The following is a 57,671-nucleotide window of genomic DNA, read 5'->3' on the forward strand; positions in this document are numbered from 1 at the left end:
CGAGCGAGAAACTGCGGCCATGGCGCCCGCTGGTCGCGACGCCCCGGACCGGGCCGTCGGCATCGACGATCATCGTGCGCATCAGGCCACGCCGGTTCGGCCGGTCCATCAGGCCGACGGTGAATTGTTCGCCGCCGGTCAGATGCAGCGCAATATCACCACCATTATTGACATAGGCGCGATCGAGACGCGCCGCGCCCAGCATCGCGCCGAGAATCTCTTCGGCGACGGAGCCCGCTACCGCCGCCATCGGCGTGATGAAATGACCTGACGCAAACGGCGCCACCGCCGCGTGCATGCGGCGCGCGACGACGCCTTGCAGCGTGCACCGCGCCGGATAAGCCGCCTGGCGCAGCGTCGTCAATTCCTCGCAGAGTTCATCAAGCAGACCGATAAAGCGCCGCGCCGCAGCGTCATAGGCGGCGCGGACCTCCGCCTCCTGCCCCTTGGCCTCGATGATCAGATCGATCGGACCGTCCTGCAAATGCAGCCGCTTGCCGTCAGGAAGAAGCGCTATTTGCGGGAGGCGTTTCATGCGTGCCGTCCCGGAATGTAGGGCATCGGGCGAACTTCGGTGTTGTCCTTGAGCGAAGCCAACGGACGGACGTAATCCATGTGGCCGCCCAGCGCCGCATAGTCCGACAGCCGCAGCGTGAACTCGATCGGCGCCACCAAGGCAGGCGTCGGCACATAACCGAAGGCGCCGGCCGGCATCTGCGTGACATCGACCATGAAGGTGATACCGCCGCCGGGCCAGACATAGACCGGCGCGCCGCCGCTGGTGACCCGCGTCAGCGCGTCCTTGACCGACCGCGTCAGCCGCACCGGGTTGTCGGTGACTCCGGCGCGCAGCGAGCCGCCGGCGCCGCCCATGAACAACACCGTGCATAGCGCCGGTTCGCAATTTTCCTGGATGCGCTCGACCGAAAGCTTCAGATCAAGCGGCATCTGCGTCGCAACCGGCCTGAGCGCCTCGTCGAGCACGTAATAAGCCGCATGCTCGCCGGTAGTCGACACCATCAGCATGGTCAGGCCCGGGCGGGCCTCCTTTGGATTGAACGGGCCCAGCACCGACAAGGGATCGGAAATCTTGGTGCCGCCCCAGCCGGTGCCGGGCTCGGCGACCTGGAAATAACGGCCCGGCGTCGAACGCCGCCCCTTCATCTTGATCCCGGTATCGGGAATATCGAGCAGTTTGCCGGCCTGATGTTCCGAGAGAACGCCGGTGATGTGGTCGTCCACCACCACGACCTCATCGACCTTGCCGTGCCATTGCTTGGCGAACATGCCGATCGTGGCCGAGCCGCAGCCGACCCGCATCCGCTCTTCCGCGACGCCGTTGACGACAGGCGGATACCCGGCCTGCACCACCACGGTGGCGCCGCCATCGATGGTCAGTTCGACCGGCTTGCAATTGGAGAGGTCCATCAGCGCGTCGCAGGTGACGCGCCCCTCTTTCTTGGAACCGCCGGTGAGATGATGCACGCCACCGAGCGACAGCATCTGCGAACCATATTCGCCTGTCGTGACATGACCGATCGCCTCGCCCTGCGCGCGGACGGTCGCGGTCTCGGGGCCGAGATGGCGATCGGTGTCGATCTTCACCTTGACGCCGCAATAGCTGAAAATACCCTCGGTCACGACCGTGACCATGTCGATGCCGTCGACCTCAGACGACACGATGAAGGGCGCGGGCTTGTAATCGGGGTACGTCGTGCCGGCGCCGATTGCGGTCACGAATACATTGGGCTCACGGACGAGCTTGCCGTCCCAATCGCCGCCGCCGGCCTGGAACGGCACCAGCCGTCCGCCGTGCGACACGGTTCGCTCCAGCACGATATGCGGATCGACGCGCACCAGTACGCCATCGTGATTGGCGTAGCGATCGCACGCGCCCGCCGCGCCCGGCTTGATGTAGCACATCACCGGACAGGCATCGCAGCGGATCTTGTCGCCACCGGCAGTCGTTGTATCCGTCATCGTGAACAAGCCTGCTCGCTGGGAGGCGCCGATCATACCCGCATTCCCGCGGGAGCGATCATTGTTCGTATACGAACGATGTTGCGCGCGGACTGAAACCCTGTCAAGCGGGCGGAACAGCGAAAAAGCGCGGTTGCCGCATAAAAACTCATTTGCCTCGTGCCGTTGTTTATAAAGTGGGCGGCAGTCGGCTCGCGGAACGCACGGCTTGCACGTTTGTATACAAACGGTATCTTCGAAACACATTCCGCACGATATTTTGCAGCGCAATCGGACTTAGGGTTTCTTGGGGATCAAGGCGCAGAGCATGACGCAGAGCACGATGCGCCTGACCGTCAACGGCAAAAGCTGCGATGTCGACGCCGCGCCCGACACCGCATTGCTCTATGTGCTGCGCAACGACCTCGCGCTGAACGGACCAAAATATGGCTGCGGGCTCGGCGAGTGCGGCGCCTGCGCCGTGCTGATCGATGGCGAGGCGGCGCGTTCCTGCGTGATCCCGATTGAAGGCTGCGCCGGGCGCGACATTGTGACGCTCGAAGGCCTCGGCTCGCGCGAGCATCCCGATCTGGTTCAGGAAGCCTTCATCCGCGAGCAGGCCGCGCAATGCGGCTACTGCCTGAACGGCATGATCATCAGCACCAAGGCGCTGCTGATGCGCAACGCGCATCCTTCCGAAGCCGAAGTGCTGGAAGCGCTGCGCTACAATTTGTGCCGCTGCGGAGCGCATATCGAGATCATCCGCGCCGCGATGCGTGCCGCGGGCCACGCCGTCGAGGCCCGCGACTGATGGCAACGCCGGAGACTCCAGCGAGCAGCGAAGCGCCGGGATCGCTGTCGGTCGTTCGTCCGACAGAGACGGGCGCGTTCGAAACCTTCATCAAGATCACCGCTGATGGTTCGGTCACCGCCTATAACGGCCATGTCGATCTCGGCACCGGCATCCGCACCGCCCTCGGACAGATCGTCGCCGAGGAACTCAACGTGTCCTTTGCCCGCGTCGTGGTCGTGCTCGGCGATACCTCTGTTGTACCCAACCAGGGCGCGACGATCGCCAGCGAAACCATCCAGATCACCGCGGTGCCGCTGCGCAAGGCCGCGGCCCAGGCGCGACAATTTTTGATCGCGCGTGCGGCGGAACGGCTGGAGGTAGCGGCCAGTGATCTCAACATCGAAGACGGGCTGATCCGTGGCAAGGACAACCGCACCGTCAGTTATGGCGAATTGATTGCCGGCGAGATCATTCGGCTCGAACTCACCGAAGATGTAACGGTGAAGGACGTCAGCGCCTATTCCATCGTCGGACAATCGGTGCCCCGCGTGGACCTGCCGGCGAAGGCCACCGGCGAACTGGTTTACGTTCACGACATGCGCCTGCCCGACATGCTGCATGGCCGCGTCGTTCGGCCGCCTTATGCCGGCATCGACGCCGGCCCGTTCGTCGGCACCAGCCTGATCGCGGTCGATGAAGCCTCGGTGCGCGATATTTCGGGGCTGGTTGCCGTGGTGAGGATCGGCGATTTCATTGGCGTGGTTGCCGAGCGCGAGGAGAACGCGATCAAAGCCGCGGCGCAGCTCAAGGTGAGCTGGAAGCCGGTGCCGACATTGCCTGACCTTGGCGATCTGCAAACGGCGCTGCGCGCCAATCCATCGACGCCGCGGACGCTGATCGACAAGGGCGACGTCGATGCCGCCATCGCGTCCGCGGCCAAGCCGATGGCGCGCACCTATGTCTGGCCGTATCAGATGCACGGATCGATCGGCCCCTCCTGCGCGGTCGCCGATTATCAGGACGGCGCGGTCCGGGTGTGGTCCGGCACGCAGAACCCGCACATCCTGCGCGTCGACCTCGCGTTGCTGATCGAACGACCGGAAGCCGAGATCGATGTTGTCAGGATGGAGGCCGCCGGCTGCTATGGCCGCAACTGCGCCGACGACGTGTCAGCCGATGCGCTATTGCTGTCGCGCGCCGTCGGCCGTCCCGTCCGCGTGCAGTTGACGCGCGAGCAGGAACACGCCTGGGAGCCGAAGGGCACAGGGCAATTGATGGACGTCAATGGCGGGCTGAACGCCGACGGCAGCGCCGCCGCCTATGATTTTTCAACGCGCTATCCCTCGAACGGCGCGCCGACGCTGGCACTGTTGCTCACCGGGCGGATCGCGCCGGAGCCCGCCGTGTTCGAGATGGGCGACCGTACCGCGATCCCGCCTTATGACTACGAGAACATGCGCGTGGTCGCGCATGACATGCCGCCGATCGTGCGCGCCTCCTGGTTTCGCGGCGTCTCGGCGCTGCCGAACACGTTCGCGCATGAATCCTACATCGACGAACTCGCCGCTGAAGCCGGCGTCGATCCGATCGAATATCGCCTGCGCTACCTGAAGGATGCGCGCGCCGTCGATCTCGTCAATGCGGTCGCCGAGCGCGCGGGGTGGAAACCACGGCCGGTGCGACAGGAACCGGAAGCCGAGGGCGACATCGTGCGCGGCCGTGGCTTTGCCTATGCGCTCTATGTGCACAGCAAATTCCCGGGCTATGGCGCGGCGTGGTCGGCATGGATCGCCGACGTCGCGGTCAACAAGGCAACCGGCGATGTCAGCGTCACCCGCGTGGTCGCGGGCCAGGATTCCGGGCTGATGATCAACCCGGAAGGAGTGCGTCACCAGATCCACGGCAACGTGATCCAGTCGACCAGCCGCGCGCTGATGGAGGAAGTCTCGTTCGACCGCGCACAGGTGACGGCGCGCGAATGGGGCGCCTACCCCATCATCAAATTCCCCGACGTGCCCAAGATCGACGTGCTGATGCTGCCGCGGCAAGACCAGCCACCGCTCGGCGTCGGCGAGTCCGCTTCGGTGCCGAGCGCTGCGGCCATTGCCAACGCGATCTATGATGCAACCGGCGTACGGTTTCGCGAATTGCCGTTTACGCCGGAGCGCATTTTGCGGGGATTACACGGCGAAGCGACAGTGGTGCCTGAGGCATTGCCTGCGCCGCAGCCCGCACCTGATCTCGGCAAATGGCAAAACCCGTTTGCCGGGCGACGCGGCTTGCTGGCGACGGCGGCGGCATTATGCGCAGCGGTGGTCGGCATCGGCGCCGCCGTTCTGCCGTGGCGTGCGATTGCGCCGATCGCGCGGCCGGATGCGTCGGTCTATTCGGCGGCGACCATCGCACGCGGCCAGCAACTCGCCGCGCTCGGCGACTGCGCGGTCTGCCACACCAGCATCAATGGCCTGCTCAATGCCGGCGGCCGGCCGCTGGAAACGCCGTTCGGCACCATCTACAGCACCAACATCACGCCCGACGTCGAAACCGGCATCGGCGCGTGGTCCTATCCCGCCTTCGAGCGGTCCATGCGCGAGGGCATTCACCGCGACGGGCGGCATCTCTATCCGGCGTTTCCCTACACGCATTTCGCGAAGACGACCGATGCCGACCTGCAGGCGCTCTACGCTTACCTCATGGCGCAATCGCCGGTGCGCGCGGAAAATCCGGAAAACAAGCTGGCGTTCCCGTTCAACATCCGCCCGCTGCTGGCCGGATGGAACGCGCTATTCCACCAGCCAAAACCATTCCAGGCGGATGCGAGCAAATCAGACTTATGGAATCGCGGCGCCTATCTGGTCGAGGGCCTCGGCCATTGCAGCGCCTGCCATTCGCCGCGCAACGCGCTGGGTGCGGAAAGGCAAAGCGCCTACCTCGCCGGTGGCTTCGCGGAAGGCTGGGAGGCACCTGCCCTGACGGCGCTGTCGCAAGCGCCGATCCCCTGGAGCGAGGATGAGCTCTACGCCTATTTGAGAACCGGCGAGTCGCGCTTGCACGGCGTCGCCGCGGGGCCGATGGCACCCGTCGTGAAGGAACTCGCTGCACTCCCCGATCAGGACATCCGAGCCATGGCGGTCTATCTCGGCTCGTTCAACGAGACCGCTCCCGACAAGCCCGCGCAGGACGCGCTCGCCGCCAAGCTCGAGGCCGCGACCAGCACCAGGCTTGTTGCGGCCTCCAGCGTCGGCGCGCGGATCTATCAGGGCGCTTGCGCGGTCTGCCACGAGGTCGGCGGCGCGCCCTTGTTCGGCAGCCGGCCGTCGCTGGCGCTGAACAGCAACCTGCACAGCGCCGTGCCCGACAATCTGATCCAGGTGATCCTGCACGGCATCAAAGCCCCCGTGACCAGCGACCTCGGCTATATGCCCGCCTTCAAGGACAGCCTGACCGACGGCCAGGTCGCTGAACTCGCCGCTTACCTGCGGCGACAATTTGCCCCGGATCGGCCGGGATGGGGCGATATCCACGCAACCGTTGGGCGAATCCGGCAGGAAATGGCGCGCTGAGCTGCCATGCCGCCGTCAAAACCCACTGGTTGGGCCGCCGCGGGCGCGATAGAGTTCCGGCATGGCAGTCACAGATATTGCATCCCGGACCTACAACCACGGCTGGCGGCTCGATCCGATCGTGCGCAGCCTGCTGGATACCGACTTTTACAAGCTGCTGATGCTGCAAATGATTCGGGAGTTTTACCCGGATCAGCAGGTGACGTTTTCGGTGATCAACCGCAGCAAGCATGTGCGGCTGGCCGAAACCATCGACGAGGGCGAGTTGCGCGCCCAGCTCGACCACGCCCGCACCATCCGCTTCACCAAGAAGGAATTGATCTGGCTCGCCGGTAATACGTTCTACGGCAAGACCCAGATGTTCTCCCCGGACTTCATCAACTGGCTCGCCAATTTTCGTCTGCCCGAATACGAGCTGCGGAAGGTGGACGGCCAGTATGAACTGCACTTCCACGGGCCGTGGACGCACACCACGATGTGGGAAATCCCGGCGCTCGCGATCATGAACGAACTGCGCTCGCGCCAGGCGCTGAAGGGACAGGGGCGGTTCGCGCTCGACGTGCTCTATGCCCGCGCCAAGGCAAAACTCTGGACCAAGGTCGAGCGGCTGCGCAAACTCGAGGGCTTGCGGCTGTCCGACTTCGGCACCCGCCGCCGCCACGGTTTTCTGTGGCAGCGCTGGTGCGTCGAGGCGGTCAAGGAAGGCCTCGGATCCTCCTTCACCGGCACCTCCAACGTGCTGCTCGCGATGGACAATGATCTCGAAGCCATCGGCACCAATGCGCATGAATTGCCGATGGTTGCAGCGGCCCTTGCGAATGACGATACCGAGCTGCGCTGGGCGCCCTATCGCATCCTCGATCAATGGCGCCATACCTATGGCGGCAATTTGCTGATTGCGCTGCCCGACGCCTTCGGCACCAAGCCGTTCCTGCGCGATGCGCCGGACTGGGTCGCCGACTGGACCGGCTTTCGCCCCGACAGCGCGCCGCCGATCGCGGCCGGCGAAGACATCATCAAGTGGTGGAAGCAGAAGGGCCGTGATCCCCGGGAGAAACTGCTGGTGTTCTCCGACGGCATGGACGTCGGCTCAATCGAAGAAACCTATCGGCATTTTACCGGGCGGGTCCGCGTCAGCTTCGGCTGGGGCACCAACCTCACCAACGATTTCGTCGGCTGCGCGCCGGACGGATCGGCCGATCTCGATCCGATCTCGATCGTCTGCAAGGTGACGTCGGTGGATGGACGGCCGGCCGTCAAACTGTCGGACAATCCGGAAAAGGCGACAGGCTCGCCGTCCGAGGTCGAGCGATATATACGCGTGTTCGGAAATGCCGGCCGCGTCCGCGCCGCCGTGCACGTCTGAACCAGCAACACTCCCTGGCCACCCAAACGATTCGACGAGGCCCGCATGCCCGCACCCAAGCCGCCTGCCTTTGAAACCCTGAGCCTGCATGCCGGCCAGCGCCCGGACCCCGTCACCGGCGCCCGCGCGGTGCCGATCTATCAGACCACGTCCTACGTGTTCCAGGATTCCGACCACGCCGCCGCGTTGTTCAACCTCGAACGCGCCGGACATATCTACACTCGCATTTCCAATCCGACGACCGCGGTGCTCGAAGAGCGGCTTGCGGCGCTGGAAGCCGGCGTCGGCGCGATCTGCACCGCGAGCGGCATGGCCGCGCTTCATCTGGCGATCGCCACCCTGCTCAACGCCGGCGACCATATCGTCGCCTCCTCCTCGCTCTATGGCGGCACCATCAATTTGCTGGCGCACACGTTGCCGCGCTTCGGCATCACCACGACATTCGTTAAACCGCGCGCGCTCGACGAGTTCCGCGACGCGATCAAGCCGAACACAAAGCTCGTGATCGGCGAGACCATCGGCAATCCCGGCCTCGAGGTGCTGGATATTCCGGCGGTCGCGGAAATCGCCCATGACGCCAAAATCCCGCTGTTGATCGACAACACCTTTGCGACGCCGTTTCTCAGCCGGCCGATCGAGCTTGGCGCCGACATCGTGATGAACTCGGCGACCAAATGGATCGGCGGCCACGGCATCGCGATCGGCGGCGTCATTGTCGATGGCGGTCATTTTGATTGGCATGACTCCGGAAAATTCCCTGTCCTGACCGAGCCCTATGCCGGCTATCACGGCATCGTCTTCGACGAGCAGTTCGGCCAGGCCGCCTTCATCATGCGCGCCCGCACCGAGGGCCTGCGCGATTTCGGCGCGTGCCTGTCGCCGACCAATGCATTCCAGCTGCTGCAGGGCGTCGAGACGCTGGGCGTGCGCATGGAACGCCACATGAGCAATACGCTCACGGTGCTGGAATTCCTGAAGTCCAACAAGGCGGTGGAGTGGGTGCTGCATCCCGCGCTGGAAAATCATCCCGACCACCAACTCGCATTGCGGCTGTTGCCGAAGGGCGCCGGCTCGATCGTGAGCTTCGGCATCAAGGGCGGCCGTCCCGCGGGCAAGAAGTTCATCGAGACGCTGCGCATGGTCAGCCACCTCGCCAATGTCGGCGACGCTAAGACGCTGGTGATCCATCCGGCCAGCACCACGCATCAGCAGATGGACGCGGCGCAACTCAAGGCCGCCGGCGTCGGCGGGGAACTGGTGCGGCTATCGGTCGGCATTGAAGCTGTGGCAGATATCATCGACGATCTCGGCCAGGCGCTTCGCGCATCGCAGAAGGTGTGAGCCATGCAACTGTCAGTCAAAGGGTCCGATATTTTCGTTGCCACCGGCGGGCGTCCGTTCGATCCGTCGCTGCCCGTGGTGGTGATGCTGCATGGCGCGGGTTTTGATCATTCGACCTGGGCACTACACAGCCGCTGGTTCGCCCATCATGGCTATGCCGTGCTGGCGCCGGATCTGCCGGGCCATGGCCGTTCGTCCGGCAACGCGCTGCCGACCATCGCAGACATGGCCGACTGGACCGCGGCATTGCTGGATGCGGCCGGCGCGCCCAAGGCAAGACTGGTCGGGCATTCCATGGGATCGCTGATCGCGCTGGAGACATCGGCGCGGCATCCGGACAAAGTTTCTGGGCTTAGCCTGATCGGAACGGCGGCGACGATGACCGTCGGCCCCGATCTGCTCAAGGCCGCGGAGTTCAACAATCCCGATGCCATCGACATGGTCTCGATCTGGGGCCTCGGCTTCAAGGCCGAACTCGGCGGCAGTCTCGCGCCGGGATTGTGGATGCATCAGGGCGCGCAGCGCGTGCTGCAGCAGACCCGTCCGGGCGTGCTCTACAGCGATCTCAACGCCTGCAATTCGTACGAGGGCGCGCTCGCGGCAGCAGCGGCGGTCAAGGTGCCCGCGACGTTCATTCTCGGCGAGCGCGATATGATGACGCCCGCCAAGGCCGGCAAGACGCTGGCGGCGGCAACGCCAAACGCCCGCGTCGTGGTGCTGGCCGGCGCCGGCCACATGATGATGGCCGAAGCGCCGGATGAATTGCTGGCGGCGTTGAGGGAGTAGTTTCGGCTTCACTCTCACCCCTCATCCTGAGGAGCGGCCGATTGGCCGCGTCTCGAAGGATGCAGGCCCGGCTGGGGCCTCATGGTTCGAGACGCGCGAAGACGCGCTCCTCACCATGAGGATTTGATACTACTGCCTTGCCGCGCGCTTGCGCTCTACCGGGTGAATATCCACCGCCCGCAACCTTCCCATGCGGAGCACGTCCATTTCCAGCTTGCGATCGATGCGGTCACGGTCGAGTGCGCGGATCAGGTCGTCGACGCCGTTGATCTCGACGCCGTCCAGTTTGATCACGACGTCGCCCGGCAACAGTCCGGCCTGGGCCGCGGGGCTGTCAGCCTCGATCTGCGCCAATAGCGCGCCCATCGTGTTGTCGACGCCGGCCACCACCGCGTGCCGCCGCAGGATCGGGGCGGTCTGGCCGGACACGCCGATATAGGCGCGTCGGACATAGCCGTGGCGGATGATCTCCGACAGCACGAACTGCGCGGTGTTGCTGGCGACCGCAAAACAGATGCCCTGCGCGCCCTGGATGATCGCGGTGTTGATCCCGATCACCTCCGCCGCCGAGGACACCAGTGGCCCGCCCGAATTGCCGGGATTGAGCGCAGCGTCGGTCTGGATCACGTCCTCGATGGTCCGCCCGCTCACCGAGCGGATCGAACGTCCCAGCGCCGACACCACACCCGCGGTCACCGTCGATTCAAACCCCAGGGGATTGCCGATCGCGACCACCAGCTGGCCGCGGCGCAGGCTCTTGGAATTGCCTAGCGATGCGTACGGCAGGTCCCGTGCGCCGTCGGCCCGCAGCAAGGCGAGATCAGTGTCGGGATCGACGCCAAGCACATGCGCGTCGGTGACAAACCCTTCGGTATCCCGCAACCGGATTTCTTTCGACGATCCGACCACGTGGCTGTTGGTCAGCACGAAACCATCCGGCGAGATCACGATGCCCGAGCCGAGGCCGCCGCGCTCGCGCGCGGTGCGTACTTTGGGGCCGGTTTCGACGCGCACCACAGCCGGCCCGACGCGCTCGGTCACGCCGATCACGGCGTTGGAATAAGCGTCCAGCAAGGCCTGGTCATTGGCGGGGGCGTGTTCGGTCACGCGCGATGACGATCCGTCATCGGCGTTATCTGGGGAAAAATCCAACATGGCGAATTCCTTCGCCCGTCAGATGGTTACGGGATTACCTCGACGCAAGAGCCTCAACCTTGGCGCAAACCTGCCCTGAGGCTTACGTGGCCCGCCGCAGATTCGGCGGCTTCGCCTTGACCGGATCGAGCAGCGACCAGTCGCCCTGTTCCAGCGTGTAACCTTGCGGGAACGGCGCGCGGAGTTCCAGCCCGAGCGATCGCAGCACGCGATCGTCGCGGTAATAGCATTGCAGCACGACGCGGACGAGGGTTGCGGCCGCAGCGCCACCCGATGCGCGGAATTCCTCAGCCACCGCATCGCGCCGCGCCGGATCAAGCTCGGCGAGCGGCTTGCCGGCAAGCCGCGCGAGGTGATTGAGCGCCTCTGCTACCAGCGCAGTGTCGCGCCCGAGCGTCGCCAGCATGTCGGCCTGAACAGCGGGATCGTCCGCGCCGGGCACCTTGTACTCGTCGCTGGCGGGGACGATCATCGCAGCGACGATGCGGAGATCGTCGCGCTGGGCTGACGTCAGTTCATTTGATACGGACATGGCGGCCTCAGTCGAAGAGATTGGCTAGACGTTGTTTCATCTGGTCGGCGACGTAGAGCGCGATCGCCTGGATGGTCGAGGTCGGGTTCACGCCGCCTGAGGTCACGAACACGCTGCCGTCGACGATGAAGAGATTCTTCACATCGTGCGACCGGCCCCATTCGTTGACCACCGAGCGCGCCGGATCGGTACCCATGCGTGCGGTGCCGAGCAGATGCCAGCCGCCCCATGGGATCGGGTCGTTGATGCAGAGGTCCGTGGCGCCTGCGGCTTCGAGAATCTCCCTACCCCGCGCTAATCCGTGCGCCATCATCTTCCGGCTGTTCTCGCTGATGGTGTAGTCGATCTTCGGTGCGGGAATGCCATGGCTGTCTTTCAGCACGGGATCGAGCGTGACGCGGTTGTGTTCCTCGGGCAGATCCTCGCAAATCGCCGAGACCCCGAGCCGATGGCCATTGAGCTTGCGGAAGACGCGGTGGTGATCCGCGCCCCACGGCAAGATGCCCTTCTGCTCGCTCGCGACGGCTTCGAACACCGGCCCTGCGCCGCGGCCGAACTGGATGCCGTAGCCGCGTACGAAGCCGCGCGAGAGGTCCGTGTCGTAAAACTCCTTGCTCCAGAGGCAGGTCGGCGGCGCGCGGTTAGAGTCGGTCGGCTCTTTCACAAAACCGTAGATTTGCGCATAGGGATGGAACATCAGGTTCTTGCCGACCAAGCCGGACGAATTGGCGAGCCCGTTCGGAAAACGGCCGGAGACCGAATTCAGAAGCAGCCGCGGCGTGCCGACGCCGTTGCAGGCGATGATCACCACCTCGGCCGGCTGGAATTGCTCGACGCCATCCTTGTCGTAGTAGACGACGCCCGAGGCCATGCCGTGCTCGTTGGTCAGGATCTCGCGCACCCGGCAATGGGTTTTCAGCTCAACGCCGGCGCGGATCGCGTGCGGCCAATAGGTGATGTCGGTCGAAGCCTTTGCGCCTTGCGCGCAGGCCGGCGTGCAATGGCCGAGATTGATGCAGCGCGCCCTGCCCTCGTAGTCCATCGTCGCGACCGTGGTGTCTGACGGCCACCAGTGCCAGCCCAGCTTGTTCATGGCCTTGCCGATCAGCGGGCCGGAGAGCCCAAGCGGCTGCGGCGGCATCGGCGGGTGCGTTAGCGGCGAACGCGGATCGCCTGATAGCCCCGACACGCCCATCATGCGGTCGTTTTCTTCGAAGAATGGGGTCAGCGCGTCGTAATCGATCGGCCAGTCGTCGGCGACGCCGTCGAGTGTCTTCACCTTGAAATCGGACGGATGCAGCCGCGGCCAGTGCGCGGTGTACATCACCGTCGAGCCGCCGACGCCGTTGAAATTCACCACTTTGATCGGCGAGTTGTCGTCATTGATCGGGTAGTCCTCGGGCCGGCCGCGAATGTTCGGGCTGGTCGACCAATCGCCATAAAACTTCGCCTCCCAGTCACGCCCGGTGCTCGGATAGTCCGAAGAATTCATCCAGCCGCCCTGGTCGAGGCAGAGAATGTGCATCTTGGTATCGGCCAGGCTCCAGGCGACTGCCGCGCCGGAAGCACCGGCGCCAATGATCAGGACGTCAACGGGATCGTTCATTCCAGTTCCTTGAAGGTTTCTCTTCCGTCATTGCGAGCGAAGCGAAGCAATCCATTCTTTCTTTTTGTGGGAGCATGGATTGCTTCGTCGCTACGCTCCTCGCAATGACGGCCTAATTCACAATCCTTACCGGCAGCGAACGAATGCCGCGAATGAAATTCGAATAGAGCCGCTGCGGCGGACCGACCATCTCAAAACGAAGGTCCCTTGCCAACACTTCCTCCCAAAGAATGCGGATTTGCTGTTCGGCGAGCCGGTCGCCGACGCAGCGGTGGATGCCGGCGCCGAAGGCGAGGTGCTGCCGGGGTTTGGCGCGATCGACAATGAAGTCGTCGGCGCGATCGATCTTTTCCTCGTCGCGGTTGCCCGAGATGTACCACATCACGACCTTGTCGCCTTTTGCAATTCGGCGGCCGGCCAACTCCACATCGTTGCGCGCGGTGCGGCGCATGTGCAGCACCGGCGTCTGATAGCGGATGGTCTCGGAAACGAGGCTGGGAATCAACTCGCGCCGGCTGCGCACCAGTTCGAACTGCTCGGGATTTTCGACCAGCGCCATCAGCCCGCCGGTCATCGAATTGCGCGTGGTGTCGTTGCCGCCGACGATCAGCAGCGCAATCGTCCCGATGAATTCGCGTGCCTGCAGATTCTGCGTCGCTGGCGAGTGCGCCAGCATCGAGATCAAATCGAAGGTTGGCGCCGCGTTCGCACGGGCATCCCATAATCTGCGGAAATATTCCCCCATCTTGGTGAGTTCGGCGATGCGTTCCTCCGCCGAATGCACGACGGCGTCTGATGCTTCGACATTGGCGATCGCGACATCGGACCACCAGGTCAGCCTCTCGCGGTCCTCCCAGGGAAAATCGAACAGCGTCGCCAGCATCATGTTGGTAAGATCGGTCGAGACCCGCGCCACCCAGTCAAACGTCTCGTGGCGCGGCAGCGCGTCGAGCACGTCGGACGTGCGCTTGCGGATCAGCGCCTCGAGGTTGGCGAGGTTTGACGGCGCCACGATGGGAGCAACGGTGCGGCGATGCGCGGTATGGCCCGGCGGATCCATCCGGATGAAGTTGGCAAACTCCTGGCCGAGGGGCTGATCGGTGATCTGGATACCGCCGAGTTCCGAGCTCGACGAATAGTTCTCGTGGTTGAGCTCAACGGTAAAGATATCATCGTAGCGCGTTACCGACCAATACGGCCCGAACGGTGAGACCTCGCAATAATGCACGGGATCGTCGCGGCGCAGCTGGGCGAACAACGGCCGCCAGTTGTCGTCCTGGTACAAATGGGGATCGCTGACGTCGATCGAGGCCAGCTTGCGCAGCGCCTGGGCCATCGTGTCCCTCCCCTGTTTCCGTCGCCGCTTGCCGGGCGCTCCTGCCTCGGACGATAGGGGCAGATATGGCCATGAGTAAAGGCACGTAAGGCCACCCGGCGGCAAACCTGCAACCCTGCCACGCGTCCAGGCGGGGTTTGTCCACCGGCGCAAGAGCGGATAGCTTTGGCGCCAGGGACAATATTAAAGACATACATGGGAGCGACGCCGATTCCGGATCTTGACGTCATCATCATCGGCGCCGGCCTTTCCGGCATGTACCAGCTCTACCGGCTGCGTGAGCTGGGCTTGCGGGTGCGCGTGCTGGAGGCGGGCACCAATGTCGGCGGCACCTGGTACTGGAACCGTTATCCCGGAGCACGCTTCGATTCGGAGAGTTATTCCTATGGCTATTCCTTCTCCAAGGAGTTGCTGCAGGAATGGGACTGGTCCGAGCATTTTGCAGGCCAGCCGGAAACTTTGCGCTACTGCAACTACGTCGCCGACAAGTTCGATCTGCGCCGGGACATCCAGTTCGAAAGCCGCGTCAAGGCCGCCCATTACGAGGAGGAAAGCCGGAGCTGGACGATCACGCTGGAAGACGGCAGCCGGTTCAACTCGCGCTTCCTGATCACGGCGATCGGGCCGCTCTCGACGCCTACGCTGCCGCGAATCGAAGGTCTTGGCGATTTCAAGGGCGCATCGTTCCACACCGCGCGCTGGCCGAAGGAGCCGGTGGATTTCACCGGCAAGCGCGTCGCTGTCATCGGCACCGGCGCAACCGGCATCCAGACCATCCAGACCATCGCCGGCCAGGTCGGACATCTGACGGTGTTCCAGCGAACGGCGAATTGGGCAGCGCCGCTGCACAACGGCAAGATCGACGCCGAGACGCAGAAGAAAATCAAGGCCGGCTATCCCGAGATATTTGCCCGCTGCCAGGAAACTTTCGCATGCTTCGTCCACACGCCTGATACGCGCGGCGCGTTCGAGGTGTCCGACGAGGAGCGCGAAGCCAACTATGAGCGGCTCTACGGCGAGCGCGGCTTCGGCATCTGGCAGGGGAATTTCAAGGACATCCTGATCGACCGCAAGGCGAACGCGACGATCAGCGATTTCGTCGCACGGAAAATCCGCCAGCGGGTGAAAAACCCTGAGGTCGCCGAGAAGCTGATTCCGAAGAACCATGGGTTCGGCACACGGCGACTGCCGCTGGAGACGTTTTACTTTGAGGTCTACAACCAGGGCAATGTCGAGCTGGTCGACATCAAGGAGACACCGATCGAGCGGATCACGCAAGCGGGCATCAAGACCAGCGCGAAGGAATTCGAGTTCGACATCATCATCTACGCGACCGGGTTCGACGCGCTCACCGGCAGCTTCGACAAGATCGACTTCCGCGGCGTCAATGACGCGCGGCTGAAGGAAAAATGGAAGCACGGGCCGCAGACTTACCTAGGCATCATGGTCCACGAATTCCCCAACATGATGATGCTGATGGGGCCGCACACGGCGCTCGGCAACATCCCGCGCAGCATCGAATACAGCGTCGATTGGGTGACCGGGCTGGTGCGCTTTGCGTACGACAACAAGCTGACACGACTGGAAGCGACCACCGCCGGTGTCGATTCATGGACCGATCACGTCAAGACGCTCGGCGTCGGGCTGCTGTCCAACGAGATCGATTCCTGGATGACCGGCATCAACTCCAACGTCGAAGGCAAACAAACCCGCATCATCGCCCGCTACAGCGGCAGCGCCCCGGCGTACCGCGCGCGGTGCGACGAGGTGGCCGCGAAGGGGTATGATGAATTGAGGTTGGGATAGCTTCCTTCTCCCTCGCCCCGCTCTTGCGGGGAGAGGGTCGGGGTGAGGGGCTCTATCCGCGAACTCGGAGTTCGTTGATGGACCTGTACCCCCTCACCCGGATCGCAAGAGCGATCCGACCTCTCCCCGCAAGCGGGGCGAGGTAAGTAAGAAGTTCTCCCTACCACGCATCGATGCACGGCCGCTTGCGGCCGCTGCGCGGCTCCGGCTTCGGCACCGAGCGCAGCCCCGACATGATCCAGTGCCTGGTGTCAGCGGGATCGATCACCTCGTCGATCTCCAGCACCGAGGCGATCGAGACCGCCTTGCCGTTGGCATAGAGCTCGGCGACCTTGGCCTTGTAATATTTCTCGCGCTCTTCGAGGTCCGCAATCGCTTCCATTTCCTTGCGGAAGCCGAGCCGGACATAGCCTTCCAGGCCCATGCCGCCGAATTCGCCGGTCGGCCACGCCACCGTGAAGAACGAGGCATGAAAGCCGCCGCCGATCATGGCCTGCGCGCCGAGGCCATAACCCTTGCGCAGCACCACACCAAACAGCGGCACCGTGAGGCTGGCGCCGGTCACGAACATCCGCGCGACGTGGCGCACAATGGCGGTCTTTTCCGCTTCGGGCCCGACCATGAAGCCGGGCGTATCGCACAGCGACACGATCGGAATATCGAAGGCATCGCACAGTTGCAGGAAGCGCGCGGCCTTGTCGCCGGCCGCAGCGTCGATCGCACCGCCAAGGTGCTTTGGATTGTTGGCGATCAGACCGAACGGCTTTCCCTCGATGCGGATGAACGCCGTGATCATGCCGACGCCGAAATCGCGGCGGATTTCGAGCACTGATCCCTCGTCGGCGAGAAGGTCGATGACGGTCCTGATGTCATAGACCCGCAGGCGGTTCTCCGGGATCGCGCGCCGCAGCAGCCGCTGGTCCGGCGCCTTCCAATTCGTCACCGTGCCTTGAAAATACGACAGGTACTTTTGCGCGGCGGAGGTTGCTTCGGCTTCGTCCTCGACCAGGATATCGATCACGCCGTTCGGCGACTGGAACGACACCGGGCCGACTTCGGCCGGATGATAGACGCCAAGCCCGCCGCCTTCGATCATCGCCGGCCCGCCCATGCCGATCGACGCGTTTTTGGTCGCAATGATCACGTCGCAACAGCCGAGCATCGCGGCATTGCCGGCGAAGCAATAACCGGAGACGACGCCGATGACAGGCACCAATCCCGACAGTTTTGCGAATTGCACAAAGGACGGCCCGTCGAGACCGGTCATGCCGAGCCGGTCGGTATCGCCGGGACGGCCGCCGCCGCCTTCCGCGTAAAACACCAGCGGCATCCGCCATTGTTCGGCGAGGCCGAGCATGCGGTCGATCTTCTTGTGGTTCATGTGGCCCTGCGTGCCCGCCAGCACGGTGTAATCATAGGAGATCACCATGCAGCGGGCGCCTTCCGCGCCGAATTTTTCCGCGTTCACGGTGGCGACACCGGAGATCAGGCCATCAGCCGGCGTGTTCTGGATGAGGTCGTCGACCTTGCGCCGCCGGCGCTGCGCCGCTATTGCGAGCGAGCCATATTCGACGAACGATCCTTCATCGACGAGCTGCGCGAGGTTTTCGCGCGCCGTGCGCTGGTTGGTCTTGCGCCGCCGCTCGACCGAGGCCGGTCGGTTCTTGTCCAGCGTGATGGCGTGGCGCGCGATCAATTCGGCGAGGTCAGGGCGGATATGATCGAGATCGACATCCTCTTCTTCCGCAACATCATGGGCATCGATCTCGGCCGGTTCGAGAAACAGGATAGCTTCGTCCTGCATCAGCGTGACGCCGGCTTCCGCAGCGATCCTGGTCACCTTGCCGCCATGCGGCGCGGTCACCAGATGCTCCATCTTCATGGATTCGAGCACCGCGATCTGCTGGCCGGGGCGGACGAGATCGCCTTCCCTGACCTCGATCGCAACGATCGTGCCCTGCAGCGGCGCCGGTACCGGGACGGAGCCGGCGGGACCGGCTGACCCGGCCGAGGCTTCGCGGGCCTCGGGAATGGACACGGCAGCGCCCGCTTCCAGCAGTTCCGGCGCCGAAAGATCGTTCGCCGCGTGCACCAGCGCGGCGACATGGGTATCGATAAAGCCGGTGTTTATCCGGTTGGCGACGAAATCCGGATGCGCCAGCACCGCGCCGAGGAACGGGATATTGGTGGCAACGCCGCCGATGCGGAATTCGCGCAGGGTGCGCGTGGCCTTCTGCACCACGTCGGCCCAGTTTGGGCCGGTCGCGCGCACGATGACCTTGGCGAGCAGCGAGTCGAAGGCGGCGCTGGTCTTGTAGCCGGAATAGCCGAACGTATCGACGCGGACACCGGGGCCCGCCGGCAGATCAAACATGGACAGCGTGCCGCCGGTCGGCTTGGTGACGCCGTTCTCGTCCATCACTTCCATGTTGACGCGAAGCTGCATCGCATAGCCGCGCGGTTTTGGGATGTAGGCCTGCGCCAGGCCGAGCGAACCCAGCGTGGCGCCGCCGGCGACGGCGAGCTGCGCCTGCACCAGATCGACGCCGAGCACCTCCTCGGTCACGGTGTGCTCGACCTGCAGCCGCGGATTGGCTTCGATGAAGGCGAAGGCCTGCGCATCGCCTTTGGCGTCGCCATCGACCAGGAATTCGAAGGTGCCGAGATTGTCGTAGTTTGCGGCGGCCGCGAGTTCCCGGGCGGCGTCAATGATCCGCGTGCGCAGACCGTTGCTCAGCGAGGGGCTCGGCGCCACCTCGATCAGCTTCTGGTTCCGGCGCTGGATCGTGCATTCGCGCTCCCACAAATGGCTGATCGCGCCATGGTGGTCGCCGATGATCTGCACCTCGATATGACGGGCGTTGCGGATGAGGCGCTCGACATAGACGCCGTCGCTGCCGAAGGCCGCCTTGGCCTCGGACTGGCAGCGCGCATAGGCCTCTTCCAGCTTTGCCGCATCGTCCACGATACGCATGCCGCGCCCGCCGCCGCCGGCGATAGCCTTGATCATGACGGCGGCACCAGAGCCCAGCGACGCGAAGAAGGCCTTGGCGTCATCGAGCGAGGTCGGGCCGCTGGTACCCTCGATGATGGGCACGCCAGTCTCTTTTGCCAGCGCCTTGGCCTTGGCCTTGTCGCCGAACAGATCCAGCGCCTCCGGCGACGGGCCGACAAAGGTGATGCCCTCTTCCGCGCAACGCCGGGCGAGCAAGGTGTTTTCGCTGAGAAAGCCATAACCGGGATGCAGTGCATCGCAGCCGGTGGCTTTGGCGGCGGCGACGACCGCCTCGATGTCCAGATAGGCCCGCGCGCCCCGCCCCGGGATTTCATGCGCCGCGTCAGCGGCGCGGACATGCAACGACAGCGCGTCGTCGGCGGGGTAGATCGCGACGGTGGCTAGGCCGGTCTCGCCCGCGGCCCGCGCGATACGAATGGCAATCTCGCCGCGATTGGCGATCAGGAGCTTATTGAAGGGCATAAATACTTCCGCAAAAAGATTATCGATCCTTCATGGTCGGATCGAGCACGATACGCAAGGACTCTCCCAGCGCATTGAATGCCAACGAGACCACTAGAATGGCAAGCCCCGGGGCATACATCTGCTCCGGCGCGATTTCCATGTACTGGTAGGCGCGGGCCAGCATGGCGCCCCAGCTCGGGTTTGGCGGCTGGATGCCGAGCCCGAGGAAGCTGAGGCTGGCCTCCGCCAGCAGGGCCGCCGCCAGCAAGAGCGTGACCTGCACGATCACCGGCTGCAGGGCGTTCGGCAGCACGTGTTTCCACAGGATATGCCAGGCCGGCGCCCCAAAGCACCTGCTGGCATCGACATAGAGCTCCTGCCGCACGATCAGCGTCCGGGCGCGAACGATTCGCGCCAGCGCCGGAAACATCACGATCCCCACCGCGATCATGCCGTTGGTGAGGCCGATGCCGAGCGCACCGGTGACGGCAATCGCCAGCACGATGGCCGGGAATGACAGGAACGTATCGATGATCCGGCTGATGATGTCGTCGGTCCAGCCGCCAAAGAACCCGGCGGCCAGACCGACCGGCAGGCCGATCGCGACCGCGACGCTGACCGCGAGCAGGCTGGCATAGACGGTTGCCGGCGCGCCATAGATCAGCCGGCTGAAGATGTCACGGCCGAGATCGTCGGTGCCGAGCAGATGTCCGGGACCCGGAGCCGCCAGCATGTTGTTGGCGTCCTGCGCGGTCGGCAGATAGGGCGCGATCCATGGCGCGCCGATCGCGACGATCACCAGCACCAGGAGCACCAGGATCGCCAGCGCGGCGCGCAGATCGCCCGCCAGCCAGCGGAAAAACCGCCGCAGCCGGCTCGGCTGGACCAGTCGCTTGGGGGTTTCGAGCGCCATATCAGTCATTGTTCGATCCGGGGATCAACGGCCGCGCACAAGAGGTCCGCGACCAGGTTCACCAGAATGACCACGATCACCATCGTGAAGACTACGCCCTGCACGATCGGAAAATCGCGCTGGATGGCGCCGCGCACGATCAGGCTGCCAAGGCCGGGAATTGCAAACACAGCCTCGATCACGACGGTCGCCGCCAGCATGCGGTTGACCAGGATGCTGATGATCGTGAACAGATTGACGCTGACATTCTTCAGCCCGTGCTGCCACAGGATACGTGTCATCGAGAGGCCCTTGGCGTGCAGGGTGCGCACATATTGCGACGACAGCACTTCCAGCAGCGATCCCCGCAACTGCCGCGCCACCTCAGCCATGCCGTAGGCCGCAATCGCAATACCCGGCAGCAGCGCGTGCCGGATCGCCTCGATGGGCGAAACGCTGAAGGATTTCGCGCCGGTTGCCGGCAGCCAGTTCAGCTTCAGCGAAATCTCGGCGACCAGAATCATCGCCAGCCAGAAGCCGGGAATGGCGACCCCAAGCGAGGCGATCATGCTCACCGTCTTGTCGACCCAGCCATCGGGCTTGATCGCGGCGATCACCCCCATTGGAATTCCCGTGACCAGCGCCAGCACCAGCGCGATCGCGACAATCAGAAGCGTGTTGGGAAAGGCCCGCGAGATCGAGGTCGCGACCTTCTCGCCCGTCAGCAGCGATTGCGAGAGATCGCCTTGCACGACATTCGCCAGCCACGCGCCGTATTGGACCAGGAACGGCCGGTCGAGGCCGTAGATCTTCCGGATTTCGGTAATCCGCGCGTCGGTGGCGTTGTCGCCGGCCAGCGTCACCGCGATGTCGCCAGGCACCAGTTTGAGCAGCGCAAATACCATGAACGTCGCGAGCAGGATCACGGGCAGCGCCTGCAGCAGGCGCCCGCCGATGACCCTTGCCGGACTCCGTCGCGCCATGCCGTTAGCTCTCCAGCCAGACGTCGTCGTATTTCGGCTTGCCCAGCAGGTTCGGCCTGTAGCCCTGCACCTTCTTATTCATGGCGACCAATTCGAACTGGAACGCGAGCGGCGCCACAAGAGCGTTTTCCATCACCAAACGCTGCACGGTCGCGAACGCCTTGCGGCGCAGCTCGATGTCCTCCGACGCTCGCGACTCCTTGATTGCGGCTTCGAGTTCCGGCGGTACCGCGCCCCGGCCGCCATTATAGTAGGCGTCCTTGGTGAACATCAGCGAATAGGTCAGGCTGGGATCGGGCCGCCCGGTCCAGGCCGCGAGAATGCCGGAGCCGCGCTTCTCGGCGCCGAAGAACGCGGCAGAGGCCTCCGCGATCGGCGCGTTCAGGAAGCGCACATTCATGCCCGCCTTGCGGAACTGTTCGATCAGGATTTCCTGGCGCTGCACCGAATCCTGATCGGGATAGCCGACCAGCTCGATCGGCAAGCCGTCCTTGAAACCGGCCTCGGCGAGCAGCTTCTTCGCCTTGTCGGGATCGTGAGGATAAAGCCCGGCGACGGACTTGTCGTAGGCCCAATGCGCTTTCGGCAGGTTCATGTAAGCGGGCTCGGCCAGGCCTGCGAGCGCCGCCTTGACGAAGGTTTCGCGATCGATCGCGAAATTGAAGGCTTGACGCACCTTGATGTTGTCGAACGGCGGTTTTGCCCAGTTCAGGAAAATCTGGAACACGTACAGCGTCGGGCCGTTGAAGATCTTGATGTTGCTGGCGCGCTCCACGATCGCCTTCTGCCGCGGCGGCAGCTGGTACATCAGATCGTTCTGGCCGGCGGTGACCGAGCGTGAGCCGGTCGTCAGTTCCGGAATGATCGAGAACTCGATACCGTCAGGGTAAGGACGGTTCGGCTTCCAGTATTTCTCGTTGCGCTTGATGACGATCTTCTCGCCGTCCGCCCAGCTGACGAAGGCATAGGCGCCGGCGCCGACCGGCGTGCGCGCGACATTGCCGGCCGCGCTGGCCTTGACCGCGGCCGGCGACACCATCATGCCGGCGCGGTCGGAGAGAATGCCGGGCAATGCTGCGTCAGGTGTGCTCAGTTTCAACGTGACCTGCAACGGACCGGTCACCGCAGCCGATTCCATCGCGGCTAGATCAGCCTTGATGTTGGATTTCGGATCGCTCTTGTTGCGCTCCAGGTTGAACTTGACGGCCTCGGCATCGAGTGGCGAGCCATCGTGGAACGTCACGCCGGAGCGGATGTTGAGCACCAGCGTCGTCGGGTCCGAAAAGCTCCAGCTCTCGGCCAGGCCGGGCTTGGGCTTTAGCGTTTCAAAATCCCACTCGGTCAGCGTGTCGTACATCGTGAAAAGGAACGCGTGGTCCGAACCCGCGCCGCCGGTTGCCGGATCAAGGCTCGACGGATTGGCGGGCGCCGAGATTCGCAGGATGCCGCCGCGCTTCGGCGTGCCTTGCGCAAATGCGTCGCCGCCGAGGGTTGCACCAGCCAGCGCGCCCGTTATCAGCGCCATTACCTCGCGTCGCGTCGTCTGTGTCATGGCAATTCCTCCGGCGGTTCTTCTGTCAGCTTGGTGAAAAATTCGGGCGGTCGGCGAAATGGCAGGCGACCCAGTGATCGGGCATCAGCTCGCGCCAGTCCGGCGTCTTTTCGGCGCAGACGGCTTGCGCATACTGGCAGCGGGTGCGGAAGCGGCATCCCGACGGCGGATCGATCGGGCTCGGGATTTCGCCCTGCAGGACGATGCGGTTGTTGCCGCGCATCGTCGACGGCAACGGCCGCGGCTCCGCGGACAGCAGCGCCTGGGTATAGGGATGCAGCGGCCGTTCCGAGACTTTTTCGGTCGGGCCCAGCTCGACGAAACGTCCCAGATACATCACCGCGATCCGCTCGCTGATGTGGGACACCACGGCGAGATCGTGGGTGATGAAAACGTAGGTAAGTCCGAGGTCGCGCTGCAGTTCGGCGAACAGATTGAGCACATCGCCGCGGATCGACATATCAAGGGCGGCCACCACCTCGTCGCAGACGATCAGTTTTGGCCGCAGCGTCAGCGCACGCGCAATCACCACACGCTGCTTCTGGCCGCCGGACAACTGGTGCGGATAGCGCTCGCCGAGGTCCTGCGGCAGACCGACCCGATCCATCGCTTCATGCGCCCGCTGCAGCCGCTCGGCCTTCGATCCTGCGCGCGCCAGTTCGAGCGGCTCCAGCACCGACGATAATATCGTCATGCGCGGGTTCAGTGCGGCATTCGGGTCCTGGAAGATGATCTGGTAGTCGCGACGATGGTTTTGGAACTGTTGCCGCGGCATCGCCAGTGGATCGAGGCCATTGTGCAGGATCGCGCCGCCGCTGGGTTTCAGCAGGAACACCAGCGCACGGCCGATGGTGGTCTTGCCCGATCCGGATTCGCCGATGATGCCAAATGTCTCGCCGCGACGAACGTCGAAGCTGACGCCGTCGACCGCCTTCACGATGGCACGGCGATCGGTGGTTTGAAAGCCCACCTGGAGATCGCGCACCGAGACGATGGCGCTATCGGCGGCCTGCGGCGTCATGGGCTGGCCACCATCGCTGCGATCGGTGCCGTCGCCGCGTGCTGCAGGGCACCGGGCAGATCGAGTTCGCGAAACCGCCAGCATCGAACCTTGCGGCCGTTGCCGGCATCGAGCAGCGCCTGCTCCATCTCGCAACCGGCGACCGCATGCGCGCAGCGCGCCTTGAAGCGGCAGCCATTGGGCATGTCCATGATCGACGGCACGCGGCCCGGGATCGACGGCAGCTTGCCGTGCCGCGGGCTCAGATGCGGCAATGAACGCAACAGCCCGGACGTGTAGGGATGCAGCGGCCGCACCAGCGCGTCATCGACCGCGGCGTCCTCGATCACCTCGCCCGCATACATCGTAATCATGCGCGTGCAGGTTTCGGCGACGACGCCGAGATCGTGCGTGATCAGCATCAGCGCCGTATTGGATGTCTCGCTGAGGTCGCGCAGCAACTCCAGTATCTGGGCCTGCACCGTGACATCGAGCGCCGTGGTCGGCTCGTCCGCGATCAACAGTTGCGGACCGCAGATCAGGGCCGCCGCAATCATCACGCGCTGGCGCATGCCGCCGGAAAGCTGGTGCGGATAATCATCGATACGGCGCTCCGGCGAGGCTATGCCGACCCGGCGCAGCATATCAAGCGTGCGCTCCCTCGCCTCTTCCTTGGTGACGCCGGTGTGAACCCGCAGCGTCTCGGCGATCTGATGGCCGACCGTGAACACCGGATCGAGCGCACTCATCGGCTCCTGAAAGATCATCGCGATGCGCCGGCCGCGGATCGCCCGCATCTCGCGCGTGCTGCAGGACGCCAGATCGGTGCCGTCGAAGTGGATCGATCCATCCAGCCCGGCCAGATTGTTCGGCAACAGCCGCAGGATCGACAGGCCGGTGATGGTCTTGCCGCAGCCGCTTTCGCCGACAATGCCGACGCGTTCGCCCGGGGCGATGTCGAAATCGATCTTGCGGGTCGCCTGCCAGACGCCATGCGAGGTCTTGAAGCGGATGCCGAGGCCGCGCACCGACATCAGCGCTTGCGGGCCGCCCGCAACCGCTTCCGATCCGCGCTGTGCCGGCTGGGCCGCTGCCATCAACCCGCCGCCCGCTTCTTCTCTTTCACGAGCTGTTCCTCCATCAGCATCTCGGTTCCGATGATGCCCTCGCGGGCGAGCTGATCGATCTCGGTATCGGAAAGCCCGAGCAGCCCGCCGAGAATTTCCTGATTATGTTCGCCAAGCGTCGGCGGCGCGCTTCGGATCGGATACGGCTCTGCGCCCTCACGGAACGGCATCGACGGCTGCGGATGTTTGCCGATGAAGGCGCGGTCGATTTCCTGGATAAAGCCGCGCGCATGCAGCTGCGGATCCTGCAGCAGTTCCATCGGCAATCGCGCGACGCCTGATGCGATGCCCGCCGCCTGCAACGCCTTCATCGCAGCTTCGGGGTCGCGCGCCGACGTCCACGCGGTGATGGCGGCCTCGATTTCGCGCTCGATGACGCGCCGTCCCACCGCCGTCTTCAGCCAGGCATCGGTGGCCCAATCGGCGCGGCCGAGCAGTTTTGCAAGCCTTGGCCACATCGCGTCGCTGGAAACCGCGACCATGATCCAGTTGTCGGCGCCGGCGCAGGGGAAGCAGCCATGCGGCACGAAATCCGGATGGCGGTTGCCGTACCTGACCGGTTTCTGGCCGTCGATCGAATGCGCCACGATCCAGGGCGCCGCAAACGGCATCATGCATTCGATCTGCGCCAGATCGATGAACTGGCCCTTTCCGGTGAGCCTGGCGTGGATCAGCGCGGTGAGTACCGCCGCGCAGCCGTTCAAGCCCCCGACGGCATCGCCGAACGCGGTGTGGCTCATCACAGGCGGGCCGCTGGGATCGCCGACCACGCTCGGCAGGCCCGAGCCTTGTTCGAGCGTCGAGCCATAGGCGCGGCAGTCGCGGTTCACGCTGCCGGCGCCGAACGCCGACATCGACATCATCACCAGCTTCGGATTGAGCTTGCTAAGCACCTCATAGCCGAGCCCGAGCTTCGGCAGCACCTCGACGGAGTAATTGTCGACGACGACGTCGGCATCCGCCAACAGTCGTTTTGCGAGATCAAGACCTTGCTGGCGGGTCAGGTCGAGCGTGATGCCGCGCTTGTTGCGGTTCATGATGCAGTAGCGCACCGATTTCTCGTACATCTGTTCGAGAACATAGGCCGGCCGCCGGTCCACCCCGCGCCACCAATCCGGATATTGCGTGGCCTCGATCTTGATGACGTCGGCGCCGAGATCGGCCAGCGTGCGCGTGCAGATCGGCCCGGCCCAGCCCATCGAGAAATCGATCACGCGGATGCCTTCGAGCGGCAGGCGGTCCGATCCCTGCGCTGCAGGCACCGGCACCCGTTTCGCGGCCTCGCTGACATGCGCGCAGCCGAGCATTTGCTCGCCGATATCAGGAACCGCGCCGCCGCGACGTGGCGGTGTTCCGGTCAAGCGTTGCATCGAGCCCGCCGTAAAGCCGGTTTCGTCGCCCATCATGACCGGCACGATCGCGCCGCGCGCCTTCTTCTCGTCGTCGGCGACGAGGTCGCCGACGACGGGCACCGGCACGATCGGTATTTTGCGCTGCATGCCCGCGGCAAACCATTCCTGCGCGGTGCGCTGTTTCAGTTTTGGAATGATCTTGCCCTCGATCAATTCGATATGCTGCAGACGATCGACGCCCATGACCAGCGCCGGGTCGTCGCGCAAATCCGGTAGCCCCAGCATGTCGCAGAAGGCGCGCCATTGCGCCGGGGTCACCGTGGTAACGCCGAGCCAGCCTTGCTTGGTTTCGTAGATGCCGACGGGAAACGTCGGCCAGAAGCGATTGACCCCGATGCGCCGCATGATGTCGCCGCGCACGAACGATTCGAACATGATGTACTCGGTCACCGCGATGCTGGATTCGAAGATACTGAGGGAGTTTGACCGTCCCCGCCCGTCCTGCATCCGGCCCAGCACCGAGGAAGCCGCGGCGATAAAACCCCAGAGGCCGGCCAAGATGCCGGTCTGGAAATCCGGCGCATGCATCGGCGGCCCCTCAACCGGCCCGACCAGTTTTACCAGTCCGGTCAGCGCACGAATCGTCGAGTCCGTCGCTTCGAATTCTGCATACGGCCCCTCGCGGCCGAACCAGCTTACGTCGAGATGAATGAGGCCGGGATTGCGCTGCTTGATAAATGCGAGATCGAAAACCGGACAATCCGCCGCATCGATGTCGCGGCCGTCGAGCAGAATGTCGCACGCCGCGATCAGTTCGGTCAGGCGCGATGAAGCGTCGGCGTCGCTGGAACCGAGCGCCACGCTCGATTTGTTGAAATTAAGAAACGCAAACCAGGCACTGTGACCTTGCGGCGTCAACGGCGCGGTGCGGCGAAGCGGATCACCCTGGGGCGGTTCGATCTTCTGAACGGTCGCGCCGAAGTCGGCGAACAGCCGCGCGCAATAGCTCGTCGCCGCCGCACTCCCGATCTCGACAATCCGCAGATGCGACAACGCGCCCATCACGCTTCCTCATGGCCAAACGACCGGCATCATGTGCGCGCCGGTTCAGTTTTTTATTGCTGACCATGAAACCTTGCCCGCCTGTCGATGCAAGCGGAATTTTCTTCCGTGTTACGGAATTGGCGAACAATGCGAAGTGCTTAGGAGCTGCAATCCAGTTGCGCTTCGAACCAGTTTTGAAGCGAAGCCGAAAGCGGCGGCCATGCGCGCTGGAAATTTCCGAATTTGCCGGCATTGACCCGGTAGATGCCGCGCAACTCCTTCTCGATCGCGGGAAGATCGACGCCGGTGCAACGGCCCTCGCTGACGATCGTGCGTCCGTCGACAACCACCTCGCGCAACAGCGACGCGTTGCCTCTCGCGAACAGCAATTCAACCGGATCGACCGGCATGATCTGGTCGCGATCGAGGCGATCGAGATCGATGCTGACGAAATCTGCCGGCGCACCAGGCAGCAACGCGCCCGTACCCGACGCGCCGGTCGCCTTGCGGCCATTGGCGACGGCAAGGCCGAAAAACTCCGCTGGCGTCCAGGTTCGCTTGAAGCCGAGACCGCCGTGGAACATCTGCACCAGCCGCATTTCGCGCAGGACGTCGTCGTCCTCATCCAGCGCCAGACCATCGACGCCGACCGCAATGGCGCAGCCGCATTGATGCGCGGCGGCGATCGGCGCGAGGCCCGAGCGCAAATGCATGTTGGAACTGAAATTGGTCACGATGCGCGTCCCTGACGCGGCGATCATCTCGATCTCGTCGGGCCCCGCATGAATGCAGTGCGCCAGAGTCAGTCTGTCAGACAGAAAACCGATGTCACGGAGATAGCGAACGATACCGTCAGGGAAATGCTCATCCGCCCAGGCACGCTGATAGATCGTCTCCAGCAGATGCATGTGGATGCGGCGGCCGGTGAGCGCCGAATTTTCCGCTACCGCCTCGAGCAGCGGCTTTGAACACCACTGCACGCCCGCAGGCCCCAACTGCACATCGACCTTGGGACTTCCAATTGCCGCAGCGATCGCATCGGTCAGCTCGATATAGGCCGTGGGCGACATCGGCGCGCGGACGGACAATTCCTCGATCGTCTTGCGATCGTCGCTGGGTAACTCCGACAGTACTGGCTCACTATCGCCATAGACGATTGGATTCTGGTCGCGCACCGCAAGGGCGAACGCAATGCGGATGCCGACATCGGAAGCCGCCCGCGCGATCGCCTTGGCTTCGTCGACCAGCGGCATGGTCCCGCTCGGCCGCGTGTAATGCACCATCATCGACGCGCACCCTGCTCGCGCCGAACGCGCAAGTGCGGAGGCCGCGGTGAGATAGGGATCGACCGGTGTGCCGAGCGCAGATCGCAGGATCCAGCTTTCCAGCGGCATGCCGATCGCGCCGAACGAAGACGCCGTCGGCCGCGCGTGGTCGTGCGCGTTGACGAAGGCGGGAAGGATGAGGGAGCGCGGGCCGCTAGCGGGCGGCGTGCCGCTCTCAATGGAGGTGATGACGCCGTTGTCGTGCCGCAGCACGGCGTTTTCGACGATGCCGCGGTCAGGGCCGGAGAACAGGCTGTGTGCGGCAATTTCCATGGGCATGACCTGACTTTTTCGTCATTGCGAGAAGCGACGCGACGAAGCAATCCATATTTCCCCGTGCCGAGACGTGGATTGCTTCGCTGCGCTCGCAATGACGAGGTTAGTTCGCCGTATACTTTAACTCCCTTTCCGCGCGCGGCGGCAGGAATTCGCGCGAGAATATTTCCGATGCCGCCGGCGCCCGGGCAAGCTGGTAGCCCTCGACGATGATGCCGATGGCGCGGGTCATGCGGTCGTCCTTGACGTCGCCGACGCCGATTTCCTTCATCTCGGCCGAGACGATCAGCTTGTCGAAGGAATATTGCAGCCGGCGCTTTTCGACCTCGACATTGATCAGATTGTCGTAGTTCAGCGCCGCCTTCATGCCGGAGTTCTGGTCCTTTGCCACCGCGATCATGCCCTTGTTGACGGCGCGAACGAGCCCGGCGACGGCCTTTGGATTGGACGCGATCAGCTTGCGGGAGACCATCAGGCCGTTGGAATAGAGATCGAGACCGTAATCACCGAACGAGAACCACTTATAGTCCTTGTCAGGATCCTGGCGGTTCAGCACGAGGTTAAAATAGCTGGTGATGTTGAACACCAGCGCCGCGTCGATATCGCCCTTGATCAGCATCGGCTCCTGCAGATTGGGCGCCATGTTGGAGATCTTGATCTTCTCGCCCTCCAGCTTGTTCTTCTGCGCGAACACCGGCAGCAGCCGCGTGGTCGGCGTGCCCTGCGCGCCGCCGAGCGTGCGGCCTTCGAAATCCTTGATGGTGTTGATGCCGCTGGTCTTCTTCGTAACGATTGCAAACGGCGGCTGGTTCCAGATCTGGTAGACCATCACAGGCGCGTCCTGCGGCTTGGTCGAGGCATTCTGGATGATGGCGTTGACGTCGCCGAAGCCGGCGTCATAGGCGCCCGACATGATGCGCGTCACGGTAGCACCCGAGCCCTCGCCCTGGTCGATCACGACGTTGAGGCCCTCTTCCTTGAAGTAGCCATTGTCCTTGGCATAGAAAAACGCAGCGTCGCTGCCTTGGGTTTTCCAGCCCAGCGTGAACTTGATGGTGGTTTCCTGGGCGTTCGCGGCGCCCGTGAACAAAGCTACTCCCAACAGCGCGGCGCCTATTTTCGTTAACATCATGAACCTCCTCGACTGGGTTGGATGGCATTTGGTGAAATCGTCATGTCGCGATCAGGTCGTTCTTGCGGGTGGCCCAGCCGGTGACGCGCCCCTCGATCAGCGAAAAGATCACGTAGAGCGCGACGCCGAGGCCGGCGAGCACGAACAGGCCGGCGAACACCAGTGGCACGTTGAAATTCGAGGACGCGGTCATCATCACGTTGCCGATGCCGCGGTTCGACGCCACGGTCTCGGAGAGAACGGCGCCGACAAAGGCGTAGCTGATCGCAACCTTCAATGATGCAAAGAAGAACGGCATCGTGCGGGGCAGACCGACGTTCCAGAGGATGTCGAGCTTGCTGGCGCCCAGTGCCTTGAGCACGTCTTCGAGTTCGGGTTCGGTGGTAGCAAGCCCGGTCGCGATATTGACGACGATCGGGAAGAAGCAGATCGACAGCGCGGTCAGCACCGCTGGCACGCTGCCGGAGCCGAACCAGAGGACGAAGATCGGAACGACCGCGACTTTCGGGATCGACGAGAAACCGACCAGCAGCGGATAAGCCGTGTCGTATGCCGTCTTGGAAACACCGATCACGGCGCCGAGCAACACTCCAAGCCAAACGCCGAGCACGAAGCCGATCATCGTCGTCGCCAGCGTCTGCAGGATATGCGGCCACAACAGCGGAAATTTCTGGTAGAGCGTGACAAAAACTTCCGACGGCCGCGGCAGCACCAGATCGGACATCCCGGTCATCACGCAAAACAACTCCCAGGCGACAAAGAACAGCACAATCAGTGCCGCCGACCAGGCTTTTTGTCTGAGATCGCTTGCGGACATGGTCAGGTCGCTCCCTCGGCTGGCGCGCTGCGCGCATCGACGATGAAGGTGCGCAGCTTCTGGTTCAGCGCCACGAAATCGGGCTCGAACGTCATCGCCACCGTGCGCGGGCGGCTGAAGGTGACCGGGCTGTCGTCGACGATGCGGCCGGGGCGCGCGCTCATCACGCAGATGCGGCTGGCGAGGAATGCGGCTTCGCGCAGATCATGCGTCACCAGCAGCACGGTCGGCTTGTGGGTCATCCAGAGGTCTTGCAGGATCGACCACAGTTCCTCGCGCGTGAACTGGTCGAGCGCGCCGAAGGGCTCGTCAAGCAGCAGCATGCGCGGCTCGTGGATCAGTGCGCGGCACAGATTGGCGCGCTGAAGCATGCCGCCGGAAAGCTGCCAGGGAAAACGGCTGCCGAAGCCCTTGAGGCCGACCTGCTCCAGCAGCGCGTTGGCCTTGTCGCGGAATTCGGTCTTGCGCAGTTTTCGAAACTGCGAGCGAAACGGTTCGACGATCTTGAGCGGCAGCATGATGTTCCGCTCGATCGTCATCCAGGGCAGCATGGTCGGATTCTGGAACGCCATGCCGACGCGCAGCGCTCGCGCCGCGACTTCCCGGCCGCCGACGATGACGACGCCGGTGGTCGGCTGAACCAGCCCGCTGGCCAGCCGCAGGATGGTGGACTTGCCGCAGCCGGAAGGGCCGACCAGCGCGACGAATTCGCCGTCCGCGATCCGAAGCATGGTTTTCGACAGCGCCGGCACCGCCCGGTCGCCACGGCCAAAGGTGACGGAGGCGTCCGACAGCTCAATTGCGACGGGCACGGCGGCGGCTGGAACGGGCGCGCCGGAGAATTCCGAATCTGGTTGCATGCGCATCATGGCTAGAAGTGCATGCAAGCCGGATGCCAGCAAAACTCGCGTTTGAAATCAATGGGATCGCAAAAAGAGACCCAAACCAGCGGATTCCTTTTAGGCAATCCGGCCGCCAAACTGCATGCAATTCAGGCGATCGATTGTCGCCCATTTGTGCTATGAGGGCGCATTCGAAGCACTTCTCAGGGATTCGCCGATGGCGCCTCGTTCGGCCGGCAAGACTGCGGAATCATCCGACAAGGTCGGCGTGATCTGCCGAGCGTTGCGCCGAGCCATCATCGAGCAGGCGCTGGAGCCCGGCGCAAAACTGCCTGAGGATTCGCTCGGCGAACGCTTCGGCGTCAGCCGCACCATTGCCCGCCATGCGCTGGGGCAACTCGCCGCGGAAGGCCTTGTCGAGCTTCGCCGCAACCGGATCGCTGTCGTGGCGACACCAAGCTGGCAGGAAGCCCGCGACGCCTTTGATATCCGGATTGAACTCGAACGCCTCGTGGTGCGCCAGCTCGCCGGCAAACTGACCAAAGCCCAGATCGCGACGCTGAACGCCCACGTCGACGCCGAGGATGGCGCGCGCGACGGCACCGATGCGGTGTCCATTCGTCTTGCGACCGAGTTCCACATCCTGCTTGCGCAGATGACGAACAGCCCGATCCTCGTGCGTTACGTCAGCGAAGTCGCCTATCGCTGCTGCCTGACGCTATCCCTGTACAGCCGTCCGCATTCGTCGGAATGCGCGATCAACGAACATCGCGGAATTATCGCAGCCCTGGTCAAGGGCGACGAGGCCAAGGTGATGAGCCTGATGCACAGCCATCTGGATTCCGTGGCGAACCGGGCCCTGGTGGCGCCGACACCTCAGCGCGGCCGCGATTTGCTGGATATTCTGGCGCCCTATGCCGATGAGGGCGAGAGCGAGCGCGTGGTGAAAATGCCGAAGGTGGTGAGGGCGAGGTAGCTGTTCTCCCTCGCCCCGCGCATGCCGGGGAGAGGGTTGGGGTGAGGGGCTCTATCCTCGCGGTGAAGACTATCGAAAGACCTGTACCCCCTCACCCGGATTGCACTGCGTGCAATCCGACCTCTCCCCGCAAGCGGGGCGAGGTAAGAAAGCTCACGCCTCAATCCCTCTCTGAACCAGAATGCGTTCCGCGCTGTCGTTCCAGACGTCCATCTTCACGATCTGGCCGCCTTTGACGACGAAGCGATCGACATAACGGTTGCCCTCGAATGGCGTGCCGTCGATCCATTCGCCGTAGAGCGTGCCGATGCTGTAGACCACGGTCTCGTCCGCCCCCGGGCAGACGTCAAAACGATCCATCTTCTTTTTGACCCAGCGATAGCGCCCTGCGTTGAAGCCGGTCGGCCCGCGCGGATGATCGAATTCGCGCCCGCCGGTAAAGGTGATGATGGTGCCCGGCTTCATGTAGGCCGCCGCCGCATCCGGATCCGGGATCATCGATGCTGTGAGATAGGCCTCGACCACTTCGGCGTCCGAAAGGCGGCGGTCTTCTTGGGCTTTGGCGACAATGGGCATGACGGCTGGCTCCTGACCCCCGGAATACTACAATCTGGGCTTCCAATTGCATGCACATATTTTGAACAGTTTGGCCTATAAACTGCACACAGTCTGGTGCTGCCTCCAAACCGCTCTTCCGCTAGGCTCCCCTCACCTCAAACCAGCCTAGAAACAGCTAAAGTCCTGATGAGCGCGCGAACCGCCTTCGACCTGATCTTCCGCAACGCCCGGACCCGGGCTTCGGCCATTCCGGTCGATATCGGCGTATCCGAGGGGCGGATCGCCGCCATCGAGGCACATCTGGCCTGCGACGCACCCGAAATCGAGATCGGCGGCAAGCTCGCTTTGCCCGGCTTCGTCGACACCCACATCCATCTCGACAAGGCCTGCCTGCTCGGCCGCTGCGGGCACGACCATGCCACCGTGGGCGAGGCGATCGCTGCGGTTGCCGCCATGAAGCGCGATTTCACCGTCGAAGACGTCTATGCCCGCGGCGCGCGGGTGCTCGAACGCGCCATCGTGCACGGCACCACGCGGATGCGCACGCATGTGGAAATCGATCCACGCATCGCGCTGCGCGGCTTCGAGGCGGTCAAGGCACTGAAGCGCGACTATGCCTGGGCGATCGATCTGTCGATCTGCGTGTTTCCGCAGGAAGGCCTGACCAACGATCCCGGCGCGGATGAACTCCTGGTCGCGGCACTGCGCGACGGCGGCGAAGCGATCGGCGGCTGTCCCTATATGGACACCGACCCGAACGCGCATCTCGAAAGACTGTTCGATCTCGCGCAGGAATTCGATGTCGATGTCGACCTGCATCTCGACTTCGATCTCGATCCATCCTGGTGGCATCTGGATGAAGTCTGCCGGCAGACCGAGCGGCGTAATTATCATGGCCGCGTCGCGATCGGACACGCCACCAAACTCTCGGCGCTGCCGCCCGATCGGCTGAAAGCCGCGACCGAACGGCTGGCGAAAGCCGGCGTCGCCGTCACCGTGCTGCCGGCGACCGACCTCTATCTGATGGGCCGCGACGCCACCCACAATGCGCCACGCGGCCTCACCGTGGCGCACCGACTGGTCGAGAACGGCGTGCTGTGTTCGGTCGCGACCAACAACGTGCTCAATCCGTTCACGCCGTTCGGCGATGCATCGCTGCTGCGCATGGCCAATTTCTACGCCAATGTCGCCCATGCCGGAATCAGCGAGTTCGACACCTGCCTCGACCTGGTGACGGACTTGCCGGCACGCCTGATGAACCTGCGGGATTACGGCATCGCGCCAGGCAACCCTGCCGATTTGATTGTTCTCGACACCGACACCGGCCCGAACGCGATCGCAGAACTGCCCGACGTGCTGATGGGCTTCAAGAACGGCCGCCAGGTGTTTGAGCGACGCCAACCGACGCTATTTCCGCCGCAGGCTTAGGCGGCGCATCTGCCGCATACGGGCATCGCGCCACGCGCGATTGACGCCCCTGCCAATCCGTTGTTGTTATCGGTCAACGAAAACAACAGCCGGGCAGGAAATCATGACCAAATCATCCAAGATCAGAAGCGTTGAAACGCTCTCCTGCGACGCCGGTTGGCGCAACTATCACTTCGTCAAGATCATGACCGAAGACGGCATCGTCGGCTGGAGCGAGTATGACGAGGGTTTTGGCGCGCCCGGCGTCACGGCGGCGATCGAGCGGCTGTCCGCGCGGGTGGTCGGCAAGAACGCCTTCCAGCACGAGCGGATTTACGCGGAACTGTTTGCGGCGACGCGCCCCGCTGCCGGCGGCGTGGTGGCGCTGGCGCTCGGCGCCATCGAGAACGCGCTGCTCGACGTCAAGGCGAAGGCGCTCGGCGTGCCCTGCTATGAACTGCTGGGAGGAAAAATCCGCGATCGCGTCCGGGTCTACTGGTCGCATTGCGCGACCTGGCGCATCAATCATCCGGATTGGTTCAAGCCCGCCATCACCGATCTCGATGGCGTCAAGTCGATCGGTCGCGAAGTCCGCGAAAAGCGCTTCACCGCGATGAAGACCAACATCTTCGTCTACACCGACGGCAAGCCGCAGGGCTGGCGGCCCGGCTTCGGTTCGCCATTCGAGCCGGAGATCAACGTCGATCGCACCGTGATCGGCAATCTCTGCATGCACCTCGAAGCTATCAGAGACGGCGCCGGCCCCGATGTCGATCTCTTACTCGACCTCAACTTCAACGCCAAGACCGAGGGCTATCTGAAGATCCTGCGCGCGATCAAGGATATGGACATGTTCTGGGTCGAGATCGACACTTTCAATCCGCAGGCGCTCGGCTACATCCGCCGCCAGAGCCCGCATCCGATCTCATCCTGCGAGACGCTGCTGGGCCTGCGCGAATTCCTGCCCTACTTCAACGAACAGGCCATGGATGTCGCGATCATCGACACGCCTTGGAACGGGGTGTGGCAATCGATGAAGATCGCCGCCGCCGCCGAGCATTTCGAAGTCAACGTCGCGCCGCATAATTTCTACGGTCATCTCTGCACCATGATGAACGCGCATTTCTGCGCCGCGGTGCCGAATCTGCGGATCATGGAAACCGATATCGACCGGCTGGCGTGGGACCACGAACTGTTCACCCATCTGCCCGAGATCGTCGATGGCCACCTCGTGATTTCCGATCGGCCGGGCTGGGGCACCGAACCCAACGAGGAAGGCCTGCGCGCCCATCCGGCAAAGAGCAAGGGCGGATTGTTGAATTACGGGCAGAAGAAGTAGGCGCTGCGTAGGATGGGTGGAGCGAAGCGATACCCATCATGCCGCCACGGCTCAGGTGATGGGTTTCGCTTCGCTCTACCCATCCTACGAGTCCTGCGATCGCTGCTTGCGGGCCAGTGTCAATTATCCCCCGGCTTGCGCGCAAACGCGCTTTCGATCACGTCGCCGATCGGCTGCCAGGCGTTGCCGTCGAATTGCACCAGCCGCATCTGCTTGATGGGATGAAAATCCGCAGGCCCCGTGTTGATGGCAATGCCCGGCAGAATGATCGGGCTCTGATAGTTCTTCAGCGATGCGGCCTGCCGCATGATGTTCTCGCGTGACAGGTCGTCGCCGCACTGGGTTAATACCTGGACCAGGGTCTCGGCTGCGGCATAGCCGAAGATGGCGTAGCTATCCTCCCTGTCGCCGTCGGGATAATACTTGTCCATGAATGACAGCCAGGTCTTGATGGAAGGATCTTCCTTCCATGTGGCGTCGCCGGCGTCTTTCAGGAACGACGTCGAGATCACACCGGCGGCGTTCGCAAGCCCCGCAGGTCTCAGCGCATTAGCGATCGAGGACGCCGCATTGACCAGCACCACCACCGGATACCAACCCAGTTCGGCCGCTCTTCGGATGGCCCGCGCCGAGATTGGCGGCGCGCAATTGAGCACGAGTACTTCAGCCCCGGAATTCTTGAGGATGTCGACCTGGGCATCGATCGACATATCGGCCTCGATGGCGATATCAGCCACGATCATCCGGGCGGTGACGCCGAGCCCTTCCTGCAATCCCTTGAACAGATCGCGTCCGAACTGATCGTTCTGCCAGAGCACCGCGATCTTGCGGCTCGGATAGGAGGCCTGGATGTAGTTGGCGTAGATCCGTCCCTCGGCGCGAAACGTCGGCTGCCAACCCATGGACCACGGAAATCGTTTGGGATGCGCCCACTCCTCGTCGCCGGACGCGACAAAGAGTTGCGGCACCTTCTTCTCGTTGAGGTAGGTCCGCGTCGCCAGATTGCTCGGCGTGCCGAACGAGCCGAACATCAGCAGCACGTTCTCCTGCTCCACCAGTTGAGTTGTGTGCTCGGCTGCCATCTTCGGATTGGAACTGTCGTCACGGGAGATGAATTTGATCTTGCGACCGTTGATGCCGCCACGATCATTGATCATGTCGAAATAGGCGGCTTCAGCCCTGCCGATCGCCGCGAACGCGGCCAAGGGCCCGGTATACGGCATGATATTGCCGATGCGGATTTCGGTATCGGTGACGCCGCCGCCATGGGCCTGTCGCGCTGATATCTGAATGCCGGCGAACAGCGCGGCTAACAGGGCCAGGATAGTGCCAGTTTCTTTTATTGTTTTCATGAACATGGCCTCACGCTAACTCAAGCTTGTGACGCCTAACCCAGCGCTTGCGATGGTACCGCCCAAACCGGCGCTGTTGAAATCAATTTTTGTGTTCAGCGCAGGGTAATATCCAGCCATCCCAGCGCATTGACGCTGACACGGTCGCCGGTATCGACCAGCACCGTGGTGGTTTCCGCCTCAATGATGGCAGGACCGTTCAGGGAATGACCGGGCTGCAGCGCATCGAGCGCATAGACCGGCACCTCGCGCCAGCCGCCAAAGAACGCCTGTCGCGTGCCGCTTGGCGCGCAAGCGCTAGCGGATGTTGCCGGCCGCGTATTCTGATCGTTTGGCGCAACAGTGCCGACCGCCGCGACGCGCGCATTGACGAACACGACCTCCTGGCCGGGCGATGCGTAGGTATAGAGTTCCTCGTGCTTGCGATGGAAGCGCTGCTCGATCTGGTCGACGAGGTCGGCCGCATTCCAGTCGAGACCGTCAAGCGAAACGTCGATCTCGAAAATCTGCTCGCCGTAACGCATTTCGGCGGAACGTTCGATCGACAGCGGACCGTTGAACCATGAGCGCAACCGTCCGGCGGCCGCTTGCTCCAATTCGGCGAACAGCTCACGCACTTCGCCGGCTGAAATGCGCGCTGCTTTGCCGTAATGCGTGCGGCTCATCTCATAGCGCAGATCGCTGGTCAGCATGCCCCATGCCGACAGCACGGAGGCGACCGTCGGCACGATGATACGTTTGATCTCCAGTTCGCGCGCGACTTCGACGGCGTGCAGACCCGCTGCGCCGCCGAAACTCAGCAGCGCGAATTTCCTGGGATCGACGCCGCGGCGCAACGTCATCAGACGGATGCCGTCGGCCATGTTCAAATTGATCATGCGGTAAATGCCGGCGGCGGCCTCGACGCGCGAGAGCTCCATGGCTGCGGCGACACGATCGACCGCAGCTTCCGACGCCGCACGATCAAGCGGGCGCTGGCCGCCCATGAAGGCCGCCGCATCGAGATAGCCGAGCACGACATTGGCGTCGGTGACGGTCGCCGCCTGCCCGCCATTGCCGTAACAGGCCGGGCCCGGAATCGAGCCGGCGCTTTCCGGACCGACCCGCAGCGTGCGGCTGCCATCGACGCTGGCGATCGAACCGCCGCCGGCGGCGATGCTCGCAATATCGAGGCTGCGCAACGCGATGCGCTGGCCCGCGAGCAGGCCGTCAGCGGAGAGCGAGGCCTGTCCGTCCGAAATGAGAGAGATGTCCGTGCTGGTTCCGCCCATGTCGAACGGCACGAGATCGGGAATGCCGAGCAGCTCAGCACAGCGCCGGCCGCCTGACATCCCGCCCGCCGGCCCTGACAGCACCGTGCCCGCGGCAAGGCGTGAGGCTTCCTCGACCGGCGCCATGCCGCCATGCGACAGGATCACGAACAGGCTGCCCTTGAGGCCAGCCTCCTTCAGCCGCCGTTCGAGATTGGTGAGATAGCGCCGCACGATCGGTTCGACATAGGCATTCACGATCGTGGTCGAGACGCGCTCATATTCCTTGATCTGCGGCAGCACGTCGCTGGAACGCGACACGCTGACGTCAGGCAATTCCCTGGCCAGCCGTTCGACTGCGGCAAGTTCATGGACCGGGTTGAGATAGGAATGCAGGAAGCAGATCGCGACCGAGGTCGCGCCGGATTTCCGGATGCCAGCGATGGCCTCGTCAAGCGAGCGCTCATCCAGCGCAGTCAAAACCTCGCCATTCGCCTTGAGCCGTTCGCGAACGCCAAAACGCAGTTCGCGCGGTACCAAGGGCTCCGGCGGCGGCGAACGCAGATCGTAGCGGTCGGGCTTGAGGCCTTCGCGCATTTCGATCACGTCGCGATGGCCCTCGGTGGTCAAGAGCGCGACCTTGGCGCCCTTGCGCTCCAGCAACGCGTTGGTCGCAACCGTCGTCCCGTGAACCAGCCGATCGGTAGCAGCTAGCATCTCCGCACGCGTCGTGTTCAATCGCCGCGCCAGTTCTTCGAGGCCGGTCATGACGCCGATCGATTGGTCGGCGGGTGTGGATGGCGATTTTGCGAATATGGTTCGCCCGGACGAATCCGTGGCCACCAGGTCGGTATAGGTTCCGCCGACGTCAACTCCGATTGTGTACATCGTCAGCCACGTCGCTTCGCGGAAACACTGGTCAATCCCTGCTCGGCGTCGCGTCGCCGCGCCTCCGCTGATCGCTTGGACGGTGGCCCCCAGCCACCGCCGCCGGACGAGCGTATCTCGAGGCAATCGCCGGGATGGAGTTCGATGCCGACTTCCTTGGTGCGCAACACGCGCGGCTCGCGGCCTTCGGACAGCAGGCGATAATGATGCGGCTCGCCATCCTCGCCGCCGAGCATGCCGCAGGGGCCATGACGTGCGCCATCGCCTGCGGTGTTGCCGCGTGACGGCTTTTCGGTCTCCAGCACCAGATCGAGGGCAACGCCGAGGCCGCCGAGGAACTGCCCGTCGCCACCGGAGCCCGGTCGGAATTCATGCTGGCGGAAGTGCAACGGAAAGCGCGCCTCGGCGACCTCGATGCTTCCGAACTTCAATCCACCGACGCTGTGCCATTCGCCGATCGACGAGTAACCGTCGCCACCAGACGAAGCACCGCCGCCCGGTCGAGCCTGAAACAGATGCCAGATGAACTGCTTTCCGGTACGGGGATCCTCGCCCTGAATCGCGATCCGGAATCTGCGGCTCCATCCGGCCATCGCGCGTTCCGGACAGGAGGCGGACATGGCCTTCACAATCGCTTCGACGATCTCGTTGGAAGGATGGCTCGTGCACAAGGTCACCGGCCGGCCCGGATCGGCCCAGACGATCGTCCCTTGCTTGGCGATCACCTTCAGCGGCCGCAGCGCGCCGGTGTTCTTGGGGATGTCAGCGTCGATCAGATAGGCAAAGGCCATCGCGACCGCCGCCTGCATGTTGGCATGCGAGGAATTGACAAAACTGGTCGACTGCGGATCGGACTGCGTCAGGTCGACCTCGACATCGCTGCCCTTCTTGGTGACCTTGGCCGCGATCCTTATATCCGTGCGGCCATGGCCGTCATCGTCGAGAAACGCCTCGCCGTGAAAGACGCCGTCCTTCCAGGTCGAGACCACGGCGCGAGTCTGCGCTTCGGTTGCATCCAGAATCGCTTCGATCGCGGCTTCGACGACCGGCGCGCCGAATTCGCTGAACAGTTTTGCGACACGCCGCTCGCCGAGATGCGCCGCGCCCAGCATCGCGGCAAGGTCGCCGCGAAACTCGCGCGGGTTTCGCACATTCAGCGCCAGCATCTCGAGCAGATCCTCGCGCGGCCGCCCCGCCTCGGAAAGTCTGATCGGCGGAATGCGCAGGCCCTCCTGCCAGATTTCCGTTGCCCCGGGATTGTAGGCGCCGTGGGTGGCGCCGCCGATATCGCTTTGGTGGGCGCGGACGATGGTCCACAGCAGCCGCTTGTCGCCGTCGAACACCGGCACGAAGACGGTGAGATCAGGCAGATGGCTGCCGCCATAATAGGGATCGTTGAGCAGGAAGACGTCGCCCGGCTTGACGTCCTTGAACCGCTCCTCGACCGCGATCGTCGCCCATGGCAACGCGCCGACATGCACCGGCAGATGATCGGCCTGGGCGATCAGGCGGGCGCGCGTATCGCAAATCCCCAGCGAAAAGTCGCGGCTGGAATTGAGGATCTGCGAATAGGAGGTGCGAAGCATGGCTTCGCCCATCTCTTTTACGATCGAACTGAGCCGATGCTGGACGACGGACCGTGTGATGGGATCGATCTTGGCGGACATTCTTGCCTTGTTGTTCTTGCTTGCCTTGTTGTTCTTGAACCTAGAGCGAGGCCGACACTTCCGATATCGCGCCGGATACGGCATCGATGATCGCATGTATATCGGCATCCGTCATCGGGGTCGACAATGCCATCAATCCATTGCCCGCCGCCAGCACGCCACGATTGAGCAGCGCCTGGTTGAAAACCACCTGACGCCTGGCTTCCGCTTCGCTCGGATAGGCCGAGCGATAGTCGCGCACCGGACGATCGACGAGATGTATCTTCAGGAGCGAGCCGAGCCCGACGGTGCGGCCGGGAACATTGTGGCGGCGGAACGCCGCGTCGATCCCTGATCGAACCGCCTCCCCCATGGCATCGAGCCGCGCGAACGCCGCCTCGTCCAGCAGTTCCATCGCCGCGATACCGGCGCGCATCGTCACCGGATTGGCGGAGAATGTGCCGCCATGCGGCAGCGCAGGCTTGCCCGGACGGGGATCGAACACGGCCATGAATTCCTTGTGACCGCACACCGCACCGACCGGAAACCCGCCGCCGATGATTTTTGCGAGCGTGGTCAGATCGGGGGCGATATTGAACAGACCCTGCGCGCCGCGATAGCCGAGCCGGAACGTGATCACTTCATCGAACACGAGCAGCGCACCGACCTCGCGCGTCACCTTGCGCAGCGCCTCCAGATACGCCTGATCGGCCGGCGCCAGGCCGGCGCGATTGGGCATGGGATCGACAAGGACGCAGGCGAGTTCAGGGCCATGCTCGCGGATCAGGCTGACCGCGGCCTCGGTGTCGTTGAACGGAATGGTCAGGACATCCGCGAGCACATTGTCCGGCGTGCCCTTGGCGTAGGCGACGGACACCGGCGCGTTGCGGCCCCAGGCTTCCGGCGTCGGATCGAGGCTGACCTCGGCGTAATCATAGGAGCCATGATAGGCGCCCTCGCACTTGGCAATTTTGGGGCGGCCGGTATGGGCGCGGGCGGCCTTCAGCGCCATCATGACAGCTTCAGTGCCTGAATTGCAGAACCGCACCTGATCGACCGACGGCAATCGCGCGGCGAGCAGTTCGGCAAGGTCGACCTCGGATTCGGTCGGCATCCCAAACGCCGATCCCAGCGCAAGTTGCGAGGTCGCGGCCTTGATCAACACTGGGTGTGCATGGCCGTGAATCTGCGAGGTGAAATTGTTGATGCAATCGATGAACTCGTTGCCATCGAGGTCCCACACCCGGCATCCCTCGCCGCGCGCGGCGTAAATCGGATACGGTTTCATGAAGACGGTGGTGCGCGTATTGCCACCGGGCAGGCTCGCCAGTGCGCGGTTGTACATTTTTTGCGACGAGGAATTTGAATCCGGATACATGCGATATTCCGCCAGCGCTAGACTTCAGCCTGATCTTGTAGCCGCTTATGACGAAACCGGAAACGGCCTGCTAGGTATACAGCAAAAACAGCGTTGTCCCGATGATTAGCGCCGCGGCCATGAACAGCAGTACGGCAGGTAGTCCAAGGAACGCCGCGACCACGCCGGTTGCCGATTGCATCAGCGCCGCCCCCAGGAAGAACGCCAGATTGACCGCGGACAGCGCCTTGCCGGTGTTCTGCTCGTCGACGAGTTGCCGCGTCATGCCGAACACCAGCGGCTGGGCCGACATGGCAAAACCGATCAACACGAGCAGGACAATGTCATACTGAGCCGGCATCGCCGCTACGCCGAACAGGACCGAGACCGGAAAATGCGACGCGCCCGCCGCCATCAAGGCGAGCAGCAGCGCCGCCAGGAAATGCGAGGCCGCCAGCACCTCGCGGCGATGGCCAAATCTTCGGTCGAAAATACCGATCAGAGCCGGCCCGATGATCAGCGCCATCGTGAACAGGCCAAGTGCGTTGCCGGCGCCTATCCGGCTGAGCCCCTTGATCTCCATCAGCCACGGCCCGCCCCACAATCCCCGCAGCACCAACACGGCCGCCAGCGAGACCAGCGCAATGGCAATCAGGCCGCGCAGCCGATACGACAGGCCGATGCGCAAGACACTGGCCATCTGCGAGAGCGGCGACGAGCGATCGGCATGCTCAGCCCGCTGGTTCGGCACCAGAGCGTAGACGGCCAGCGCTACCGCCACGCCGAAGGCAGCGGAAATCCAGAACCCTGCCCGCCACCCCCATAATTCGACGACAAAGGCGAGCGGGCTCGACGACAGCAGCATGCCGATATTGCCGATCGACAGGATCAGTCCGGACCACAGGCCGAACCGCCCCGGGGATAATTGCTTTGCGGCCAGCGTCATCGGACACATCAGCATGCCCGAGTTCGCAACCCCGAGCAGGAATTGGCCGAACAGAAAACTCTCCGGCCCCGTTGCCAGGCCGGATGCCAACGCGCCAACGATGGTACCAATCAAGAGACTGAGGGAAGCCGGCCGGACGCCAAAACGGTCCATCGCGGCGCCGGCCGGTATCTGCGATGCGGCGAACGCGAAATGATAGATCGAGGTCAGGCTCGCCAGTACCTGCGGCGACGTTTTGAAATCCGCGGCCATCACGTCGAGGCTGACGGCCGGGATCGTGCGCAGCAGGGTCGACAGCATGTGACCGCAGGCCAGCGCCAGAAGCGCAAAAATCAATGCGCGGATGTTGACATCCGCGTCGTCGGCCTTGCCGCCGTCCATGTTACGTTTCTTCCCGGCCTTGTTGCAGCCGGGGTAACACCGATACGCCGGGAATGCCAACCTCCATTCCCGGCGGGCAGATCAGTGTTTGTGGAACACCAGCGTCCGCAGTTCGATGCTTTCGCGCGGGGGCGCATCAGCCGGCGTCGTCGGATCGATGAAGGCGGTGTGCGGCCCGAATCGCGTGCGGCCGTCTGTGGCGGAATCGTAGCACTTGAGCAGCAGCGCCTCGTCCGCGGTCATCTCCGGAATGTAGTACCAGCGATGGTCGGGGTTGTACTTTACAGAATAGGTTTCGCCTTGCCGGTTCGGATAGATCAGGTCGGAGGCGACGAGATCGCCGGGCGCCACAGTCTGGCCATCCAGCATCGCGAGCGGCGCATCGCGCAGCGGTCCGCGGATCGGCCGCCACAGATTGATCACCTGGACTCGGCCCTTCAGGAGTTCGTCCGCCTCGTCAGGCAGATGTTCGCGTACGCGATTGGCGCCTGATAAATCAGTCTGGTCGACATGGACGCGCGTCGCCGGCTGGCGTGGTCCGGCGCCCCGCACGTCAGTGGCACCCTCCACGCGCTTGCGAACGGTGTGGTCGAATATGAAGACGCGATCCGCTTTCAACGTTGCGCGGAGAAAAGCTTCGGCGGCGGGATAGTAGACGTTCCGCACCTCCTTATCGTCGTAGAAATTCCGGACGCTGGTGGGGTGGCGGACCAGGGCAAAACCCTCGCGGTCCAGCGAGAGGTTACGCGCGATCAAGCGGGCGTCGAAGATCGGAACCTGATGGGATTCGGGCAGCGCCGTCGACCTGGCTCGCCCGGCGGCGGATCGAAGGCGTAGGTGCGGGGCTTTCCGGGGGTTGGCGCGAGGTAGTTGAGTTCGCCGGTGACGAAGGGAAGCGACTCGAGTTTTGCTTGTTGCAGGCCCATGGCATTCTCCTGGACTCTATTGTTGGTTCGATTTGATTTTGGCTGGCCGGCCCTCCCCCACAAGACCGCATTGGAAATAGCAAAATTGCCGTTCCCGCAGGTGCGATACGGGAAAGATCCTTGTCGCGCGCACCGGCTCGGCCGGATGGATATTTCTGCGCTTCACGGGTTCGTTAGCCCGCAAAACGCACGCCTTGCCATGTCCGGGTTGATCTACTCTCCCCGCCCGTCCAGCGTTACAGCACGGAGCGGCCGCAAAGACGCCGTATCCAGGGAGGAATAAATGAACGTCACCATGAAGGGCCGCGTTGCCGCCGTCACCGGCGGCAGCAAGGGCATTGGGCTTGCCGTCGCACGGCGCTTTGCCGAATCCGGCGCCAAGGTCGCGATCCTGGCGCGCGGCGCACAGGACTTGAAGGCCGCGCGCGAGGCACTCGCCAAGGACGGCCTCGAGGTCCGCGACTATGTCTGCGACGTATCGAAGGCGGCGGATATCGCCAAGGCCCATGAGGCGATCGCCGCCGATCTCGGCCCGGTCGACATCCTGGTCAACAATGCCGGCACCTCGCGCGCGATGGCGTTCGAGACCGTGACCGACGAAATGTGGCAGGACGACCTCGATCTGAAACTGTTCGCCGCGATCCGTTTCAGCCGGCTGGTCTGGCCGGGCATGAAGGCCCGCAAATGGGGCCGCATCATCAACGTGCTGAACATCGGCGCCAAGGCCCCGGCTGCCGCGTCAACCCCGACCTCGGTCTCCCGGGCAGCCGGCATGGCACTGACCAAGGCCATGGCGAACGAAGGCGGCCCGCACAACGTCCTGGTCAATGCGATGCTGGTCGGGCTGATCGTGAGCGATCAATGGGTCAAGCGGCACGCCCAGAAGGCGCCGGATACCGATTTCGACGATTTTACCCGCGACCTCGCCAAGGGCGTCCCGCTCGGGCGGATGGGCACGGCGGAGGAATTCGCCAACCTCGCCTGCTTCCTCGCCTCGGAGCAGGGATCATACATCACCGGGACGGCCATCAATGTCGATGGCGGCCGGTCGCCGGTGGTCTAGCGGCACCCCGGCTCTGATGGGCTCAGAACCGGAATCCTGCTTTATTCTGGCGCGTTTCGCTTACACGAACCGCTGACCACTTCGCTCGAAAACACTACGGCCCGAGCAAAAAAGGCCTCCGTCGCCGGAGGCCTTTTCGCTATTACACCGCGTCTTTGGCGGCCTTGACCGGGCGGGCGCGGACAATCTTGCGCGCCGGCTTGGCCTTGAACATCATTTCTTCGCCCGTGAAGGGGTTGGTGCCCTTGCGAGCCTTGGTCGCGGGCTTCTTGACCACGACGAACTTGGCGAAGCCGGGGACGAGGAACACCCCGTTCTTCTTCAGCTCCTTGTGGCCAACGTCAACGAGCGCGTCCATCACGCCCTTGACTTCCTTCTTCGAAACTTCGGTGGACGTCGCGATCTTCTCGATCAGCTGCGACTTAGACATTTGGGTAGCCATGGTTGCTCCATTTGATTCTGGAAGAGGCACGATATGGCGGAAATTGCCTAAAAAAACAGGCTTTTCGACATTCTGCACAACTATATCGCTATTTGACTTGCACTGATTCGCGGGAAATAGGCTAGTTTTTAAGGCTTTGGCGGTGCATTAAACCGGTTGAATGCGGCGAAATGCCTTGCCAGACAGCCTTTTTTGACAATCTCCGCCCACTCCCCGCGCCTGATCGCCCTCATGGCGAGCGATGGTTTTGATGCCGCATAAAGCGGCGGCGATCGCATCGCTGATGCCCATGTCCGGATTTCCGGAAGGATTTTCCGAACCGGGCGGCGATTAGAAAATGACTCCAGTTCCCCTTCCATCGTAGCATCGAGGAGAGCCCGCCGCCGGCTGAACGGCGCACCGCCTGATGTACCCTTCGGAGAGTTTTCGCATGGATTTGACCCGCCTCCAGATCAATCGCCGCACCGCGCTGCTGACATCAGCCGCGATTGCCGCCAATGTCATCAATCCGATGCGGGCCTTCGCGCAGGAAACCCCGAAGAAGGGCGGCGTGTTCAACGTTCATTACGGCGCCGAGCAGCGCCAGCTCAATCCGAGCATTCAGGCGTCCACCGGCGTCTACATCATCAGCGGCAAGATTCAGGAAAATCTGGTTGATCTCGACGCCAGCGGCAAACCCGTCGGCGTACTCGCCGAGAGCTGGGAAGCCTCGCCCGACGGCAAGACCGTCACCTTCAAGCTGCGCAAGGGCGTCATCTGGCACGACGGCAAGCCGTTCACTTCGGCCGACGTCGAATTCACCGCCATGAACATGTGGAAGAAGATCCTCAATTACGGCTCGACGCTGCAGCTGTTTCTCACCGCCGTCGAGACGCCGGACCCGCAGACCGCGATCTTCAAGTACGAGCGGCCGATGCCGCTTAATTTGCTGCTGCGCGCGCTGCCCGACCTCGGCTACATCTCGGCCAAGCATCTTTATGAGAGCGGCGACATCCGCCCGAACCCGACCAATCTCGCGCCAGTTGGCACCGGCCCGTTCAAGTTCGTCAAATACGAGCGCGGGCAATATGTGATCGCCGACCGCAACCCGGACTACTGGCGCCCCAACGCGCCCTATCTCGATCGCATCGTCTGGCGCGTGATCACCGATCGCGCCGCTGCGGCAGCGCAGATGGAGGCCGGCGAACTGCATTACAGCCCGTTCTCGGGCCTGACGATCTCGGACATGGCGCGGCTCGCCAAGGACAAACGCTTCGTCGTTTCGACCAAGGGCAATGAAGGCAACGCGCGCACCAACACGCTCGAGTTCAACTTCCGCCGCAAGGAACTGTCCGACATCAAGGTCCGCCGCGCGATCGCGCACGCGATCAACGTGCCGTTCTTCATCGACAACTTCCTCGGCGACTTCGCCAAGCTCGGCACCGGCCCGATCCCCTCGACCTCGACGGATTTCTATCCCGGACCGAACACGCCGCAATATCCCTACGACAAGGCCAAGGCCGCGGCACTGCTCGACGAGGCCGGCTTCAAGGCGGGCGCTGGCGGCACGCGGTTTTCGCTGAAACTGCTTCCGGCGCCGTGGGGCGAGGACATCTCGCTGTGGTCGACCTTTATCCAGCAATCCTGGGCGAGATCGGCATACCCGTCGAGATCGTGCGCAACGACGGCGGCGGCTTTCTCAAGCAGGTCTATGACGAACACGCCTTCGATCTCGCGACCGGCTGGCATCAGTACCGCAACGACCCTGCGGTCTCGACCACGGTCTGGTATCGCTCCGGCCAGCCCAAGGGCGCGCCCTGGACCAACCAGTGGAACTGGACGGACGCGGCCGTCGACAAGACCATCGACGATGCGGCGACGGAAGTCGATCCCGCCAAGCGCAAGGCGCTTTACGCCCAGTTCGTCAAGGAAGTGAATACCGAGCTGCCGGTCTGGATGCCGATCGAGCAGATTTTCGTCACCGTGATCTCGGCCAAGGCGCGTAACCACTCCAACACCCCGCGCTGGGGCTCGTCGAGCTGGCACGATCTTTGGCTTTCCGCCTGAGGCCATATCAGCACGCCGGTTCTGATTAAATCAGAACCGGCGTTGCTCTTGTTTTGACGCGTTTTCCTTGCGCGAACCGGTGTCCACTTCGCTTGAAAACGCTATAGATAGGTCCATGCGCATCCTGAGCCTTGCGGGGCGGCGGCTCGCCGCCTCGATCCCGACCCTTTTTTTGATCCTGATCGGCGTGTTCCTGCTGCTGCAGTTCGCCCCGGGCGACACCGTCGATGCGATGATGGCGCAGATGGGCGGCGGCGACGCCGCGACCGCGCGCGAGCTGCGCAAATTCTACGGCCTCGACCTCTCGGTCCCGGCCCAGCTCGGCAATTATCTGTGGCGTCTGGTCCGGCTCGATCTCGGCTTTTCCTCGATCTATGGCAAGCCGGTGGCTTCGGTCATCCTGGAGCGGCTGCCGCCGACCATTCTGTTGATGACGGCGTCGCTGTCATTTGCGTTCTTCTTCGGTCTGTTGTTCGGCGTGATCGCGGCGCGTGGCGTCAACCGCTGGCCGGATACGCTGATCTCGACGCTTGGTCTCGTGTTCTACGCTACGCCCTCATTCTGGTTCGGGTTGATGGCGATCGTGGTGTTCTCGGTCTATCTGCAGTGGCTGCCGCCCGGAGGTTTTGAGAATATCGGCACAGTGCAAGTAGGCATCTGGCGCACCATCGACATCGCCCAGCATCTCGTGTTGCCGACGCTGACGCTCGGGCTGATTTTCCTTGCAATCTATCTGCGCATCATGCGCGCCTCGATGCTGGAGGTGCTCAACCTCGATTATGTCCGCACCGCCCGCGCCAAGGGTCTGGACGAAACCCGCGTGGTGACGCGGCACGTGCTGCGCAACGCCCTCCTTCCAATGGTGACGCTGATCGGCCTGCAGGCCGGCACCATGCTGGGGGGATCGGTGGTGGTCGAAAGCGTGTTCTCCTTGCCGGGGCTCGGACGGCTGGCCTACGAGTCGGTCGTGCAGCGCGACCTCAATACGCTGCTGGGAATCGTGTTCGTCTCCGCCCTCCTCGTCATCGTCGTCAACTTCGCCGTCGATCTCCTCTATGCACGGCTTGACCCGCGCATCTCGGCGGAGGGTTGAACGATGGATGCGGTCAAGCGCTATTTCCGCAGTCCCGCCGCGGTCGCAGGCTTGATACTGCTGCTGATCGTGATCGCAATGGCGATCAGCGCCGGCTGGCTCTATCCGCGCGATCCGCTCGCACTCGCCGGCCGGCCCCTGATCTGGCCGTTCTCCAATCCGCGCTTCCTGCTCGGCACCGACAATTCCGGCCGCGATATCGCCGCACAGATTCTCTACGGCGCGCGGATTTCGCTGCTGATCGGCGGCGTCGCCACGGCGATTGCGATTTTGATCGGCATTTTCGTCGGCGCTTTCGCCGGCTATTATGGCGGCTGGGTCGATACCGTGCTGATGCGGATCACCGAGGCCTTCCAGACCTTGCCGAATTTCGTGCTGCTGCTGGTTCTGGTCGCCGTGTTCGGCTCGACCCTGACCACCGTCACCATCGCGGTCGGCGTGGTGTCGTGGCCGGCACCGGCCAGGCTCACCCGCGCCGAATTCCTGTCGCTGCGCAACCGCGAATTCGTCCAGGCCGGCCGCACGCTCGGCATGAAGGACATTCAGCTGATCCTTGGCGAAATCCTGCCCAACGCGCTGCCGCCGGTCATTGTCTACGCCAGCGTGGTGATGGCGGTCGCGATCCTGCTCGAAAGCGCGCTGGCATTCCTGCGCCTGTCCGATCCCAACGTGGCGTCCTGGGGCAACCTGATCGGCCTCGGCCGCGATGTGCTGCGGGTGCAGTGGTATGTTTCGGCGATCCCCGGCATCGCGATCCTGGTCACGGTGCTCGCTGTGTCGCTGGTCGGCCAGGGCCTCAACGATGCGCTCAATCCGAGGCTGAAGAGCCGATGAGCGAGCCGCCGAACACCGTCCTCTCGATCGAACACCTCGGCGTCCGCCTGCCGGCGGGCGCGGACCGGCGGCACGCATTGTCGGACGTGTCGCTGTCGATCGCATCGGATGAAATCCTCTGCGTGGTCGGCGAATCCGGCTCTGGCAAGTCGATGATGGCCAACGCCATCATGCGCCTGCTGCCCAACGACGTGACGATCGACGCCGGCCGCGTGATGTTCGAGGGCCGCGACCTCGCCTCCGCCACCGTCGCCGAAATGCGCCAGGTGCGCGGCGCCGGCATTGCGATGATCTTCCAGGAGCCGATGACCGCGCTCAATCCACTGCGCACCATCGGCGATCAGATCGCCGAGATGTTTTCGATCCACACCGAACTGTCCAAGGCCGAAATCGCAGCCAAGGTCCTGGCCCTGCTCGCCGACGTGCGGATCCCCGATCCCAAGGTCGCGGCGAAGGCCTATCCGCACGAACTGTCGGGCGGCCAACGGCAGCGCGCGATGATCGCGATGGCGCTTGCGCTCGACCCAAAGCTCCTGATCGCGGATGAACCGACCACCGCGCTCGATGTCACGACGCAGGCCCAGATCCTGAAGCTGATCCGTGACCTGCAGCAGCGACGGAAGGCTGCGGTCTTGTTCATCACCCATGATTTCGGCGTCGTCGCCGAGATCGCCGACCGTGTCGTGGTGATGCAGCACGGCGCGATTGTCGAACAAGGTTCGGCCAGCAACGTGCTGAACGATCCCCAACACGCCTACACGAAACAGCTGATTGCGGCCGTACCGCCGTTGAAGGCACCGCCACCGCGTACACTTTCGATCGAGAACATCCTCACGATCACCGACGTTTCCAAGACCTACCGCACCGGCGGTTTCCTCGGCCGCGGCGCGCGCGTGACGCCCGCGGTCAAGGACGTGTCACTCTCCCTGCCCCGCGGCGCGACGCTCGGCATCGTCGGCGAGTCCGGATCAGGCAAATCGACGCTGGCGCGCTGCATCGTTCGGCTGATCGATCCGGATCAGGGATCGATCCTGCTTGAGGGCAATGACTGGGCGAAGATGTCGCGTGAGAACGTCCGCCGCGAGACCCGTCACATCCAGATGGTGTTCCAGGACCCGTTCGCCTCGCTCAATCCGCGCCGCAAGGCGGCCGAACTGGTGGCGCAGGGACCGATCGTGCACGGCACGCCGCGCGCCAAGGCAATCGCGGATGCGCGGGAATTGTTTGCGCTGGTCGGGCTCGATCCTTCCGCCGGCGATCGGTTTCCGCATGAATTCTCGGGTGGCCAGCGCCAGCGCATTGGCCTTGCGCGGGCGCTCGCGCTCAAGCCGGCCGTGCTGGTCGCGGACGAACCGGTCTCCGCGCTGGACGTCTCGGTGCAGGCCCAGGTGCTGAAGCTGCTCGCCGAATTGCGGCAGCGGCTCGGCCTCTCCATCGTCTTCATCACACATGACCTGAGGGTCGCCGCGCAAACCTGCGATCTCGTCGCCGTGATGAAAGATGGCGCCGTGGTCGAGCAAGGCCTCGCGGGCGAAGTGTTCGGCAACCCGCAGCACCCCTATACGCAAGCGTTGCTGGCTTCGATCCCCGGCGGCGACTTCACGCGCAAGCGCGACGCCCTGATCGTCAGTTAGAATGGTCAGCGGTCACTGCGGCCGGCGCGAGGCGAGCAGACGCTCCGCCCATGGCAGCAACTCAAATCGATTACCCTTCATCAACTCCTGCGCATCGCGCTGCCGGTAGAACACCAGCATCCACGGCGCGAGCTTGCGCAGCAATCCGTGCATCATGAACGGCATGGGATCCGTGAACGGCAACGCCAGTTCGCTCTCCGGCACGCCGCGGACTGCCTTCGCCAGTTCGTTGCCAAGCGGGATCGTCAACGCGACCGCGCGGCCGTTGCAGCCGGTCCAGCCATAGGCATTCGGCCCCAGCCGGTGGATGCGCGGCAAGAAGTCAGCCGTCATCCCGACATAGCCGTTCCAGACATAGTCGAACGAGACCTCGCCGATCTGTGGCCACAGCCGCTGCAAGCGTTCAGTTACGCTCGCTTTGATCCGTTCGACCTTGTTTCCGGGGCCAAGGACGGCGCCGCCGGTGACCAGCCGATTGCGCGCGTCGTAACGAGCAAAATACAGTTCGCCATGGGTATCGGACAGCGCCTGGCGGCCGGCGATGATGGTCTTGCGCACGTTGTCGGACAGCGGCTGCGTCGACGTCTGCCAGGACAGCACCGGCATCACCTCGTGTGCGATATCAGGCACCAGCGATTTCGAGAATTCGCCGCTATAGGCGTTGCTCGCAACCACCAGCGCACGCCCGCTGATCTCGCCCTTTTCGGTCTTCACCACCCAGCGATCGCCGCGGCGCTCGAAACTGATTGCCGGCGAACGGGCGTAGATGCGTGCGCCGAGCCCGAGTACGGTGTGCGCCAATCCGCGCGCCAGCGCCAGCGGATTGATGTGGCCGCCGGTCTTGTTCCAGAAGCCGCCGTACCACGCATCCGACCCGGTCATGTCGCGCGCCTGCTCGCGCGACAGCAGTTCCACCGGCGCGCCGAACTTCGACCATTGCCGCACACGCCGTTCCGCGATCTTGATGCGGCCCGGCGAATGTACCGGCTGCACCCATCCGGCCTGCTCCTGCTCCGCCTCGATCTTGTAACGCCGCGCCACCTCGAACAGCGTGGAGGCGCTGTCGCGCAGCATGCCGACGAAACGCTCGCCGACCGCACCGTGTTTGGCGATGATGTCTTCCGGATCGGGCCGCGACAGCGTCGGAATCACCTGGCCGTTGTTGCGCCCCGACGCGCCCCACCCCGGCTCCGCGGCTTCCACGATCGCGACATCGACGCCGGCCTCGCGCAGATGCAGCGCCGTCGACAGTCCCGTGAAGCCGGCACCGATCACGATCACATCGGCCTGCTGCGTCCCGATCAATTCCGGAAGCTCAGGCCCTGATGGCGTCACTGCTGCCCACAGCGAAGGCGGCCAGCGGACTTCGGCGCTATTCATCGTGATCCTTTCTTGCGGGCGGCAGACCGAATGGTTAGCTTAGTACGCATCATCAGCCCGGGGAAATACAGAGTGGCACTCAAGAACGTCGTCGGAATCGATCACGCCGTGGTCATGGTGAAGGACCTCGACAAATCAGCTGAAAATTACAGGCGGCTCGGCTTCACGGTGTCGCCTCGCGGGACCCACAGCGCGCATATGGGATCGGGCAATTACACCATCATGTTCGACCCTGACTATATGGAATTGCTCGGTGTGCTGACGCCGACAGAACATAATGCTCCGGCGCGGGCGTTTCTGGAGAAGCGCGGCGAGGGTATCGAGCGCATCGCCTTCACCGCGGTGGATTCCGCCGACGGCGCCGAAGAGATTCGCGCGCGCGGCTATCCGCCGGTTGGACCGACCGATTTCGAACGACCGGTGACGATGCCGGACGGCACCATTTCGGCGGCAAAATTCCGAACGTTCCAGTGGCCGACCGCGGAAGCGCCGGGCGGCGTGCGCATCTTCGCCTGCCAGCACAAGACGCGCGAGACGGTGTGGATTCCCGAACTGATGAAGCACGCCAATGGCGCCAAGCGCCTGCGGCAGGTGCTGATCGTTTCGCCGGAACCCGCCAACGACGCCGCGCACATGTCGCGCATGATCGATCGCGACGCGAGAACTGAGCAGGACGGCGCCATCGCGTTGCCCTCGGGCTCCGATCGCGCCGATTTCGTGTTCCTGACCAGGGATCAATTGAGCAAGCGATATCCTGAGGTGTCGCTGACCGGCCTGCCCGACCGCGGCGGCGCGGGACTGGTGATTGAGGCCGACGTCGCCGCAGCCGAGAAGGCGCTCGGTGGCACTGGTGTTCACAGCGGTGGCGGCGTGATCGTGCCACCCGCAGCCGGCAACGGCACCCTGCTCGCCTTCGTCAAGGCGTAGCCGGCAGCGCCGATCTTGCGGCAGCGGGAAAGCCGGATCATGGCGAAGGGCAAGAGCGAACCGGACGGCGACACGGCGACAATCCGCCGTGGCCGCCCCCGTTCCGCCGAGACGACCAACGCCATTCTTCAGAGCGCCTACACTCTGATGGCAACCACGGGCCTCGCCGCCACCAGTATCGATGCGGTGGCGCGGGATTCGAACGTTTCGAAGATGACCATCTACAAATGGTGGCCGTCGCGCGAGGCGCTGCTGATCGATGCGTTCCTGCACCATGCTTCCTTGATGCTGCCGCTGCCGAGTACCGGCACGCCGGCAGACCGCCTGAGAAGCCACGTCGCGGCCTACGCGAAAGCGCTGCAGGGAGAGTTTGGCAAGGTGCAGCTCGCTGTGATCTCCGAATGCATTTCGAACACCGGCTCCGCGGAGATTTTCTACGAGCGCTATCTCCGGTATCGAAGGACAGCGCTGGTCGAACTGATTGCGGCCGGCCAGCAGGACGGCAGCGTTGGCGCCGCCGGAACGCCCGAAGACCTCTATGACGCGATCTATGGCAGCCTGTTCTATCGCTACATCTTCGGCATCAAGCCGATCTCGCCCGCGCAAGCCCGCAACCTCGTCGACACGCTGCTGATCATCAAGAGCCGCTGACGCCCTCGACGTGCTTACGCCGCTGGCGGCGGAACCAGGCCCACGTCTCGCGCGTCACGGCCAGATAGCCCTGCCCCCGGAACGCAATCCGGTCGTCGACAATCTGGTTCAATTTCGGCAGCGCATGGAAGGGTATCGACGGGTAGGCATGATGCTCGACGTGATAGGGCATGTTCCATGCAAACCACTTCATCACGGCGCCGGTGTAAGTGGTGCGGGTATTGTCGAAGGCGCTGCGCGTTCGTTCGCATCCGGTGTGTTCCGCGTAGAGGTAGGGCCGCAGGATCAACTGGCCGATCAGCAGCGGAATGATCCAGACCCAGAGCAGAAGCGCGGTATGCAGCGCGAGCGAGATCAGCAACAGCGCGACGTAGCCCGCAAGATAGAGGCGCGCTTCCCGCACGATGATGTGGCGCTTGTTCTCGGGAATCCAGGGCAGCGTGACCTTGCCGGTCAGCGCGTGACGCAGCATCAGCGCCTCACGGCCGGCGATCTGAACAAGACCGCTATAGGCGATCGCCAGTTGCGTGTCCGAGGCTGGCTTGGGGCCGACGATCAATTCCGGATCCTTGTCGGGATCCTGCGTGTAGCGATGATGGTCCCAGTGAAACAGGCAATAATATTCGTAGCGATGCGCGATCATGAAGGCCGACAGATGGCCCACGACAAGATTCAGCGCGCGGCTTCGGAACGCGGTCTTATGGGCGGTCTCGTGCATCGGCATGAACAGGAAGGCCACCAGATAGGCCTGCACGACGATCAGCGGCAAGGCCCACGCCAATCCGTAATTCGACGAGACCAGCCATATCAGGGTCCCGACGATGGCAATTGCGCCGTAATGGCTGACGGTGCGCACGGCGCCTCGAACATCCGATCGTTCCGAGAGTTCGCGGAGCATCGCGGGACTGAGCGGCTTCTCCCGGAGTTTTGGTTCAACTGACGTCACGATGGTCATGGTTGCAAACGCCTCATTGGATGAGTTCTGTTTTTCAACGCTTCAGGAACGCCGATATCTCGGCGTTGATGAATGCGCGATCCGCGGGATAGTTGATCGGATTGCCGGCGCGGTGACCGTGGATCGACGGAATCGGGTGAAGTTCCGCCGACTTCGCATTGACAAGCTTGCCGATCTCGTCCTCATTGTCGCGCACGTCGAAGTAGCGGTCGGTCTGCCCCGGCATCAACAGCACATGCGCCCTGATCGCCGCGAATGCGCGGGTAATGTCGCCGCCAAATTCCGGGCACTGGCTGATGTCGCCACGCTGCCAGATGCCGATCTGCGCGAGCAGATCATTGGCGTCGCGCCGTGCGAAGGCTTCATCCCAGGAGCGCGCCAGATAATCTTCCAGCGAGGTGAATCCTGCCTCGCGCCAGACTTCATCCCGGTAGAAGGCGTGCGACATCGCCCAGCCCGCATAGATGCGCCCCATGGCGCGAAGGCCGGCGGAAGGTTTGGCGATGAAGCGGCCGTCCCTGAAATTGGGGTCCGTAGTCAGCGCCGCCTTCACGCCCTCCAGGAATACGTGATTATAGGGCGAGCACCGCGCGCTGCCGCAGACGATGGCGGCGCGCTCCACCATGTCGGGGTGGCAGGCCGCCCAATGGTAGGCCTGCATGCCGCCCATCGACCAGCCATAGACCAGCGCGATTTTCGAGATGCCGAACTGCTCGACCAGCAACCGGCGCTGAACCGCGACCGCGTCGTGGTAGCTGATCGCGGGAAACGGCGTCACGTCGGTATTGGACGGTGACGAGGACAGGCCGTTGCCGAACAGATTCGGGATGATGATGAAGTAGCGCTCGGGATCGAGGATACCGCCTGGCTGGATCAGCCATTCGGTGTCGAAGTGCTGCGCGCTGAACGACGTCGGATAGACAATCACATTGTCCTTCCGCGCATTCATGCTGCCATAGGTCTTGTAGGCGAGACGCATGGAAGGGAACACGACGTCAGACCGAAGCGGGACGTCGCCCGCCTCGAAGAACTGATAGTCGCCGCTGGTCGTCATGTGCCCGGCTCCGGTGCCTCGACATTAACTGTACTAATAGTACATTATATAGATACGATTGCAAGCCCGCGCTGCGAAGGCGTTGGCCATCGCGGGTAACGCGCGTGCCATTGCAGGAACACGGTTTGACGGTGCGGCCGCAAGCAACGAATTGCTTCAATGCCAACCGCGGCTGATCCGCCGCCTCGCCCCTCGCCCCTTCCACCATAATACCGCACGAAGGGGGCTAGGCAGGCCACGCACGGACGTTACTATCGCCGCAAAACAAGCCGACCCAGGGAGAGAAAAACAATGAAGAATCATCTGATCTCGCGCCGTTCCGTTCTGGCCGGCACCGCCGCCGCAGGCGCGCTGAGCCTGACCGGCTTCCCGGCCCGCGCGGCCGAACCACAGTGGAAAAAATACGCCGGCACCAAGCTTGAGGTGATCCTCGCCAAGGGTCCGCGCGGCGACAATTTTCAAAAGAACATCAAGGAATTTACCGAACTCACCGGCATCCAGGTCGAATCGGAGCAGATCCC

General features: G+C 63.5%; 44 protein-coding genes and 2 pseudogenes (2 of these 46 cut by a window edge). 17 read left to right on the plus strand and 29 right to left on the minus strand.

Going from position 1 to position 57,671, the window contains the following annotated elements; translation table 11 throughout:
- Positions 1 to 535 carry the 5' portion of a UPF0280 family protein gene (locus JQ575_RS18400; RefSeq protein WP_212034625.1) on the minus strand. It extends 374 nt beyond the left edge of the window, so 535 of the gene's 909 nt are visible here — the first part of the coding sequence; its start codon is at positions 533 to 535; its stop codon lies beyond the left edge, outside the window.
- Positions 532 to 1,980, minus strand: a complete 1,449-nt coding sequence (locus JQ575_RS18405; RefSeq protein WP_212034626.1) for a 6-hydroxynicotinate reductase — start codon at positions 1,978 to 1,980, stop codon at positions 532 to 534. Before JQ575_RS18405 ends, JQ575_RS18400 begins: the two co-directional genes overlap by 4 nt.
- Positions 1,981 to 2,287: 307 nt before the next feature.
- On the opposite strand from JQ575_RS18405, the gene JQ575_RS18410 reads away from it, so the two are divergent.
- The 5 genes from JQ575_RS18410 (at position 2,288) to JQ575_RS18430 (ending at position 9,808) form a co-directional block, all read left to right on the plus strand.
- The gene (locus tag JQ575_RS18410) at positions 2,288 to 2,770 is read left to right on the plus strand and encodes a (2Fe-2S)-binding protein (RefSeq protein ID WP_212034627.1); all 483 of its coding nucleotides are present in this window, start codon (positions 2,288 to 2,290) and stop codon (positions 2,768 to 2,770) included.
- A complete protein-coding gene (locus tag JQ575_RS18415; RefSeq protein WP_212034628.1) occupies positions 2,770 to 6,315 on the plus strand; it encodes a molybdopterin cofactor-binding domain-containing protein in 3,546 nt (1,181 codons plus the stop codon). The genes JQ575_RS18410 and JQ575_RS18415 overlap by 1 nt, the downstream gene beginning before the upstream one ends.
- 61 nt (positions 6,316 to 6,376) lie before the next feature.
- Complete coding sequence (pncB, locus tag JQ575_RS18420; RefSeq protein WP_212034629.1) at positions 6,377 to 7,681, plus strand: nicotinate phosphoribosyltransferase; 1,305 nt, start codon at positions 6,377 to 6,379, stop codon at positions 7,679 to 7,681.
- 45 nt (positions 7,682 to 7,726) lie between these two features.
- Complete coding sequence (locus JQ575_RS18425; RefSeq protein ID WP_212034630.1) at positions 7,727 to 9,022, plus strand: O-acetylhomoserine aminocarboxypropyltransferase; 1,296 nt, start codon at positions 7,727 to 7,729, stop codon at positions 9,020 to 9,022.
- A gap of 3 nt (positions 9,023 to 9,025) precedes the next feature.
- Positions 9,026 to 9,808: an alpha/beta fold hydrolase gene (locus tag JQ575_RS18430; protein WP_212034631.1), complete on the plus strand. Its 783-nt coding sequence runs from the start codon at positions 9,026 to 9,028 to the stop codon at positions 9,806 to 9,808.
- A 129-nt stretch (positions 9,809 to 9,937) separates the two neighbouring features.
- Here the strand turns inward: JQ575_RS18430 and JQ575_RS18435 are convergent, their stop codons facing one another.
- From JQ575_RS18435 to JQ575_RS18450, 4 genes are all read right to left on the minus strand, one after another.
- Positions 9,938 to 10,963 (minus strand): S1C family serine protease, encoded by a 1,026-nt coding sequence (locus JQ575_RS18435; protein WP_212034632.1) that lies wholly within the window; start codon positions 10,961 to 10,963, stop codon positions 9,938 to 9,940.
- 82 nt (positions 10,964 to 11,045) lie between these two features.
- Positions 11,046 to 11,495 (minus strand): hypothetical protein, encoded by a 450-nt coding sequence (locus tag JQ575_RS18440; RefSeq protein ID WP_212034633.1) that lies wholly within the window; start codon positions 11,493 to 11,495, stop codon positions 11,046 to 11,048.
- A 7-nt stretch (positions 11,496 to 11,502) separates the two neighbouring features.
- Positions 11,503 to 13,101 carry a GMC family oxidoreductase gene (locus JQ575_RS18445; RefSeq protein ID WP_212034634.1) on the minus strand — a complete coding sequence of 533 codons (1,599 nt, stop codon included), beginning with the start codon at positions 13,099 to 13,101 and terminating at the stop codon, positions 11,503 to 11,505.
- A 112-nt stretch (positions 13,102 to 13,213) separates the two neighbouring features.
- Positions 13,214 to 14,437 carry a cytochrome P450 gene (locus JQ575_RS18450; RefSeq protein WP_212034635.1) on the minus strand — a complete coding sequence of 408 codons (1,224 nt, stop codon included), beginning with the start codon at positions 14,435 to 14,437 and terminating at the stop codon, positions 13,214 to 13,216.
- A gap of 195 nt (positions 14,438 to 14,632) precedes the next feature.
- On the opposite strand from JQ575_RS18450, the gene JQ575_RS18455 reads away from it, so the two are divergent.
- Complete coding sequence (locus tag JQ575_RS18455; RefSeq protein ID WP_212034636.1) at positions 14,633 to 16,243, plus strand: NAD(P)/FAD-dependent oxidoreductase; 1,611 nt, start codon at positions 14,633 to 14,635, stop codon at positions 16,241 to 16,243.
- 160 nt (positions 16,244 to 16,403) lie between these two features.
- Here JQ575_RS18455 and JQ575_RS18460 read toward each other — a convergent pair whose 3' ends face one another.
- The 11 genes from JQ575_RS18460 to JQ575_RS18510 form a co-directional block, all read right to left on the minus strand.
- Positions 16,404 to 19,721, minus strand: a complete 3,318-nt coding sequence (locus JQ575_RS18460; protein WP_212034637.1) for a carboxyl transferase domain-containing protein — start codon at positions 19,719 to 19,721, stop codon at positions 16,404 to 16,406.
- Between the two features lie 19 nt (positions 19,722 to 19,740).
- Positions 19,741 to 20,625, minus strand: coding sequence for an ABC transporter permease (locus tag JQ575_RS18465; RefSeq protein ID WP_212034638.1), 885 nt, complete (start codon positions 20,623 to 20,625; stop codon positions 19,741 to 19,743).
- Positions 20,622 to 21,578, minus strand: coding sequence for an ABC transporter permease (locus JQ575_RS18470; RefSeq protein ID WP_212034639.1), 957 nt, complete (start codon positions 21,576 to 21,578; stop codon positions 20,622 to 20,624). The genes JQ575_RS18465 and JQ575_RS18470 overlap by 4 nt, the downstream gene beginning before the upstream one ends.
- A 4-nt stretch (positions 21,579 to 21,582) precedes the next feature.
- Positions 21,583 to 23,130, minus strand: coding sequence for an ABC transporter substrate-binding protein (locus JQ575_RS18475; RefSeq protein ID WP_212034640.1), 1,548 nt, complete (start codon positions 23,128 to 23,130; stop codon positions 21,583 to 21,585).
- Between the two features lie 25 nt (positions 23,131 to 23,155).
- The gene (locus JQ575_RS18480) at positions 23,156 to 24,151 is read right to left on the minus strand and encodes an ABC transporter ATP-binding protein (protein WP_212034641.1); all 996 of its coding nucleotides are present in this window, start codon (positions 24,149 to 24,151) and stop codon (positions 23,156 to 23,158) included.
- The gene (locus tag JQ575_RS18485) at positions 24,148 to 25,227 is read right to left on the minus strand and encodes an ABC transporter ATP-binding protein (RefSeq protein ID WP_212034642.1); all 1,080 of its coding nucleotides are present in this window, start codon (positions 25,225 to 25,227) and stop codon (positions 24,148 to 24,150) included. The genes JQ575_RS18480 and JQ575_RS18485 overlap by 4 nt, the downstream gene beginning before the upstream one ends.
- On the minus strand, positions 25,227 to 27,671 hold the full coding sequence (locus JQ575_RS18490; protein WP_212034643.1) for a CaiB/BaiF CoA-transferase family protein: 2,445 nt from the start codon (positions 27,669 to 27,671) through the stop codon (positions 25,227 to 25,229). Before JQ575_RS18490 ends, JQ575_RS18485 begins: the two co-directional genes overlap by 1 nt.
- A gap of 140 nt (positions 27,672 to 27,811) precedes the next feature.
- Entirely contained in the window at positions 27,812 to 29,257 is a 1,446-nt protein-coding gene (locus JQ575_RS18495) for an amidohydrolase family protein (RefSeq protein WP_212034644.1), read from the minus strand.
- Positions 29,258 to 29,357: 100 nt separating this feature from the next.
- The gene (locus JQ575_RS18500) at positions 29,358 to 30,383 is read right to left on the minus strand and encodes an ABC transporter substrate-binding protein (protein ID WP_212034645.1); all 1,026 of its coding nucleotides are present in this window, start codon (positions 30,381 to 30,383) and stop codon (positions 29,358 to 29,360) included.
- A gap of 43 nt (positions 30,384 to 30,426) precedes the next feature.
- A complete protein-coding gene (locus JQ575_RS18505) occupies positions 30,427 to 31,203 on the minus strand; it encodes an ABC transporter permease (protein WP_212034646.1) in 777 nt (258 codons plus the stop codon).
- Positions 31,204 to 31,205: 2 nt separating this feature from the next.
- A complete protein-coding gene (locus tag JQ575_RS18510; RefSeq protein WP_212034676.1) occupies positions 31,206 to 32,069 on the minus strand; it encodes an ABC transporter ATP-binding protein in 864 nt (287 codons plus the stop codon).
- Between the two features lie 193 nt (positions 32,070 to 32,262).
- Here JQ575_RS18510 and JQ575_RS18515 point away from each other — a divergent pair, with 193 nt between their 5' ends.
- A complete protein-coding gene (locus JQ575_RS18515) occupies positions 32,263 to 33,021 on the plus strand; it encodes a GntR family transcriptional regulator (protein ID WP_212034647.1) in 759 nt (252 codons plus the stop codon).
- A 153-nt stretch (positions 33,022 to 33,174) separates the two neighbouring features.
- On the opposite strand, the gene JQ575_RS18520 is transcribed toward JQ575_RS18515, so the two are convergent.
- Positions 33,175 to 33,597: a nuclear transport factor 2 family protein gene (locus tag JQ575_RS18520; RefSeq protein WP_212034648.1), complete on the minus strand. Its 423-nt coding sequence runs from the start codon at positions 33,595 to 33,597 to the stop codon at positions 33,175 to 33,177.
- 168 nt (positions 33,598 to 33,765) lie between these two features.
- Between JQ575_RS18520 and JQ575_RS18525 the strand changes: the two genes are divergently transcribed.
- Together JQ575_RS18525 and JQ575_RS18530 are read left to right on the plus strand one after the other, a co-directional pair.
- Positions 33,766 to 35,007: an amidohydrolase family protein gene (locus JQ575_RS18525; RefSeq protein ID WP_212034649.1), complete on the plus strand. Its 1,242-nt coding sequence runs from the start codon at positions 33,766 to 33,768 to the stop codon at positions 35,005 to 35,007.
- Positions 35,008 to 35,110: 103 nt separating this feature from the next.
- The gene (locus JQ575_RS18530) at positions 35,111 to 36,325 is read left to right on the plus strand and encodes a mandelate racemase/muconate lactonizing enzyme family protein (protein WP_212034650.1); all 1,215 of its coding nucleotides are present in this window, start codon (positions 35,111 to 35,113) and stop codon (positions 36,323 to 36,325) included.
- A gap of 119 nt (positions 36,326 to 36,444) precedes the next feature.
- On the opposite strand, the gene JQ575_RS18535 is transcribed toward JQ575_RS18530, so the two are convergent.
- The 6 genes and pseudogenes from JQ575_RS18535 to JQ575_RS18560 form a co-directional block, all read right to left on the minus strand.
- Positions 36,445 to 37,677, minus strand: a complete 1,233-nt coding sequence (locus tag JQ575_RS18535; protein WP_212034651.1) for an ABC transporter substrate-binding protein — start codon at positions 37,675 to 37,677, stop codon at positions 36,445 to 36,447.
- A 95-nt stretch (positions 37,678 to 37,772) separates the two neighbouring features.
- On the minus strand, positions 37,773 to 39,815 hold the full coding sequence (locus JQ575_RS18540) for a hydantoinase/oxoprolinase family protein (RefSeq protein WP_212034652.1): 2,043 nt from the start codon (positions 39,813 to 39,815) through the stop codon (positions 37,773 to 37,775).
- Positions 39,816 to 39,817: 2 nt separating this feature from the next.
- Complete coding sequence (locus JQ575_RS18545; RefSeq protein ID WP_212034653.1) at positions 39,818 to 41,482, minus strand: hydantoinase B/oxoprolinase family protein; 1,665 nt, start codon at positions 41,480 to 41,482, stop codon at positions 39,818 to 39,820.
- Between the two features lie 40 nt (positions 41,483 to 41,522).
- Complete coding sequence (locus JQ575_RS18550; protein WP_212034654.1) at positions 41,523 to 42,839, minus strand: aspartate aminotransferase family protein; 1,317 nt, start codon at positions 42,837 to 42,839, stop codon at positions 41,523 to 41,525.
- A 70-nt stretch (positions 42,840 to 42,909) separates the two neighbouring features.
- Positions 42,910 to 44,145: an MFS transporter gene (locus JQ575_RS18555; RefSeq protein WP_212034655.1), complete on the minus strand. Its 1,236-nt coding sequence runs from the start codon at positions 44,143 to 44,145 to the stop codon at positions 42,910 to 42,912.
- Between the two features lie 81 nt (positions 44,146 to 44,226).
- Positions 44,227 to 45,071 (minus strand): annotated as a pseudogene (locus JQ575_RS18560) (CmcJ/NvfI family oxidoreductase).
- Positions 45,072 to 45,354: 283 nt separating this feature from the next.
- On the opposite strand from JQ575_RS18560, the gene JQ575_RS18565 reads away from it, so the two are divergent.
- On the plus strand, positions 45,355 to 46,134 hold the full coding sequence (locus tag JQ575_RS18565; RefSeq protein ID WP_212034656.1) for an SDR family oxidoreductase: 780 nt from the start codon (positions 45,355 to 45,357) through the stop codon (positions 46,132 to 46,134).
- Between the two features lie 142 nt (positions 46,135 to 46,276).
- On the opposite strand, the gene JQ575_RS18570 is transcribed toward JQ575_RS18565, so the two are convergent.
- The gene (locus JQ575_RS18570) at positions 46,277 to 46,576 is read right to left on the minus strand and encodes an HU family DNA-binding protein (protein WP_192734913.1); all 300 of its coding nucleotides are present in this window, start codon (positions 46,574 to 46,576) and stop codon (positions 46,277 to 46,279) included.
- Between the two features lie 147 nt (positions 46,577 to 46,723).
- The gene (locus JQ575_RS18575; protein ID WP_212034657.1) at positions 46,724 to 46,867 is read right to left on the minus strand and encodes a hypothetical protein; all 144 of its coding nucleotides are present in this window, start codon (positions 46,865 to 46,867) and stop codon (positions 46,724 to 46,726) included.
- A 139-nt stretch (positions 46,868 to 47,006) separates the two neighbouring features.
- Between JQ575_RS18575 and JQ575_RS18580 the strand changes: the two are divergent.
- From JQ575_RS18580 to JQ575_RS18595, 4 genes and pseudogenes are all read left to right on the plus strand, one after another.
- Positions 47,007 to 48,622: pseudogene (locus JQ575_RS18580) on the plus strand (ABC transporter substrate-binding protein).
- Positions 48,623 to 48,737: 115 nt separating this feature from the next.
- Entirely contained in the window at positions 48,738 to 49,715 is a 978-nt protein-coding gene (locus JQ575_RS18585; RefSeq protein ID WP_192734915.1) for an ABC transporter permease, read from the plus strand.
- Between the two features lie 3 nt (positions 49,716 to 49,718).
- Entirely contained in the window at positions 49,719 to 50,549 is an 831-nt protein-coding gene (locus JQ575_RS18590) for an ABC transporter permease (RefSeq protein ID WP_212034658.1), read from the plus strand.
- Complete coding sequence (locus JQ575_RS18595) at positions 50,546 to 52,183, plus strand: ABC transporter ATP-binding protein (protein ID WP_212034659.1); 1,638 nt, start codon at positions 50,546 to 50,548, stop codon at positions 52,181 to 52,183. Before JQ575_RS18590 ends, JQ575_RS18595 begins: the two co-directional genes overlap by 4 nt.
- Positions 52,184 to 52,195: 12 nt before the next feature.
- Here JQ575_RS18595 and JQ575_RS18600 read toward each other — a convergent pair whose 3' ends face one another.
- Positions 52,196 to 53,563 (minus strand): FAD-binding oxidoreductase, encoded by a 1,368-nt coding sequence (locus JQ575_RS18600; protein ID WP_212034660.1) that lies wholly within the window; start codon positions 53,561 to 53,563, stop codon positions 52,196 to 52,198.
- Between the two features lie 72 nt (positions 53,564 to 53,635).
- Here JQ575_RS18600 and JQ575_RS18605 point away from each other — a divergent pair, with 72 nt between their 5' ends.
- Together JQ575_RS18605 and JQ575_RS18610 are read left to right on the plus strand one after the other, a co-directional pair.
- On the plus strand, positions 53,636 to 54,490 hold the full coding sequence (locus tag JQ575_RS18605) for a VOC family protein (RefSeq protein WP_212034661.1): 855 nt from the start codon (positions 53,636 to 53,638) through the stop codon (positions 54,488 to 54,490).
- A gap of 39 nt (positions 54,491 to 54,529) precedes the next feature.
- Complete coding sequence (locus JQ575_RS18610) at positions 54,530 to 55,141, plus strand: TetR/AcrR family transcriptional regulator C-terminal ligand-binding domain-containing protein (protein ID WP_212034662.1); 612 nt, start codon at positions 54,530 to 54,532, stop codon at positions 55,139 to 55,141.
- On the opposite strand, the gene JQ575_RS18615 is transcribed toward JQ575_RS18610, so the two are convergent.
- Entirely contained in the window at positions 55,128 to 56,096 is a 969-nt protein-coding gene (locus JQ575_RS18615; RefSeq protein WP_212034663.1) for a fatty acid desaturase, read from the minus strand. The two genes, JQ575_RS18610 and JQ575_RS18615, sit on opposite strands and share 14 nt — an antisense overlap.
- A gap of 34 nt (positions 56,097 to 56,130) precedes the next feature.
- Positions 56,131 to 57,150, minus strand: a complete 1,020-nt coding sequence (locus tag JQ575_RS18620; RefSeq protein WP_212034664.1) for an alpha/beta fold hydrolase — start codon at positions 57,148 to 57,150, stop codon at positions 56,131 to 56,133.
- A 291-nt stretch (positions 57,151 to 57,441) separates the two neighbouring features.
- Here JQ575_RS18620 and JQ575_RS18625 point away from each other — a divergent pair, with 291 nt between their 5' ends.
- A protein-coding gene (locus tag JQ575_RS18625; RefSeq protein ID WP_212034665.1) for a sugar ABC transporter substrate-binding protein crosses the window boundary here: on the plus strand, positions 57,442 to 57,671 show its start. 1,099 nt of this gene lie beyond the right edge of the window; only the first 230 of its 1,329 coding nucleotides appear in the window; its start codon is at positions 57,442 to 57,444; the stop codon falls past the right edge of the window.

Origin of the sequence: Bradyrhizobium sp. JYMT SZCCT0428, from assembly GCF_018131075.1 — a bacterium.
In the GTDB taxonomy this organism is placed as follows: Bacteria; Pseudomonadota; Alphaproteobacteria; order Rhizobiales; family Xanthobacteraceae; genus Bradyrhizobium.

Bases quoted from the DNA above. Each gene is read 5' to 3' on its own strand.
- JQ575_RS18405 (WP_212034626.1), bottom strand. From the start codon at position 1,980: ATGACGGATACAACGACTGCCGGTGGCGACAAGATCCGCTGCGATGCC.
- JQ575_RS18410 (WP_212034627.1), top strand. From the start codon at position 2,288: ATGACGCAGAGCACGATGCGCCTGACCGTCAACGGCAAAAGCTGCGAT.
- JQ575_RS18415 (WP_212034628.1), top strand. From the start codon at position 2,770: ATGGCAACGCCGGAGACTCCAGCGAGCAGCGAAGCGCCGGGATCGCTG.
- pncB (WP_212034629.1), top strand. From the start codon at position 6,377: ATGGCAGTCACAGATATTGCATCCCGGACCTACAACCACGGCTGGCGG.
- JQ575_RS18425 (WP_212034630.1), top strand. From the start codon at position 7,727: ATGCCCGCACCCAAGCCGCCTGCCTTTGAAACCCTGAGCCTGCATGCC.
- JQ575_RS18430 (WP_212034631.1), top strand. From the start codon at position 9,026: ATGCAACTGTCAGTCAAAGGGTCCGATATTTTCGTTGCCACCGGCGGG.
- JQ575_RS18435 (WP_212034632.1), bottom strand. From the start codon at position 10,963: ATGTTGGATTTTTCCCCAGATAACGCCGATGACGGATCGTCATCGCGC.
- JQ575_RS18440 (WP_212034633.1), bottom strand. From the start codon at position 11,495: ATGTCCGTATCAAATGAACTGACGTCAGCCCAGCGCGACGATCTCCGC.
- JQ575_RS18445 (WP_212034634.1), bottom strand. From the start codon at position 13,101: ATGAACGATCCCGTTGACGTCCTGATCATTGGCGCCGGTGCTTCCGGC.
- JQ575_RS18450 (WP_212034635.1), bottom strand. From the start codon at position 14,437: ATGGCCCAGGCGCTGCGCAAGCTGGCCTCGATCGACGTCAGCGATCCC.
- JQ575_RS18455 (WP_212034636.1), top strand. From the start codon at position 14,633: ATGGGAGCGACGCCGATTCCGGATCTTGACGTCATCATCATCGGCGCC.
- JQ575_RS18460 (WP_212034637.1), bottom strand. From the start codon at position 19,721: ATGCCCTTCAATAAGCTCCTGATCGCCAATCGCGGCGAGATTGCCATT.
- JQ575_RS18465 (WP_212034638.1), bottom strand. From the start codon at position 20,625: ATGACTGATATGGCGCTCGAAACCCCCAAGCGACTGGTCCAGCCGAGC.
- JQ575_RS18470 (WP_212034639.1), bottom strand. From the start codon at position 21,578: ATGGCGCGACGGAGTCCGGCAAGGGTCATCGGCGGGCGCCTGCTGCAG.
- JQ575_RS18475 (WP_212034640.1), bottom strand. From the start codon at position 23,130: ATGACACAGACGACGCGACGCGAGGTAATGGCGCTGATAACGGGCGCG.
- JQ575_RS18480 (WP_212034641.1), bottom strand. From the start codon at position 24,151: ATGACGCCGCAGGCCGCCGATAGCGCCATCGTCTCGGTGCGCGATCTC.
- JQ575_RS18485 (WP_212034642.1), bottom strand. From the start codon at position 25,227: ATGGCAGCGGCCCAGCCGGCACAGCGCGGATCGGAAGCGGTTGCGGGC.
- JQ575_RS18490 (WP_212034643.1), bottom strand. From the start codon at position 27,671: ATGGGCGCGTTGTCGCATCTGCGGATTGTCGAGATCGGGAGTGCGGCG.
- JQ575_RS18495 (WP_212034644.1), bottom strand. From the start codon at position 29,257: ATGCCCATGGAAATTGCCGCACACAGCCTGTTCTCCGGCCCTGACCGC.
- JQ575_RS18500 (WP_212034645.1), bottom strand. From the start codon at position 30,383: ATGTTAACGAAAATAGGCGCCGCGCTGTTGGGAGTAGCTTTGTTCACG.
- JQ575_RS18505 (WP_212034646.1), bottom strand. From the start codon at position 31,203: ATGTCCGCAAGCGATCTCAGACAAAAAGCCTGGTCGGCGGCACTGATT.
- JQ575_RS18510 (WP_212034676.1), bottom strand. From the start codon at position 32,069: ATGCGCATGCAACCAGATTCGGAATTCTCCGGCGCGCCCGTTCCAGCC.
- JQ575_RS18515 (WP_212034647.1), top strand. From the start codon at position 32,263: ATGGCGCCTCGTTCGGCCGGCAAGACTGCGGAATCATCCGACAAGGTC.
- JQ575_RS18520 (WP_212034648.1), bottom strand. From the start codon at position 33,597: ATGCCCATTGTCGCCAAAGCCCAAGAAGACCGCCGCCTTTCGGACGCC.
- JQ575_RS18525 (WP_212034649.1), top strand. From the start codon at position 33,766: ATGAGCGCGCGAACCGCCTTCGACCTGATCTTCCGCAACGCCCGGACC.
- JQ575_RS18530 (WP_212034650.1), top strand. From the start codon at position 35,111: ATGACCAAATCATCCAAGATCAGAAGCGTTGAAACGCTCTCCTGCGAC.
- JQ575_RS18535 (WP_212034651.1), bottom strand. From the start codon at position 37,677: ATGAAAACAATAAAAGAAACTGGCACTATCCTGGCCCTGTTAGCCGCG.
- JQ575_RS18540 (WP_212034652.1), bottom strand. From the start codon at position 39,815: ATGTACACAATCGGAGTTGACGTCGGCGGAACCTATACCGACCTGGTG.
- JQ575_RS18545 (WP_212034653.1), bottom strand. From the start codon at position 41,482: ATGTCCGCCAAGATCGATCCCATCACACGGTCCGTCGTCCAGCATCGG.
- JQ575_RS18550 (WP_212034654.1), bottom strand. From the start codon at position 42,839: ATGTATCCGGATTCAAATTCCTCGTCGCAAAAAATGTACAACCGCGCA.
- JQ575_RS18555 (WP_212034655.1), bottom strand. From the start codon at position 44,145: ATGGACGGCGGCAAGGCCGACGACGCGGATGTCAACATCCGCGCATTG.
- JQ575_RS18565 (WP_212034656.1), top strand. From the start codon at position 45,355: ATGAACGTCACCATGAAGGGCCGCGTTGCCGCCGTCACCGGCGGCAGC.
- JQ575_RS18570 (WP_192734913.1), bottom strand. From the start codon at position 46,576: ATGGCTACCCAAATGTCTAAGTCGCAGCTGATCGAGAAGATCGCGACG.
- JQ575_RS18575 (WP_212034657.1), bottom strand. From the start codon at position 46,867: ATGGGCATCAGCGATGCGATCGCCGCCGCTTTATGCGGCATCAAAACC.
- JQ575_RS18585 (WP_192734915.1), top strand. From the start codon at position 48,738: ATGCGCATCCTGAGCCTTGCGGGGCGGCGGCTCGCCGCCTCGATCCCG.
- JQ575_RS18590 (WP_212034658.1), top strand. From the start codon at position 49,719: ATGGATGCGGTCAAGCGCTATTTCCGCAGTCCCGCCGCGGTCGCAGGC.
- JQ575_RS18595 (WP_212034659.1), top strand. From the start codon at position 50,546: ATGAGCGAGCCGCCGAACACCGTCCTCTCGATCGAACACCTCGGCGTC.
- JQ575_RS18600 (WP_212034660.1), bottom strand. From the start codon at position 53,563: ATGAATAGCGCCGAAGTCCGCTGGCCGCCTTCGCTGTGGGCAGCAGTG.
- JQ575_RS18610 (WP_212034662.1), top strand. From the start codon at position 54,530: ATGGCGAAGGGCAAGAGCGAACCGGACGGCGACACGGCGACAATCCGC.
- JQ575_RS18615 (WP_212034663.1), bottom strand. From the start codon at position 56,096: ATGACCATCGTGACGTCAGTTGAACCAAAACTCCGGGAGAAGCCGCTC.
- JQ575_RS18620 (WP_212034664.1), bottom strand. From the start codon at position 57,150: ATGACGACCAGCGGCGACTATCAGTTCTTCGAGGCGGGCGACGTCCCG.